59 protein-coding genes (2 of these 59 running past the window's edge) are annotated in these 57671 nt (G+C 47.0%); 17 read left to right on the forward strand and 42 right to left on the reverse strand.

The features are described from left to right. Positions 1–131, forward strand: partial view of a DUF3899 domain-containing protein gene (locus tag BW952_RS15415; protein ID WP_045850627.1) — the 3' end only. The gene continues 244 nt to the left of window position 1, outside the view; only the last 131 of its 375 coding nucleotides appear in the window; the start codon falls outside the window, past its left edge; its stop codon occupies positions 129–131. A gap of 66 nt (positions 132–197) precedes the next feature. Next, complete coding sequence (gene trpS / locus BW952_RS15420) at positions 198–1190, forward strand: tryptophan--tRNA ligase (protein WP_045850684.1); 993 nt, start codon at positions 198–200, stop codon at positions 1188–1190. 57 nt (positions 1191–1247) lie between these two features. On the opposite strand, the gene BW952_RS15425 is transcribed toward trpS, so the two are convergent. The 5 genes from BW952_RS15425 to BW952_RS15445 form a co-directional block, all read right to left on the reverse strand. Further along, positions 1248–1988 (reverse strand): DUF3603 family protein, encoded by a 741-nt coding sequence (locus BW952_RS15425; RefSeq protein WP_045850626.1) that lies wholly within the window; start codon positions 1986–1988, stop codon positions 1248–1250. A gap of 56 nt (positions 1989–2044) precedes the next feature. Continuing rightward, positions 2045–2233 (reverse strand): YuzI family membrane protein, encoded by a 189-nt coding sequence (locus BW952_RS15430; RefSeq protein WP_045850625.1) that lies wholly within the window; start codon positions 2231–2233, stop codon positions 2045–2047. Between the two features lie 360 nt (positions 2234–2593). Further along, positions 2594–3838 (reverse strand): beta-ketoacyl-ACP synthase II, encoded by a 1245-nt coding sequence (gene fabF, locus BW952_RS15435; RefSeq protein WP_045850624.1) that lies wholly within the window; start codon positions 3836–3838, stop codon positions 2594–2596. A gap of 27 nt (positions 3839–3865) precedes the next feature. Continuing rightward, a complete protein-coding gene (locus BW952_RS15440) occupies positions 3866–4798 on the reverse strand; it encodes a beta-ketoacyl-ACP synthase III (RefSeq protein ID WP_045850623.1) in 933 nt (310 codons plus the stop codon). A 182-nt stretch (positions 4799–4980) separates the two neighbouring features. Continuing rightward, positions 4981–5163 (reverse strand): YjzD family protein, encoded by a 183-nt coding sequence (locus BW952_RS15445; RefSeq protein ID WP_045850622.1) that lies wholly within the window; start codon positions 5161–5163, stop codon positions 4981–4983. A 158-nt stretch (positions 5164–5321) separates the two neighbouring features. On the opposite strand from BW952_RS15445, the gene BW952_RS15450 reads away from it, so the two are divergent. Beyond that, complete coding sequence (locus BW952_RS15450) at positions 5322–5504, forward strand: ComZ family protein (protein ID WP_045850621.1); 183 nt, start codon at positions 5322–5324, stop codon at positions 5502–5504. A 69-nt stretch (positions 5505–5573) separates the two neighbouring features. On the opposite strand, the gene clpB is transcribed toward BW952_RS15450, so the two are convergent. Further along, complete coding sequence (clpB, locus tag BW952_RS15455) at positions 5574–8156, reverse strand: ATP-dependent chaperone ClpB (protein WP_045850620.1); 2583 nt, start codon at positions 8154–8156, stop codon at positions 5574–5576. A 136-nt stretch (positions 8157–8292) separates the two neighbouring features. Between clpB and BW952_RS15460 the strand changes: the two genes are divergently transcribed. Together BW952_RS15460 and BW952_RS15465 are read left to right on the forward strand one after the other, a co-directional pair. After that, positions 8293–9108, forward strand: coding sequence for an undecaprenyl-diphosphate phosphatase (locus tag BW952_RS15460; protein ID WP_045850619.1), 816 nt, complete (start codon positions 8293–8295; stop codon positions 9106–9108). A gap of 59 nt (positions 9109–9167) precedes the next feature. Then, on the forward strand, positions 9168–9860 hold the full coding sequence (locus BW952_RS15465; protein ID WP_045850618.1) for a Crp/Fnr family transcriptional regulator: 693 nt from the start codon (positions 9168–9170) through the stop codon (positions 9858–9860). Positions 9861–9892: 32 nt separating this feature from the next. Here the strand turns inward: BW952_RS15465 and BW952_RS15470 are convergent, their stop codons facing one another. Further along, positions 9893–10174 (reverse strand): metal-sulfur cluster assembly factor, encoded by a 282-nt coding sequence (locus BW952_RS15470; RefSeq protein WP_420809998.1) that lies wholly within the window; start codon positions 10172–10174, stop codon positions 9893–9895. 171 nt (positions 10175–10345) lie between these two features. On the opposite strand from BW952_RS15470, the gene BW952_RS15475 reads away from it, so the two are divergent. Further along, a complete protein-coding gene (locus BW952_RS15475; protein WP_045850617.1) occupies positions 10346–11164 on the forward strand; it encodes a Cof-type HAD-IIB family hydrolase in 819 nt (272 codons plus the stop codon). A 42-nt stretch (positions 11165–11206) separates the two neighbouring features. Here BW952_RS15475 and BW952_RS15480 read toward each other — a convergent pair whose 3' ends face one another. From BW952_RS15480 to BW952_RS15530, 12 genes are all read right to left on the reverse strand, one after another. Continuing rightward, entirely contained in the window at positions 11207–12706 is a 1500-nt protein-coding gene (locus BW952_RS15480) for an alpha-amylase family glycosyl hydrolase (RefSeq protein ID WP_045850616.1), read from the reverse strand. A gap of 105 nt (positions 12707–12811) precedes the next feature. Continuing rightward, the gene (locus BW952_RS15485) at positions 12812–13645 is read right to left on the reverse strand and encodes a phytoene/squalene synthase family protein (protein WP_045850615.1); all 834 of its coding nucleotides are present in this window, start codon (positions 13643–13645) and stop codon (positions 12812–12814) included. Next, positions 13614–15107, reverse strand: coding sequence for a phytoene desaturase family protein (locus tag BW952_RS15490; RefSeq protein WP_045850614.1), 1494 nt, complete (start codon positions 15105–15107; stop codon positions 13614–13616). Before BW952_RS15490 ends, BW952_RS15485 begins: the two co-directional genes overlap by 32 nt. Then, positions 15104–16618 (reverse strand): phytoene desaturase family protein, encoded by a 1515-nt coding sequence (locus BW952_RS15495; RefSeq protein WP_045850613.1) that lies wholly within the window; start codon positions 16616–16618, stop codon positions 15104–15106. Before BW952_RS15495 ends, BW952_RS15490 begins: the two co-directional genes overlap by 4 nt. A 121-nt stretch (positions 16619–16739) precedes the next feature. Further along, the gene (locus tag BW952_RS19520) at positions 16740–16883 is read right to left on the reverse strand and encodes a hypothetical protein (RefSeq protein WP_156149417.1); all 144 of its coding nucleotides are present in this window, start codon (positions 16881–16883) and stop codon (positions 16740–16742) included. A gap of 83 nt (positions 16884–16966) precedes the next feature. After that, positions 16967–17314: a YisL family protein gene (locus tag BW952_RS15500; RefSeq protein ID WP_045850612.1), complete on the reverse strand. Its 348-nt coding sequence runs from the start codon at positions 17312–17314 to the stop codon at positions 16967–16969. Positions 17315–17354: 40 nt separating this feature from the next. After that, complete coding sequence (locus BW952_RS15505; RefSeq protein WP_045850611.1) at positions 17355–18212, reverse strand: fumarylacetoacetate hydrolase family protein; 858 nt, start codon at positions 18210–18212, stop codon at positions 17355–17357. 4 nt (positions 18213–18216) lie between these two features. Beyond that, positions 18217–19386, reverse strand: a complete 1170-nt coding sequence (locus BW952_RS15510) for a DUF418 domain-containing protein (protein ID WP_045850610.1) — start codon at positions 19384–19386, stop codon at positions 18217–18219. A gap of 55 nt (positions 19387–19441) precedes the next feature. After that, the gene (addA, locus tag BW952_RS15515; RefSeq protein WP_045850609.1) at positions 19442–23113 is read right to left on the reverse strand and encodes a helicase-exonuclease AddAB subunit AddA; all 3672 of its coding nucleotides are present in this window, start codon (positions 23111–23113) and stop codon (positions 19442–19444) included. Continuing rightward, complete coding sequence (gene addB / locus BW952_RS15520) at positions 23100–26570, reverse strand: helicase-exonuclease AddAB subunit AddB (RefSeq protein ID WP_045850608.1); 3471 nt, start codon at positions 26568–26570, stop codon at positions 23100–23102. The genes addA and addB overlap by 14 nt, the downstream gene beginning before the upstream one ends. A gap of 80 nt (positions 26571–26650) precedes the next feature. Further along, positions 26651–27220, reverse strand: a complete 570-nt coding sequence (locus BW952_RS15525) for a TVP38/TMEM64 family protein (RefSeq protein WP_082084586.1) — start codon at positions 27218–27220, stop codon at positions 26651–26653. A 49-nt stretch (positions 27221–27269) separates the two neighbouring features. Then, the gene (locus BW952_RS15530) at positions 27270–27836 is read right to left on the reverse strand and encodes a competence protein ComK (RefSeq protein WP_045850606.1); all 567 of its coding nucleotides are present in this window, start codon (positions 27834–27836) and stop codon (positions 27270–27272) included. 172 nt (positions 27837–28008) lie between these two features. On the opposite strand from BW952_RS15530, the gene BW952_RS15535 reads away from it, so the two are divergent. Further along, positions 28009–28242, forward strand: a complete 234-nt coding sequence (locus BW952_RS15535; protein WP_045850605.1) for an IDEAL domain-containing protein — start codon at positions 28009–28011, stop codon at positions 28240–28242. Positions 28243–28450: 208 nt separating this feature from the next. Here the strand turns inward: BW952_RS15535 and BW952_RS15540 are convergent, their stop codons facing one another. Next, complete coding sequence (locus BW952_RS15540; RefSeq protein ID WP_045850604.1) at positions 28451–30004, reverse strand: fatty acid--CoA ligase family protein; 1554 nt, start codon at positions 30002–30004, stop codon at positions 28451–28453. Positions 30005–30092: 88 nt separating this feature from the next. Then, the gene (locus BW952_RS15545) at positions 30093–30827 is read right to left on the reverse strand and encodes an MBL fold metallo-hydrolase (protein ID WP_045850603.1); all 735 of its coding nucleotides are present in this window, start codon (positions 30825–30827) and stop codon (positions 30093–30095) included. A gap of 148 nt (positions 30828–30975) precedes the next feature. Between BW952_RS15545 and yhfH the strand changes: the two genes are divergently transcribed. Further along, positions 30976–31107 (forward strand): protein YhfH, encoded by a 132-nt coding sequence (gene yhfH / locus BW952_RS15550; RefSeq protein ID WP_076496340.1) that lies wholly within the window; start codon positions 30976–30978, stop codon positions 31105–31107. A 77-nt stretch (positions 31108–31184) separates the two neighbouring features. On the opposite strand, the gene BW952_RS15555 is transcribed toward yhfH, so the two are convergent. The 8 genes from BW952_RS15555 to hemE all read right to left on the reverse strand — a co-directional run bounded on the left by BW952_RS15555 (position 31185) and on the right by hemE (position 39811). Then, on the reverse strand, positions 31185–31637 hold the full coding sequence (locus tag BW952_RS15555; protein WP_045850602.1) for a FixH family protein: 453 nt from the start codon (positions 31635–31637) through the stop codon (positions 31185–31187). A gap of 3 nt (positions 31638–31640) precedes the next feature. Beyond that, entirely contained in the window at positions 31641–33014 is a 1374-nt protein-coding gene (locus BW952_RS15560) for a sensor histidine kinase (protein ID WP_045850601.1), read from the reverse strand. Then, complete coding sequence (locus BW952_RS15565; protein WP_045850600.1) at positions 33011–33688, reverse strand: response regulator transcription factor; 678 nt, start codon at positions 33686–33688, stop codon at positions 33011–33013. Before BW952_RS15565 ends, BW952_RS15560 begins: the two co-directional genes overlap by 4 nt. A gap of 1 nt (position 33689) precedes the next feature. Further along, positions 33690–34634, reverse strand: coding sequence for a YncE family protein (locus tag BW952_RS15570; RefSeq protein WP_045850599.1), 945 nt, complete (start codon positions 34632–34634; stop codon positions 33690–33692). Between the two features lie 87 nt (positions 34635–34721). Then, positions 34722–37004 carry a YhgE/Pip domain-containing protein gene (locus BW952_RS15575; protein WP_045850598.1) on the reverse strand — a complete coding sequence of 761 codons (2283 nt, stop codon included), beginning with the start codon at positions 37002–37004 and terminating at the stop codon, positions 34722–34724. Positions 37005–37067: 63 nt separating this feature from the next. After that, on the reverse strand, positions 37068–37640 hold the full coding sequence (locus tag BW952_RS15580; RefSeq protein ID WP_045850597.1) for a TetR/AcrR family transcriptional regulator: 573 nt from the start codon (positions 37638–37640) through the stop codon (positions 37068–37070). A gap of 116 nt (positions 37641–37756) precedes the next feature. Then, a complete protein-coding gene (gene hemH, locus BW952_RS15585) occupies positions 37757–38701 on the reverse strand; it encodes a ferrochelatase (protein WP_045850596.1) in 945 nt (314 codons plus the stop codon). A 78-nt stretch (positions 38702–38779) separates the two neighbouring features. Beyond that, positions 38780–39811, reverse strand: coding sequence for a uroporphyrinogen decarboxylase (hemE, locus tag BW952_RS15590; protein ID WP_045850595.1), 1032 nt, complete (start codon positions 39809–39811; stop codon positions 38780–38782). Between the two features lie 177 nt (positions 39812–39988). On the opposite strand from hemE, the gene BW952_RS15595 reads away from it, so the two are divergent. Together BW952_RS15595 and BW952_RS19260 are read left to right on the forward strand one after the other, a co-directional pair. Then, a complete protein-coding gene (locus BW952_RS15595; RefSeq protein WP_045850594.1) occupies positions 39989–40498 on the forward strand; it encodes an antibiotic biosynthesis monooxygenase family protein in 510 nt (169 codons plus the stop codon). A gap of 35 nt (positions 40499–40533) precedes the next feature. Next, positions 40534–40788 carry a hypothetical protein gene (locus tag BW952_RS19260; protein ID WP_139325453.1) on the forward strand — a complete coding sequence of 85 codons (255 nt, stop codon included), beginning with the start codon at positions 40534–40536 and terminating at the stop codon, positions 40786–40788. A gap of 417 nt (positions 40789–41205) precedes the next feature. Here BW952_RS19260 and BW952_RS15600 read toward each other — a convergent pair whose 3' ends face one another. Further along, on the reverse strand, positions 41206–42417 hold the full coding sequence (locus BW952_RS15600; RefSeq protein WP_045851326.1) for an ABC transporter permease: 1212 nt from the start codon (positions 42415–42417) through the stop codon (positions 41206–41208). Beyond that, positions 42414–43151 (reverse strand): ABC transporter ATP-binding protein, encoded by a 738-nt coding sequence (locus BW952_RS15605; RefSeq protein WP_045851325.1) that lies wholly within the window; start codon positions 43149–43151, stop codon positions 42414–42416. The genes BW952_RS15600 and BW952_RS15605 overlap by 4 nt, the downstream gene beginning before the upstream one ends. Positions 43152–43277: 126 nt before the next feature. Here BW952_RS15605 and BW952_RS15610 point away from each other — a divergent pair, with 126 nt between their 5' ends. Continuing rightward, entirely contained in the window at positions 43278–43688 is a 411-nt protein-coding gene (locus tag BW952_RS15610; RefSeq protein ID WP_045851324.1) for an HIT family protein, read from the forward strand. On the opposite strand, the gene BW952_RS19525 is transcribed toward BW952_RS15610, so the two are convergent. Further along, positions 43679–43855, reverse strand: a complete 177-nt coding sequence (locus tag BW952_RS19525; protein ID WP_156149425.1) for a hypothetical protein — start codon at positions 43853–43855, stop codon at positions 43679–43681. The genes BW952_RS15610 and BW952_RS19525 overlap by 10 nt on opposite strands. Before the next feature lie 101 nt (positions 43856–43956). Between BW952_RS19525 and BW952_RS15615 the strand changes: the two genes are divergently transcribed. The 4 genes from BW952_RS15615 (at position 43957) to BW952_RS15630 (ending at position 46449) form a co-directional block, all read left to right on the forward strand. After that, the gene (locus tag BW952_RS15615; protein WP_045851323.1) at positions 43957–44328 is read left to right on the forward strand and encodes a YtxH domain-containing protein; all 372 of its coding nucleotides are present in this window, start codon (positions 43957–43959) and stop codon (positions 44326–44328) included. A 121-nt stretch (positions 44329–44449) separates the two neighbouring features. Continuing rightward, the gene (locus BW952_RS15620) at positions 44450–45052 is read left to right on the forward strand and encodes an HTH-type transcriptional regulator Hpr (RefSeq protein ID WP_269430739.1); all 603 of its coding nucleotides are present in this window, start codon (positions 44450–44452) and stop codon (positions 45050–45052) included. A 121-nt stretch (positions 45053–45173) separates the two neighbouring features. After that, a complete protein-coding gene (locus BW952_RS15625; RefSeq protein WP_045851322.1) occupies positions 45174–45362 on the forward strand; it encodes a hypothetical protein in 189 nt (62 codons plus the stop codon). A gap of 106 nt (positions 45363–45468) precedes the next feature. After that, positions 45469–46449, forward strand: a complete 981-nt coding sequence (locus BW952_RS15630) for a peptidylprolyl isomerase (protein WP_082084631.1) — start codon at positions 45469–45471, stop codon at positions 46447–46449. 28 nt (positions 46450–46477) lie between these two features. On the opposite strand, the gene yhaM is transcribed toward BW952_RS15630, so the two are convergent. Further along, entirely contained in the window at positions 46478–47422 is a 945-nt protein-coding gene (gene yhaM / locus BW952_RS15635) for a 3'-5' exoribonuclease YhaM (protein ID WP_045851321.1), read from the reverse strand. 153 nt (positions 47423–47575) lie between these two features. Here yhaM and BW952_RS15640 point away from each other — a divergent pair, with 153 nt between their 5' ends. After that, positions 47576–47761, forward strand: coding sequence for a YhzD family protein (locus BW952_RS15640; protein ID WP_045851320.1), 186 nt, complete (start codon positions 47576–47578; stop codon positions 47759–47761). 139 nt (positions 47762–47900) lie between these two features. Here BW952_RS15640 and BW952_RS15645 read toward each other — a convergent pair whose 3' ends face one another. From BW952_RS15645 to BW952_RS15655, 3 genes are all read right to left on the reverse strand, one after another. Next, on the reverse strand, positions 47901–48677 hold the full coding sequence (locus BW952_RS15645) for an enoyl-CoA hydratase (RefSeq protein ID WP_045851319.1): 777 nt from the start codon (positions 48675–48677) through the stop codon (positions 47901–47903). Positions 48678–48753: 76 nt separating this feature from the next. Beyond that, entirely contained in the window at positions 48754–49893 is a 1140-nt protein-coding gene (locus BW952_RS15650) for a DUF445 domain-containing protein (protein WP_052698473.1), read from the reverse strand. Between the two features lie 129 nt (positions 49894–50022). Beyond that, the gene (locus BW952_RS15655) at positions 50023–50286 is read right to left on the reverse strand and encodes a metal-sensitive transcriptional regulator (protein ID WP_045851318.1); all 264 of its coding nucleotides are present in this window, start codon (positions 50284–50286) and stop codon (positions 50023–50025) included. A gap of 270 nt (positions 50287–50556) precedes the next feature. Here BW952_RS15655 and BW952_RS15660 point away from each other — a divergent pair, with 270 nt between their 5' ends. Then, positions 50557–50760, forward strand: a complete 204-nt coding sequence (locus BW952_RS15660; protein WP_045851317.1) for an alpha/beta-type small acid-soluble spore protein — start codon at positions 50557–50559, stop codon at positions 50758–50760. A gap of 47 nt (positions 50761–50807) precedes the next feature. Here the strand turns inward: BW952_RS15660 and fumC are convergent, their stop codons facing one another. The 6 genes from fumC to leuB all read right to left on the reverse strand — a co-directional run. Continuing rightward, positions 50808–52205, reverse strand: coding sequence for a class II fumarate hydratase (gene fumC, locus BW952_RS15665; RefSeq protein WP_045851316.1), 1398 nt, complete (start codon positions 52203–52205; stop codon positions 50808–50810). 106 nt (positions 52206–52311) lie between these two features. Continuing rightward, positions 52312–53856 (reverse strand): glycine betaine ABC transporter substrate-binding protein, encoded by a 1545-nt coding sequence (locus BW952_RS15670; protein WP_231581423.1) that lies wholly within the window; start codon positions 53854–53856, stop codon positions 52312–52314. A 46-nt stretch (positions 53857–53902) separates the two neighbouring features. Continuing rightward, positions 53903–55018, reverse strand: a complete 1116-nt coding sequence (locus BW952_RS15675) for an ABC transporter ATP-binding protein (protein WP_045851314.1) — start codon at positions 55016–55018, stop codon at positions 53903–53905. Positions 55019–55292: 274 nt separating this feature from the next. After that, a complete protein-coding gene (gene leuD / locus BW952_RS15680; protein ID WP_045851313.1) occupies positions 55293–55892 on the reverse strand; it encodes a 3-isopropylmalate dehydratase small subunit in 600 nt (199 codons plus the stop codon). A 15-nt stretch (positions 55893–55907) separates the two neighbouring features. After that, a complete protein-coding gene (gene leuC / locus BW952_RS15685) occupies positions 55908–57320 on the reverse strand; it encodes a 3-isopropylmalate dehydratase large subunit (protein ID WP_045851312.1) in 1413 nt (470 codons plus the stop codon). A 143-nt stretch (positions 57321–57463) separates the two neighbouring features. Beyond that, positions 57464–57671: the final stretch of a 3-isopropylmalate dehydrogenase gene (leuB, locus tag BW952_RS15690; protein ID WP_045851311.1), read on the reverse strand. 902 nt of this gene lie beyond the right edge of the window; the window shows 208 of its 1110 coding nt (coding positions 903–1110); the start codon falls outside the window, past its right edge; its stop codon occupies positions 57464–57466.

A 57671-nucleotide genomic window follows, 5' to 3' on the forward strand; every position in this document is an offset into this window, starting at 1 on the left:
TAGACCAAACGGGAGAAATTCACGAGGATTATGCTGCACGCAAGCCAGAACACTGGACAAAGCCGCTGCTTCTGACAGGGGCGACAGCCGTCTTACTCACGCTTCTGTTCTCGTATATCCTGTCATCTTGAATATTCATTTTGTTTTCTTTATAATTAAACAAACACATAAAAAGATGAAACGAAGTGATTGAATCAATGATGAAAACGATTTTTTCCGGTATTCAGCCGAGCGGCACGATCACGTTAGGCAACTATATCGGGGCTCTGAGACAATTTGTCGAGCTTCAGGAAGACTACAATTGCTTTTTCTGCATCGTGGATGAGCATGCCATTACCGTTCAGCAGGATCGGCTTGAGCTGCGCAAAAACATTCGCAGCCTGGCAGCGCTTTACGTCGCTGTTGGTCTGGACCCTGAAAAAGCCACGCTTTTTATTCAATCTGAGGTGCCTGCCCACGCACAGGCTGGCTGGATGCTGCAATGTGTAGCGTACATCGGCGAACTGGAGCGGATGACGCAGTTTAAAGACAAGTCATCGGGCAAAGAAGCGGTCTCAGCCGGACTGCTCACCTATCCTCCGTTAATGGCTGCTGATATTTTGCTGTATGGAACGGACATTGTGCCGGTTGGCGAAGACCAAAAGCAGCATCTTGAGCTGACACGCGATCTGGCTGAACGGTTTAATAAAAAGTACAATGACATCTTGACCATTCCGGAGGTGCGCATTCCAAAAGAAGGCGCCCGTGTCATGTCACTGCAGGAGCCGACGAAGAAAATGAGCAAGTCGGACCCGAACCAAAAAGCGTTTATCACGCTTTTAGACGATCCAAAGCAGATTGAGAAAAAAATTAAAAGTGCTGTTACCGACTCTGACGGCATCGTCAAGTTTGATAAAGAAAATAAGCCTGGCGTTTCAAACCTGCTGTCTATTTATTCCGCACTGGAGGGTACGCCGATCCCGGAACTCGAAGCGCAATTTGAAGGCAAAGGGTACGGGGACTTTAAGCAGGCTGTAGCGGATGTTGTCGTAAAACACCTTGCACCGATCCAGAAACGGTATGACGAGCTGATTGAATCCGAAGAGCTAGACCGTATTTTGGATGAAGGCGCAGAAAAAGCGCGCTTCGCCTCTGGAAAAACGTTAAAGAAAATGGAAAACGCGATGGGCCTCGGCCGCAAACGCAAATAAAACCGATACAGGCTGCGGGGGCACCTCCCTGCTTTGCCTGTATCGGTTTTTTTCTTGTTATGTGGCAATGCTCATTTCCCGTTCATACATCTTTTCAAAAAATGGACGTCCTTTAATCATTTGCGCACACAATTGTTCATGCGCCTTGCTCCACCCGACCACAACCGTCTGGCTGAACATCGCAGCGGCCGTGTCCCAGTCCATTGAACGGATCATTTCATATTGAGATGGCTGCCACTCGGTGAGCCAGTATTTCAACGCTGGCTCATGATCCGATTCGATTAATTGGTCAACAGCCAAAAGCAGCAGCTGCTTTAACTGACGCTCTTTTCGTGTCAGCCCTGCCATCCAGGATGGGGCAGGCTCCGCCAGACTGTACGATTTTGGCGCCATTTCCGGAAAATAAACGGTTTCAGCCGGATGACAGTCGGCCATCTCCCGGACAACCAGCTCATGCTGCGGCATGATCCGGCTTTTTTTCACCGGCACCCGGTACCCTTTCGTATCGATTGCCATCGTCCGGTCTCCATCCGAAGCAACGAAGCAGTACTCCATCATCTCCCTCTTGCTTCCTTTTCGAATAAACGCCTTGCTCTCCACTTTTTTCAATAATTCTTCCGGCAGCTCACAAAGGGTTTGCTCGAATACATCCATCGCGTTTTTACGCAAAAGCAGTACAGGTACTTGATCAAGCAGCATCATCCCGTCATCTTTTCGCCATTCGTGGTACGGGCACACGTTGCAGCCATTTTCTTCTCCTTCAAACCAGTTCACCCACACATCATGAAGGTACAGCATCAAATTCCTCCTTGATTACCGTTTTATGGGTTCATTATCGACACGTTTTTGTTACTTTATTCAATAAAACCGAAAAACATGAACACCCAGCCGATGAAAAATAAATAACATTCAGGCCGGCGCATCGTAAAATGAATATAATCCGTCCACGTCATGCCCGCTGCCAGCAGGTTAAAATACATAATAAAGCTGATCCCGCCTGCAACCGCAAGACCGAAGCCCGTTAAAAACAATATCAGCCGCATCCCCTCACGCCCCCGTTGCTTGTCCGTAATGTATATGCCAGGATGCGCTGAAAAAGAGCATGTTCATCAAAACAAAAGAGGAAGCCCAAACCCATTAAAAAAAGGATTTCTGTAACTTTATCGCCGGTATATGCTCGTTAACGCCGATATAAAGGATGGATCGCCGATATAGTGAAGATATCAGCGATCCACAGAGGAATATCAGCGGTATCTTCAATTTACCGGCGATCGACAGGTAGATATCAGCGGTATTCTTACTTTACCAGCCCTCACTTCCTTCATCGCCAAAAAAAGCCGAACGAATGCAAAATTTTGCATTCGTTCGGCTTTACTTCTATTCACTATTTTTTGTCCCAAAAATTATTCATTTTCATATTGCTTAAGCACGATTGTGGCGTTGTGGCCGCCAAAGCCAAGGGAGTTGCTCATTGCAGCACGCACTTCTGCTTTGCGCGCTTTATTCGGCACGTAATCAAGATCGCATTCCGGATCAGGGTTTTCGAGGTTGATCGTCGGCGGAATCACGTCATTTTCAATCGCAAGCGCAGTGAAGATTGCTTCCACTCCGCCAGCTGCGCCAAGCAAATGACCCGTCATTGATTTGGTTGAACTGATCGCAAGCTTTTCTGCGTGGTCGCCAAAAACCGTTTTAATCGCTGCGGTTTCAAACTTGTCATTGTACGGCGTGCTTGTACCGTGCGCATTAATGTAGTCGATGTCCGACGGCGCAAGGCCCGCATCATCAATCGCCATTTTCATCGCACGGGCACCGCCTTCGCCATCTGGCGCCGGCGCTGTAATGTGATGGGCATCGCCTGTTGAGCCGTAGCCGACAATTTCCGCATAAATATGAGCGCCGCGTGCTTTTGCATGCTCCAGTTCCTCAAGTACGACAATACCGGCTCCCTCTCCGATCACAAAGCCATCACGGCCAGAATCAAATGGACGGCTTGCTGTTGCCGGGTCCGGATTGTTCGACAGAGCTGTATTCGCACAAAAGCCCGCGACAGACATTTGCGTAATCGGTGCTTCCGTACCACCGGAAATCATCGCATCTGCATCGCCGCGCTGAATGACTTTAAACGCATCACCGATCGAGTTAGTGCCTGTTGCACAGGCCGTGACGGTACACGAGTTCACACCTTTTGCGCCAAGGTAGATTGATACCTGGCCTGCCGCCATATCCGGAATCATCATCGGCACGAAAAACGGGCTGACACGGCGGTAGCCGCGCTCTAAAAATGTTTTGTACTGGCTTTCAAATGTTTCCATTCCGCCAATGCCTGAACCAACCCAGACACCGATTCGCGGTGCATTTTCATCTGTAATCTCAAGCTTTGCATCCGCTACGGCCATTTTTGCCGCGGCAACCGCAAACTGAGTGAAGCGGTCCATCTTGCGCGCTTCTTTTTTCTCAACAAACTGCTCAGGATCGAAATCGCGAATTTCAGCTGCCACTTTAGCCGGATAATCATCCGGGTTCAGGCGTGTCATCGGCTTCACACCGCTTTTTCCTGCTGTTATGCTGTTCCATGCTTCTTCTACTGTATTTCCAACCGGCGAAACAATGCCAAGTCCGGTAATCACTACTCTTCGCTTTTCCACGTTTTCCACCTCTTTGTTAGTTTCCGTTTAGCGTCCCCACTTCATCGCAATGGCGCCCCACGTTAATCCTCCGCCAAAACCGACCATGACAATAATGTCGTCTTCCTTTACATTTCCCTTTTCCAGCTCTTCTACCATTGTAAGTGGAATGGAAGCAGAGGATGTATTGCCGAATTGATTGACAGTGACGGACATTTTTTCCGGGGGAAGGCCGAGCCGCTCCCGGGCAGACTCCATAATGCGGATATTCGCCTGGTGCGGCATTAAAAAGTCAACGTCTTCTTTCGTTAATCCTGCTTTTTCAAGCACAGCCAAAGATGATTCACCCATCTGGCGCACCGCAAACTTAAATACTTCACGTCCATTCATTTTCACATGTTCATCCTGATATAAGTGCTTGCCTCCGCGTCCATCCGCTCCCAGCTCAAAGGACAAAATCCCCCGGCCTTCTGAAACAGGCCCAAGAACCGCTGCCCCTGCCCCGTCTCCGAATAGGACGGCCGTGTTGCGGTCTTCCCAGTCAATGACCTTCGAAAGCTTTTCGGCACCAACCACGAGTACATGCTTATACGCGCCGGTTTCCACAAACTGCTTTCCTGTGATAATCCCATACATAAAGCCTGCGCATGCCGCACTTACGTCCATCGCTGCTGCATTGACTGCACCGATTTCATGCTGAATTTCACACGAAACAGATGGAAACATATGATCAGGCGTTACCGTAGCGGTGATGATTAAATCAATTTCTGCTGGATCAATGCCCGCATGCTGGATCGCTTTTTTTGCGGCTTCAGCTGCCATATACACCGTCCCAATTCCATCCTCGGCAATGCGGCGTTGTTCGATGCCGGTGCGCGTGCGGATCCATTCATCAGACGTATCCATCTTTTTCTCAAGATCGGCATTCGTGACGATCTGATCCGGAATGTACCGGCCCATTCCCCATATTCCAGCGTTCAAAAAACGCACCTTCTTTCGCACACATTTGTAATAGCAATTATTATGACTTGGTACTAATTTTACTGAAAAACAGGTCCAATTGCAACGTTTAGACAGGAAAAACAAAAGTATCAATGACACATTCTTTTTTCAATAGCATGAAAAAAGCGAATTCCGTCTCGCTGGAATTCGCTTTTTAATCATTAATGATGTTCAACGGGATCATTCGGAATAAGCGCTGTCAAAACGAATAGCAGGATTGTGACGAAAATGGAAATCACGACGCCTGTATTGAAATGAAAAGCTGCTCCGTTCATCGATGAAACGACGTAAACAACCATTTCAGACAAAATCAGTGTCCAAATAAATGTCATAATATATTGCACTGGAAAACCTCCTTCATTGAAATGTATGTACTCTGTCCATAATAGTAGCATATTATCACGGTCTCGACGTAAAAAAGTTTTGCTTTTTCTTGACGATTTTTATCGTTGCTCTAAAATATGAAGAAGAAAGAGAATATTCGTGAAAGAGGAGAGTACATATGGAAAAAAACATGGAATTTATGCAAATTGCAATGAAATATTTGCCGGAAGCACAAGCACAGCTGCAGGAGTCTGGTGTTGATTTTTCACCGGAGCTTGCTCAGCCGTTTTTCGAAATGTTTCTAAAGGTGATGCAGGAGGCTTATGACCTCGGCAAGCAGGATGCCCTTTTAGACGAATAAGATCAAGCCGAACGACTGCCATTTCGCAGAATCGTTCGGCTTTTTGCATCTTACTGGACCGTTTTTTTGTTAACGGACCATTAATTCTCCCTGTTCTACATCCACTGTTGCAACGGACCCTGGCAGAATAGTTCCGGCGATGATGGCTCTTGCGGTCTGCGTTTCGATCTGGCGCTGGATAAATCGCTTAAGCGGGCGGGCGCCGAAAACAGGATCGTAGCCTTCTTCAGCAATTTTTTCTTTTGCTGCATCGGTTACGTGCATGTCAATGCCCCGTTCCTGCAGCCGCTTTGCGAGGCCTTCGAGCACTTTCCCAGCAATGCCTTTTAAGTTTTCACGCGTCAACGGTTTAAACAGCACGATGTCATCCACACGGTTAAGGAACTCAGGACGGAAGTGGCCGCGCAGCTGCGCCATTACATTCTGCTGGGCTTCCTCCGGTATTTCTCCTTCCCCTCCCGCTTCTAGCAAAAAGGAGGAACCGATATTTGACGTCATAATAACAACCGTGTTTTTGCAGTCAATCATCCGCCCCTGTGAATCGGTGATCCGTCCGTCATCGAGCATTTGCAGCAGAATGTTAAACACATCAGGATGTGCTTTTTCCACTTCGTCCAAGAGCACAACAGAATACGGACGGCGGCGAATCGCTTCCGTTAATTGGCCGCCTTCTTCATAGCCGACATAGCCGGGAGGTGCACCAACGAGGCGGGAAACCGAATGCTTCTCCATGTATTCCGACATATCCAGACGAACCATTTGCTCTTCGCTGTCGAACAAAACGTCTGCCAGTGTTTTAGCGAGCTCTGTTTTCCCAACACCGGTCGGACCGAGGAACAGAAAGGAGCCGATCGGGCGGTTCGGGTCTTTAATGCCGGCCCGCGCGCGCAAAACGGCATCACTGACAAGGCCGACTGCTTCGTCCTGTCCAATGACCCGCTCATGCAAAATTTCCTCCAGACGCAGCAGCTTTTCACGCTCTCCTTCGACAAGCTTTGTTACGGGAATGCCCGTCCACCTCGCCACAATCGACGCAATTTCTTCCTCCGTCACTTCTTCGCGAAGCAGTCGATTGTCTTTATCAGCTGCAGCTGATGATTCCAGCTCGGCCAGTTCTTTTTCCACGGCTGGAATTTGACCGTGGCGCAGCTCGGCAGCCCGGTTTAAATCGTAACGGCTTTCCGCATCCTCAAGCTCTCGGCGCAGCCGGTCGAGCTCCTCCCGCTTGTCCTTCACATTCATGATCGCTTCTTTTTCACCCATCCACTGCGCTTTTTTCGCATCGGCCTGTTCTTTTAAATCTGCGAGCTCTTTTTGAATTTGTTCCAGACGCACTGCGCTTTCACGGTCTTTTTCCTTCCGGAGAGCGGCTTCTTCAATTTCAAGCTGCATAACCCGGCGCATCACAGCGTCCAGCTCAGACGGCATTGAATCAATTTCCGTCCGAATCATGGCACAAGCTTCATCAACAAGATCGATCGCTTTGTCCGGCAAAAATCGGTCTGTAATGTAGCGGTTAGACAACGCTGCCGCTGCCACAAGTGCCCGGTCATGAATGTTCACGCCATGATGGATCTCAAACCGTTCCTTTAATCCGCGTAAAATCGAAATCGCATCCTCGATCGTCGGCTCGCTGACAAGCACCGGCTGAAAGCGGCGTTCGAGTGCCGGATCTTTTTCGATGTACTGGCGGTGTTCATCTAGCGTCGTCGCTCCGATGCAGTGAAGCTCTCCGCGTGCAAGCATCGGCTTCAGCATATTGCCCGCATCCATTGAGCCTTCTGTTTTTCCGGCTCCGACAATCGTGTGAATCTCATCGATAAACAGCAAAATGCGTCCATCGCTTCCTTTTACTTCATTTAACACAGCCTTTAAACGCTCTTCAAACTCACCGCGGAATTTCGCCCCGGCAATCAGTGAGCTCATATCCAATGAGAAAATTGTTTTATCCTTTAATCCATCCGGGACGTCTTTACGGACAATACGCCAGGCGAGCCCTTCGACAATGGCTGTTTTTCCTGTGCCCGGCTCTCCGATCAGCACAGGATTGTTTTTTGTTTTTCTTGATAAGATACGGATCACGTGGCGGATTTCATCATCACGGCCGATGACGGGATCAATTTTCCCTGCTCTCACCTCTTCGACTAAATCACGTCCGTATTTAGCGAGTGCTTCATAACCGGCTTCCGGGTTTTGTGTCGTCACTTTGTCATTCCCCCTGATTTCTTCGATGCTCGTTAAAATTGCTTTTTCTGTCACATGTTCATTTTGTAGAAATTTAGTTGTTTTTGTGCCTGCTGAATAAATCGATCCGGCCATATGCTCCACAGATAAGAAGGCATCTTCCCACTTCTCCTGAAGACGGACTGCTTGCTGAAACCATGTGTTTAAGCCTCCGGATAAATAAGCACCGTACTGGGCGTTGCCGGAAACAGCAGGCTTTGATTTCAGCTCTTCCTGCACAAATGAAAGCAAAGCTGCTCTGGACAAGCCTGCTCTTTCCAGGATGCGGACAAATAATCCGTCTTCCTTTGCAGCCAGCGCCGTTAATAGATGTACGGTGTCCACATCCGAATGGTTTCGCTCCACCGCACTTTGCTGGGCGGCTGCCAGTGCTTCCTGCATCGTGTACGTCATTTTTTCCATATTCATCGTCAAAACCCCTTTGACCTTTTTTGACCTTTGAGTTTATTTTAATCGATTTCCCATCATTGCGCAAAGGATACGGCGTGAAAAAAGATGAATATATTGTTAAACTAGCAGAAGCAAAAAATAGTGGAGGATGAAAATGGAAGACTTTATTTTATGGATGAAATACTTGTTTTTAGGGATGTTTCAAGGACTGACCGAGCCAATCCCGGTGTCATCAAGCGGGCATCTCCAGCTGGCGCAATACTTTTTTGGTCTGAACATTGAGGGGATGACCTTTGAACTGCTCGTCAACTCTGCCTCCCTGCTGGCTGTTCTCGTCATTTACCGGGAAGACATCGTGCGTCTCGCCTCCAATGGCCTGCGTTACATGCGGCACCGGGACTCGTCTGACCGGTCAGAATTTATGTTTATTGTCTACCTGGTTGTTGCAACGATTCCTGCCGGCGTTATTGGCCTTCTTTTTAATGACTACATTTCCGAGCAGCTGTCCAGTGTGAAAACCGTTGCGATCACGCTCATTATCACCGGGATCGCCTTGTTTTTAATCCGGAATTTGCGAGGGCGGAAAAACGATGGCGACATGACCATGAAGGACGCGGTTTTAATTGGGCTCGCGCAGGCTGTTGCGCTTATTCCCGGCATCAGCCGCTCAGGCGCGACAATTGTGGCCGCCATGGGACTTGGCATGAAGCAGGAAACCGCCTTGCGCTTTTCTTTTCTTTTGTTTATTCCCATCAGCTTTGGCGGGATGATATTAAGCTTCAGCGATCTTTTAAAGGACCCGCTGCTTAACGAGCTGGCGATCCCGTATTTGCTTGCTTTTATCGGATCCTTTGTGCTGTCTTATTTTTCATTAAAATGGTTTATGGGCATTATGGCAAAAGGCAATTTAATTTACTTTTCCATTTACTGCTTTATCATCGGACCGGTCGTTTTATTTCTTACGTGGTGAAGAAGCATTGCTACTTCCTGTTTTCCCCGTTAAAATAGGAGAAAAAGGGGTGAACCCTCATGGCATTTGAAACTGAGCTTGCACGAGCGCTTGAAGACCTGTTTGAAAGTGAACGCAAGGTCCGCCCGTTTAAAAAAGGCACGTATCTTTTTCAGGAAGGCGAGCCAGCGACAGACATCTTCTGGCTCCGCTCCGGCAAAGTACAAGTCGGCAAGGTCATTCCTGACGGACGTGAGTTAACGATACGTGTCTCTCAAAAAAGCGATATGCTCATCGAAATGACGCTGTTTGAACAGCAGGCTGCTTACATGATGAACGCAAGAGCCATTGAAAACGGCGAGGTCTGGACGGTTTCGCGCCAGTCACTCGAGCACATGCTTACTTCCAGGCCTGAGCTGATGGTCAGCTGGCTCCGTTACACACAAACCGATCATCTGCGGACGCAGTCAAAGCTTCGCGATCTCGTGTTAAACGGCAAAAAAGGCGGCGTCTACTCCACCTTAATCCGAATGGGCAATACATTCGGCAAGCAAACAGCAGACGGCCTTTTTCTCGATGTGCCGCTGACCAATCAGGAAATGGCTAATTTATGCGGCACCTCGCGAGAAGTCGTCAACCGGCTGCTGGCTGATTTAAAAAAACAGGGTGTGATCAAAATGAAGCGGAATCAGATTACCCTTTGTGATATTGACTACCTAAAAAAAGAAATTAACTGCGAAAACTGTCCAATCGATATTTGCCAAATTGATTAAAAAAAGAAGGTTCCGCGTCGGAACCTTCTTTTTTATTGAATACCGAGGGCAATTTTTGCGTAGCGTGACATCATGTCCCGCGACCATACCGGTGTCCAGACGATATTCGTTTCGACTTCTGTTACTTCTGGAATGTCTGATAAAGCGGCTTTCACTTGATCGACAATAACGCCTGCTAACGGGCAGCCCATTGATGTAAGTGTCATCGTGACCGTCGTTTTGCCTGCATCGTCCATATCCACGTCGTACACCAGTCCAAGATTGACGATATCAATACCAAGCTCCGGATCGACAACCTGCTCTAGTGCACCCATAATATTATCTTTCAAATCTTGATCCACATAAAACACTCCTTCTTTGAATACGTATAGCTTTATCATAACAGACATCCAGCGAAATGATGAGTAAAAAGCCTGTTCCTTTGCAAATAGCCCGAAGTGCCACTACACTTATAGATAAGAACGACAAAGGAGTGATAGGGACGTATGGAGAAACATTTAATTGTCTTAGACCTTGACGGAACACTGTTAACCGATGAAAAAACGATCTCTCCCCGCACAAAGCAAACCATCCGCAAAACAATGGAGCTTGGCCACGAGGTCATGATCGCCACAGGGAGGCCATTCCGGTCAAGTGCCCCTTATTATGCAGAGCTCGGCTTAAAAACACCCATTGTCAACTTCAACGGCGCCTTTGTTCACCATCCCGGGAATCAAAAATGGGGCATGTTCCATGAACCGATGGAATTAAAAACCGCTGTTGATATTGTGGAGGCATGCAATGATTTTGATTTCCACAATATTATCGCGGAAGTGCTCGACAACGTTTACTTCCATTATCACGATGAAAAGCTGATTGATGTGTTTAAAATGGGCAACCCGCTTGTAACGACCGGTGATCTGCGGGAAAAGCTGACCGATCACCCCACAAGCATGCTCATCCATGCAACAGAAGAGCAGGTGCCGGACATACGCCGCCATTTAAGCGACGTCCATGCAGAAGTCATCGACCACCGCCGCTGGGGCGCCCCATGGCACGTTATCGAAATTGTCAAAAGCGGCTTAAGCAAAGCAGTCGGCTTAAAGCGTGTCTCTGACTGGATCGGCATTCCGCCTGAGCGAATCATTGCGTTCGGCGACGAGGACAATGATTTGGAAATGATTGAGTATGCGGGAACCGGTGTCGCTATGGGCAATGCCATTCACCCATTAAAATCGATCGCCAATGCCACGACGCTGTCGAACGAAGAAGACGGCATCGCCCTTTTCCTGGAGGATCGCCTTTCCTTAAAAACAAGCGTATAACCAAAAAACCCCCTCACCAGTTCTTGGTGAGAGGGTTTTTGGTTAAGACTTCGCTGCTTTTCTGCCGCGCTTCCAGACAATATAAAGAAACACGATAAAGACGACCCAGACAGCAGCCATTGCAGCAATAAAGGCATAATTAATGCCTGTTTTCTCCGCAAGCGCATAGATCTCCGCTTCTTCGCGGTCTAGAATAATGGTGAATTCACCATCTGCCGCCCGCGACATATCTCCGTTTAACAGCCCGCGCAGCTCTTTATTTTCATCAAGCGCTGAAGCAGGGATGGAGACATTTTGTGTTTCCCCTGTATTGTTAATGGCGACAACGATCGTTTCATCCTCATACTGCCGCTTGAACACCGACATGCCATTTTCATCCAAGAGCGGTTCATATGTCCCGCGCCGCAGTGCCGGAAGCTCCTGGCGCAAAGCAGCAATTTGCTTTATGTAGTCCACTAGCTCCTGGTCGGTCCGGAAATTCATCAAACCGTGCGCATCCGGTCCGCTTTCCCCGTTTTGGGCGATTTCCGATCCGTAAAACAAAGCAGGCGTACCTGGGACTGTATACATATACGTTAACGCCATCCGCCAGCGGGCACCCGGGAACATGTTTTCATTTGCCATGTCCAGTGTAAAACGATCCGTTAAAGAAGAATCCGTTAAATGAATGGCCTGCATCGCATTGTTCAGTGTCGCTTGCTCTTCCTGAAGCAGGTTCATTACGTCCTCTGACGGACGATCTATCGTCGCAAACTGTTCACGGAGCGGCTCCTGAAGCCAGGAAGACGTCACTGCGTCAAGACCCGCTTCTTCGTAAGCTGCCGCATCCGCCATTGTTGCATCCGTCATTTCACCGATCAAATGACGCTCCGGCAGGGCTTCGTCAAATGCAGTCCAGAATGAAGGCTGAGCAGCCGACGCATTACTGAAAAAATAGCCGTCAATGCCAGTCTGTTCTGCCAGTGAAACAGCGGATTCGACAAGCGCCGACTGAACAGCCGGATTATCCGTGTTGACGAGTGCCATTTCACCAAGCCAGTCCGGCTCCTGCATGCTGTCCACTTCAGTAAACCAGCCCGACTTGTCTGCGTCATCCAGCCAGACATTTTCTGTGCTCGCGCGCGTCGCAGGGAAATCCACAAGGACGCGCATGTTTTTTTCATGTGCGCTGTTCACCAGCGATTTCAGCTCCTGCTCACTGCCGAACTGGGGATTTAGTTTCGAGTAATCCGTTATGCTGTATCCATGATAAGCACCCGCTTCGTTTTCAAAAACAGGCGAAAGGACAATCGATGTGATGCCAAGCTCCTGTAAATACTCAAGCTTGTCTTGAATGCCCTTGAAATCGCCCCCTTGATACGCAGACGGATCGTTGTTGTCGGTTTGCTCATCATTTGACCGGTCGCCATTCATAAACCGGTCTGTCATTATAAAATACATCGTTTCATCATGCCAGCCCTCTTTCTTTTCCTCTGCAGCTGCTGACTGTGCAGAGAAAAGGAGAAAGGGAATCATGACAAGCGAAAATAATCGTCTTTTCACTGCCTGTTTCCTCCCGCGCCAAAGTGTTCAATCTCCATTTAGCGTACGCTTTTTCCCTTATGGCGTCAATTGAAGGAACCATTGTTCAAGAAACAGACACGGTTTTTATGAAATAAAAGATAAAATTTCTTTTTTCTTGCTGCTTGATACAACATTTCTGCGCGTAAACACGTCATACTGATTCATCCGCACTTCATCCAAAATCGCCCGGTAAAAAAGGGCTGCTGCCATCACGGGAAAACGTGAATGTGACGGATAAAGTGAAAATGTTTTCGAGGCTTCCTCGTACTGTTTTTCAGCTTCCTGGGCCATTTCTTCCCATACTGCAACAAACGCATCGTTGATGGCGCCTGCTTTTAAAGCAGCTTCTGCCAGCCCGTGCTTGTCCATGATGTCACGCGGCAAATAAAGCCGCCCCTTTTCGCGATCTTCACCTACATCCCGCAAGATGTTGGTAATTTGCATGGCATTGCCTAATTGAACCGCGCCTTCCCAAAGCTCATCCTGCTGATCCGGAGCTAAAATCGGCAGCAGCATAATCCCGACCGTCCCCGCCACATGATACGAATAGTCAAGCACGTCCTCCATTGTTTGAAACGAGCGCTCATCCAGATCCATTTGCTGACCCTTCAGCATATCGAAAAAGGGAGCCGGCGAAAAAGAAAATCGATCTGAGGCATCACGCAGCGCAATCCAGAGTGGGTCATCATTCGGCAGCTCCCCGTTGAAGAATCGCTCCGTTTCTTTCTGAAAGACAGCCAGTGATTCCACCGGTGCATCTCCTTCGTCAACAATGTCATCTGCTCTCCGGCAAAAAGCGTAGGTTGCCGCCACGGCAAGCCGGCCGTCCTCCGGCAGTTTAGAAAAAGCTGCATAGAACGTTTTTGAGTGGTGCTTCATGACGTCTTCACATATTTGGTACGCGCGTGCTGTATTCATGATCATTTCGCCTCTTTTCCAATTGGGTTTTAAAGTCATTTGCTACTGCATCAGCCATCATGGCAGCTCCCTGCATAACGATTGGGACACCGCCGCCGGGATGAACAGAAGCTCCAGCTGCATACACATTGTCGAAGCCCTTTACTTTAACCTGTGGACGAAAGATGCCTGACTGTGAAAGTGCGGGAGCGATTCCAAAGCTTCCGCCGCCAAACAGCCCTTCTGCCATTGCTTCCTTCGGTGTACGGATTTCCATCCATTCAATCGCATCCTGCAAGCCTTCAAATCCGTTTTTCTCTAACAAAGAAAGAATCCGTTCGGAAAATGCCGATTTTTCCTTCTCCCAGTCGACCGCTTCGCCGGATGGAACTGGAACCAGCACATACATCGCACTTTTTCCATCGGGTGCCAGGCTTGGATCTGTCACAGATGGATTAAATACATACACGGAAGGATCACCCGGCAGCTTCTGATCCTGGAAAATATCACGCATATTTTGCTTAAAGCTTTTACTTAAGTAAAACTGATGCATTCGTTTGTTTTTATATACCTTATTTACTCCCAGATAAAGCAGAAAACAGCCGGAGGAAGGACGATAGGTGCGCTTTTTTTGGCCGAGAAGCGTTTCCGCTCCAGGAAAGTCACCATTTAACACGACGACATCCGCTTTGATCAGCTGGCCATTAGATTCCACGCCCTCTGCTTTTGTGCCATTTAAACAGACACGATCGACAGGTGTCTGGCATTGTACCTCAACACCTGCTGAAGCCAGATATCGTTCCAGCAGCTCCACAATTGACGCATAGCCGCCCTTCACATAATACACACCGTGCTCGTGCTCGCTAAATGAAACCAGGCTGTAAATAGAAGGTGTCGTATAGGGATTGCCGCCGATATAAAGAGTTTGCAGCGCATACGCATTAATCAAATCAGGATCGGTAAAGTAGTCTGATAGCCCGCTTTCCACTCCCTTATAAGCTTTCATTTTCACAAGAGAGGACAGTGTTTCGAGATTAAAGAAGGATGATTTTGTTAAAAAAGGCCTGGAGAGAAACGCTTCATTTCCTTTTTTGAAACGAACTCTCATATCCGCCATGAAGCGTGTGAAGCCGGCGGATTCACCTGGAAATACCCGTTCAATCTCGTTCAGCTGATTCGCTTCCTCTGCGTATTTCGTATACGTTTTTCCATCATGAAAGTGAATGTCATACATGGAGTTCAACCGAATCAGATCATATTCATGATCCGGTATGCCTGCCATTTGCATAACCTTCCGAAACATCTCAGGAAGGAGAACAATCGTCGGCCCTTTATCAATTTTAAATTCACCTTGCTGGGCATATTGAAGACGGCCGCCAAGACGGTCTTCTTTTTCCAATAACGTAACATCCAGCCCTTGCTTTCTTAATAAAAGTGCTCCAATCATTCCCCCAATGCCGCCACCGGCAATCAAAGCCTTCACAGAGCTTCACCCGCTTTCTCATGCCCCGCTCTGCCGACTGCTTTTTTCTCAATCAAATGCGTGGTAATACGGGCGGATTCCAAAATGGTCGGCAAGCCGCTGCCCGGGTGCGTTCCGCCGCCGGCAAGCCAGCAATTATCAAGCTCCTCAAACTTGTTGTGCGGACGGAATACCATCATTTGGCGCAGATGGTGGCTTAAGTTAAACACAGCCCCTTCATAGACGTAATGATTTTGTTCCCAGTGACGCGGACTTAAAATCATTTCCGTTTCAATGCGGTTTCGCAAGCCGGTAAAGCCTGATTTTTCCTCGAGCGTCTTCAAGACTAAGTCACGAAAAGCCGCTTCATTGGCTTCCCAGTTTATGCCGCTCATATTGTTCGGAACCGGGGCGAGAATATACAGGGCCGATTTCCCTTCTGGCGCGAGAGTTGGGTCCGTGACGCTTGCATTTTGCACGTAAATCGACGGGTCATCCGGCAGCTTCATTGTATTGGTAATTTCCTCAACGTTTTTCTTGTAGTCATCTGCAAAAATAATCGAATGATGCGGAAGGTCGTATTGTCCGTCTATACCCAAATAAATCATGAAGGCAGAACAGGAATATGTTCGTTTTTTCAGCTTTTCTTTGCTGTACTTTTTCAGTAGTCCATCCGGCACAAGATTGGTCATCGCGTGGGCAAAGTCCCCGTTCACAACTACTTCATCCACCATTGCTTCTTCGCCATTATCAAGCTTTAATCCTGTAATTTTGCGGCCATCCATTATAAAAGATTCCACCCCGTTGCCGAGATGGATGCGTCCGCCATGCTCGCGGACCACCGCCGCCATCGACTGTGACAGCTGATTGACGCCGCCGATGGGGTGAAAAATGCCATATTCATGCTCCATAAAGGACAAAATGGAAAAGGCACCCGGACACTCCCACGGAGACATGCCTAAATATTTGGATTGAAAGGTAAAGCCAAGGCGCAGCTCTTCTTCTTTAAAATAGCGGCCAAGTACATCGTAAAGGGATTTCCCAAGAGACAGCTGAGGGAGTGCGCGCAAGACGTTAGGCGCTGCATAATGATACAGCTTATCCATCGGACTCTGCAGCAAGGGCTTTAATCGGGCCATTTTTTTGCGCGTGTCCTTCATAAAACGCTCATAGCCGTCTTCACTCCCCGGGAACGCGCGGCTTAATTCCTTCTTCATCTTACCGGGGTCACGGTACATCGTCACTTTTTTTCCCGGAAAAACGAGCTCATACATCGTTTTAAGCTCTTTCATTTCCATGTAGTCATGCAGGTTCCGGTCTGATTCCTCAAAAATCTCTTCTGCGATCTCCGGCATGCTGAGAAAGGTAGGGCCAATATCAAACGTAAAACCGTCCTTTTGAATCGAACCGTTCCGCCCTCCTACATACTTCTGCTTTTCGTATACATCGACGTCAAATCCTTTTGATGCAAGCAGCATGGCGGAAGCAAGTCCTCCTGGTCCCGCTCCAATGACCGCAATCTTTTTCGGCATGAACGCCACCCTCTCTTTTATATGAACAATAGTTATACAAAAAGTATACACGAGTGTCAGATTGAGCGCAACGCTGAGTGTGTATAATAAAAAAACCGTTCTTCCTGTTAAAGAAAAACGGTTAAGGAAAGGTAGAATCCTTCTCGTTTTCCGGATCATTCCCTTTCTCTATTTTCGTATTAGATGTGTTTAGCTGAATGGACACACGCCACACAATCACAAAAAATGAAATTAACACAGCCGCCCATAAAAAAAGTGGAAGCATTGTCTATTCCTCCTTTTCCCTATTGTAGCAAAAGAAAGCTGCGAATTGTTTTTCAATTCACAGCTTTTAAAGACCTATCCAATTTAAGCAATTCCAGGCAATGCAAATCCAAGAACGATTGTAATAATCAGCACGAGAATCGCCCCAATTAAAACACCACCGTTGCTTTTCCCTTTTTTCTTGCGGACAAGCGTCATTTCCATTAAACCGATGGCAATGAGACCGCCGAGCATTTTTAATCCATACAGCATAGGGTTTAAATAGTCAAACGTGACAAACAGCATAAAGCCGGTTACCAAAATAAGCACGTAAAACAACCGAAGCCCCATATGAACACCTGTTGACGGCTTTTTCAATGCAACAAAAAATAAGATTAGCGCAATGACCCATGTTGTAATATGTACGTGTGTTGACGACGTTAAAAAGTCCATGTACTCTCCTCCTTTTTTCCTTCTTTAGTTTACCACACCATCACTCGACCGTATTTGACAAAGTCCCGACAGATTCGATTGAAATTTGAACGGTATCTCCGGGCTGAAGTGTTTTCTTGGGCTCCATGGCGAATCCAACACCGGCGGGCGTGCCCGTCGCAATAATATCACCGGGCTCGAGCGTCATTCCTTTTGACAAAACATGAATAATTTCATCAATCGGAAAAATAAAATGAGCGGTCGTTGATTGCTGGCGTATTTCCCCATTTACTTTCGTTTCGATCGCCAGCTGATGCGGGTCTTTAATTTCATCCTTTGACACAATCCACGGGCCCATTGGACAAGATCCATCCAGACTTTTGCCGATAAAAAATTGGCTGTGGCGTTTTTGAAGATCCCGTGCCGTTACATCGTTCAGCACAGTATAGCCAAACACATAGTCAAGCGCGTTTTCTCTTGAAATCTCTTTTCCTTTTTTCCCGATAATCACAGCCAGTTCACCTTCATAATCAAGCGCGTCCGTTAACGAGCGATGAGCCGGAATTGGTGACAGGTGGGCGCTGACGGCCGTTGGTGCTTTTGTGAAAATCATCGGATGCTCCGGCACACTCGCCTCTCCGCCCATTTCAATGGCGTGATCGCGATAATTTTTCCCGACACACATGACATTTTTTGATGGACGCGGAATCGGAGCCAGCCATTCAATATCGCCCTCAGCCACAAAAGGAAGGTGATCCAGGTTGTCCGTCAATAAAGCTGCCAACGATGATTCCTGTATTGCCTCCAATAAAGAAGCAGGCGTATTTTTTTGACCTGATATAACGGCTGCCCCTTTTTTTTCGGGTACGTATACACCGTACTTTTCCTGACCTTCATGTTTAAAGCTCATCCATTTCATTTTTTCATCTCCCTTTCCCGTATGTTACTGTCCGCCAGAGCATTTCAGCGGGTCCTTGCTTAAAGCGGTTTAGCCATAAACCGGATATAATCACCTGAGCAGTGAAAATAGTGACACATAGCCATACACCTGTCGTGACCGTTATCTGACCATAAAAGCCGAAGCCGTAGGCGTAAAAAAGAAGCGATCCAACGATAGACTGCATTAAATAATTCGTTAGGGACATTTTGCCGGCCGCCGCAAAGGGCTGTAGGATGCCGGACATCGTTTTTTTTGTGCAGGCAAATACGATGAAGGCAGCGTAGGAAGCAGCTAGAACCGGACCGCCAATCGAATCCTGAATATACATATACGCAATATGACTTGGATCAAGCAAATGCGGAATCCCCTTCAGCAGCACTCCGGCAGCAAACAGAATGAGAAAAAGGAAAAATGTCTTTTTTGGCTGGGCGGACCACTTTTGAATAATCCGCTTTTTGTAAACGCCCGCTCCAATAAGCAAAAACGGCAGGATCGCTATCAGCTGAAACAGAAAAGCCCCATCTGTTATGTTGTTGTTCGACCAGTCGTGCATTCGCTGGGTTGTGACTTCCGCAAATGACCCGCTTCCGTAAGCTGCAATCGATTGAGAAACAGATGCGATGTCCGTCCAAAAAAGGGCATTGTACGGATCCATCTGAGCTGACAGCAGCAGCAAAACGCTAAACATCCCGGCAGGCACAAACAGGAACACAAAGCCTGCGAGCAGCAGGATCTTTCCTGAAAAACGGAGAAGCAGCAACAGAATAAAGCCGCACACTGCATAGTTAAATAAAATGTCCCCCGGCCAAATAAACCAGGCGTGAAGAAAACCGATCAGCAGCAGGAATGAAAACCGGCGCACCCCTGTTTTCCAAAACGAGCCCGTCCGCTCCATCGCTTTCTCGTACTGCATCGCCGTGCCAAAGCCGAACATAGCCGCAAACAGCGGATAAAAGCTCGCTTGAACGAACACATCAATCCAAGAAAAGGCAAGCAAATCCTGCGAGGTTTTCCACCACTCGTACGGATTGTAATAAAAATAAGGGGAATGGAAAGAAAGCATATTGACAAGAAAAATGCCAAAAAGCGAGATTCCCCTTAGGACGTCAATTGAGAGAATACGCCCTGGTTGATTCCATTCGTTGTTATGCAACTATACACACCCTTTCTATGTTCGTTTCTATTTATTCTAACAGAAACGAAATGCGTTACGCATATTCAACGATATGGCCGCCGTCTAAAAAGTAAACAAATTTTGCGCCTACCGGGCGTTTCCAGATCCGCTCTACTGCTTTTGCATAAAGGTTGATCTGTACGTCATACCGTTTTTGAAGAATCGGCTTTGCTTCCTCAAAGCCGCCGGAAAAACGATCCGTAATTCTGTCCGTTTTATAATCCAGCAAATAAAGCGTTCCTTTGTATTCAAATAAGCAGTCAATGACCCCTTGAATGAGAACGGGTTCGTCAGTCTCCCCTGTGCCGGCTTCTTTTGCGGTTAAACTCATATTAAAGGGAAGCTCTCGATACACGTGATCGGCTGACAGCACCATTTGGCCAGGCTTTGTGTGGAAAAACGCAGCAATTTCTTCTGCTCTGACAGCTTCTGCCTGGTCAACCGTCAGCAGTTCCTTTTCAATCAATTTTTCAAGCAGCTTCTCGATGGCTATTTCAGAAGGGACTTGATTCAGGTCGATATGCTGCATCACCGTATGGACCGCCGTCCCGATTTCTGCTGGTGACAGCTGCTTTTCCTGAACAAACCGGGGACGTCTGAAGATCGGCCGGCGATAAGAGTGCGCTTTTTCGTACGATGCACCGTCACTGTATATATCATTCGATCTTTTCAAATCAGAAACAGATTGCTTGGAACGAAGCTGGACCGCTTCCGGGTATTCATATGTCCACGTCATCCGCTTTTCAATTTCGGCCTTTGCATCTGACTGCTCTGGATAGGGCTTTCGCTTTCTCAGCATCTCAAGCCAGGACTCCTCCGTCTCCTCATTCTCAACAGCGGTGGACAGCAAGGAGTCCGCTTCGATAACCGAAAACTGAAAGCGGGACGGATGCTTCAGAAAGAATGGATGCTGTCCGTCAAGATCCACATGCCTCTTTAATGCGGGTCCTATCCAGTCTATATAAGACGTTGCTGACGCCCGCACGGCATCCTGAAGCAGCACAGATGGGTGGTCTGCTGCACGTAACCAGCTGTCGAGCTTCTTGTCCAGCTTTTTCACGGAAGCCGTCACCACCAGCTTTTCTTTCGCCCGCGTCATCGCCACATATAAGATCCGCATTTCCTCCGCCAGCATCTCCAGCTTTTTCTTTCGTTGAAAGGCAAGCTGAATAAGTGACGGCCAGGCAATTCTTTTTTCCGCATTCATGTATTTTACAGCGATTCCATAATCTTTATCGAACAAAACACGTCCATTTAAATCCATCATATTAAACCGCCGGCCTGATGCTGCTGTAAAGACAATCGGAAACTCCAGCCCTTTGCTGGCGTGAATCGTCATCACGCGCACCACATCCTCCTGTTCAGACAACGAACGGGCTGTGCCGAGGTCATCGCCACGTTCGCGCATCCGTTCAATAAAGCGCAAAAACCGGAAAAGACCGCGGAAGGAGGTTTCTTCATATTGCCGTGCACGGTCATACAGCGCCCGCAGATTCGCCTGCCGCTGCTTACCGCCCGGCATCCCACCGGCAAACGCGTAAAATTGCGTGTCCCGGTACAGCTCCCAAATAAGATCCGCCAGCGCGCCGCTTCTGCCGATGGACCGCCACTTTTCAAGCCTTTCCATAAAAGGCGCCACTTTTTTCAGAATAGCCGCATCACTGTTCTTCTGTTCTAAAAAAGCGATCAGCGCTTCAAAGTAGCTGCCTTTTTTAGACGCCATCCGGATGGAAGCCAGTTCATCCTCTGTACAGCGGACGATTGGCGAGCGAAGAACAGCCGCAAGCGGAATGTCCTGAAACGGGTTGTCAATCACATGGAGAAGGGACAGCATCACAGAAATTTCTGTTGCTCCGAAGTAGCCGCCCGATGTGTTTGCGTAAACAGGGATGCCCGCATGCTTAAACTCTTCCATCATTTCCGGCACCCAGGTGAGAGACCGCATCAAAATGACAATATCCCGGTATTGTACAGGCCGTTCCGTTTTTGTTTTCGGGTCATAAATAAGCTGACCCGACTCAATCAGCTCTTTGATTTTTACGGCGATTAAGCGGGACTCGAGCTGAGACTGCTCCGCATCCTCGCGGTCCATTTCTTCCTCAAGGTCATCTGAGCCGTCACTATTGATTACCGCCACCTCGATTGGAAAGTCCGCTGCCGGATAAGCAGCACCTGGAACGAGGGATTCCGCTTCCCCATATTCAATTTCGCCTACCTCTGTGCCCATAATCTGTTGAAAGATATAATTCGTTCCATTCAGCACTTCTTCTCGGCTCCGGAAATTGCGGGATAGCCCGATTTTCAATCCCGCTCCAATGCCATCTGATTGAAACCGGTTATACTTCTCAAGAAAAAGACCCGGCTCTGCCAGGCGAAAACGATAAATCGACTGTTTCACGTCGCCCACCATGAATAAATTGCCGGACTGCTCATCATCTTTGGATACAAGCCGTACAATTGTTTCCTGGACCATATTCACATCCTGGTATTCATCCACAAGCACTTCTTTAAACCGGCGCCGGTAGGAATCGGCTGCTTTGGACGGTTCACCATTTTCATCGGTTAAGATCGCCAGGGCGTAATGCTCCAAATCACTGAAATCGGTCAGGCCCTTTTCTTTTTTCACTTCTGCATACCGGCTTGCAAAGGCCGTAACTAGCTGCGCGAGTCTTGCGACAACCGGCTTCATTTCCTGCAGATCCTTTAGCCAGCTTTCCGGCTTCCGGGCAAAAAAGGTTTCCTTCAGCTCAGTGATGATTTTTTTCGCTTGATCTCTTACTTGTTTCGAGCGTTCCTTCAGCTCCTCGTCAAAGTCCTCTCCTTTGCACATTTTAAGGGTAGGAAATTTCACCTGCGAGAAGGCCTCATGCCACTCTCTCCATGACTCGCATTGGATAAGGGCTTTGGCCATCGCCCCGTCCGTTAAAAAATTATCCATACGCGGGGAAGGGCCGCCGGGCAGCTCACTGATCATCAATCCTTCGTCCAACAGCGCTTTGGCCGTTTGGAGCTGAAAACGAATCTCTTTTTTTAACGGCTCGATAAAAACGAGCTCATCAATGGAATCCGTGGCATCATATAGGCCAGCAAGCTCGCTCAGCCATTTGTCCGGGTCCGGGTGCGACCTTGAAAAATCGAAAAGGCGAAGAACCGATTGCTGGAGCTCTTTGTCACTCCGGTCTCCTGAAAAGGTATCAACCAGGTGGAAAAAGTCAGCGTTATCCGGCTTTGCATATTCTTCCTCAAGCAGTTCCTCCAGCACTTCATCCCGAATCAACACCGCTTCCGTATCATCCGCAATTCGAAAAGCCGGGTCGATATCAATCAAATAATAATACTTCCGGATGACGTCGAGACAAAACGAATGCAGGGTTGAGATGGACGCTTTATTTAACAATCGGAGCTGGCGGCGAAGACGGCTTTCCTCTGGATTCTTTTCCAGCTCTCTTTCCAGCGCTTCACTGATTCGCTGCCTCATTTCAGCAGCAGCGGCATTGGTGAATGTGACAACGAGCAGCTCATCTACATTCACCGGCGCTTCGTCTCGGATCATTTTTTGTATGATCCGTTCCACAAGAACAGCCGTTTTGCCGGACCCTGCCGCGGCAGCGACCAGAATATCACTGCCTTCTGCATAAATCGCTTTCCACTGATCTTCCGTCCACAGGGCTTCGTCCGGTTTCGCCGGAATGTTATAGCTGTTCATCTTCTTCCTCCTTCATTATTGCGAGTATTTCTTCGCTCTTTTTCGGACGGATCATCCGGTAATTATTCTCATTGAGCGTTTCGTCAAATTGGCACACTTGCCGGTAGGAACAAAACGTGCAAGGCGTTTTTTTATTGTAGCGGTATGGCTCTATGTCCACCTTGCCTGAAACAATGTCATTGCCGGCTTTTGCATACAACCCGCGCACATGATTCCTCATCACCTGAAAGGACGCATCGTCGGCGGTTTTGGAACGCGCTGACAGCGAGCCGTCTTTTTTATAGCCGGCTGGAATCACAAGAGAATCCCCGGTCTCAAGCTGTTCATCCATTAACTGAATCGCTTCATCTTCTCCGAGAACAAGTCCCTTCATGCGGAAGCTTTTGAACAGCTCTTTGTCAATTTCTTCTGTTGTTAAAAATTTCTTTGTATTTAAAAATGGGTTATGCATGTGAAAGTACAGGACGCCGCCGGGCCGTGCTTCAGAGCCGGTCAGCTTTTTCGCGTTTGCCACGACAATATCAAGGTAGGTCAGCATTTGCATCGCAAATCCGTAGTACATTTCTGTCATATCCACATCACGGCTGCTTGACTTATAGTCAATTACTCGCAAATACGTATCATCGGCTCCTTTTGCCTGATCAACACGGTCAATACGGCCGGCAAGCGACATGCGCGCCCCATTTTTCAATTGAAAAACGAGCGGCGGCAGCTCTGAACGGGGACCGAAAGCCAGTTCAATTCCAAGCGGTGAAAATCCGCTCACTTTCGCTTGATCACTTAAAACAGCAGATGCCCGCGCAATAATTTGCTCAAGTTTGCTTTGAATATAAAGATGGCGGTTTGAGCTCATTAAAATTCGATTTTGCAGCTTCGGTGCCAGCTCTTCTACAGCTGTTTTAGCAAAAACCCGGCATTGCTCTGGTGAAAGCTCCGGCCAGTTTAATCCCCTTTTTTCCACTTCTTCTGCAATCCATTTTAAAGCGCCGTGGAACAGGTCACCGATGTCCGGTGCTTCAAGCCGGTATACAAGACGGTCGCGCAGCTTTAAGCCGTGTCTTGCAAAATGGCTGAACGCACAGGAATGAAAGGTTTCCATTCTTGAAACGCTGGCAATCATATCTGTTCCGTACAGTCCGAGACTTGTCTCATCCTTGAGCGGCTCGGCTTTGTTCTCATAGAGGAGACTGTCCAGAACAAAGCCGGCTTTGTCACGGCTTTGTTCCATATAAATCGTGTAAACATCCCACCAGAACGGGAACACCGGATAGCCGCGCTTTTTTAATTGAAGCTGTGAGGTCAAGTACGAAAGAGTAGGCTCCGGATGGCATATGTACGTCATTTGCTCCTCCGGCGGCAAATCAGCAGGATCGTTGGCGATGATCATCTCGTCCACCTGATCAAACCATTCCCTCACTCTTTTCAAGTAAGGGGATGGCTGAAGAGACTTCCCTTCTATATCTGCAATCGGCCATGATACATATAAACGGCTGGATGGAACGGTGAACGCCCGGTACGCGACGAATTCCTCATCAAGCAGCTTTGTTTTGCTGCCCGGCGCCACCTTCATACCGGAGCTGATCAAGGCCTCTCTTTCTTCGTCATCCAAAATTCCGTCATCTGCCGGTCTGGAGGGAAAAACACCGTCATTCATCCCAATAATGAATGCTGTATGAATATCCGAAAGCCTCGATTTATCCGGATTTGCGATAATGACCTGGTCAGCAGCCGGCGGAACAAGTGAAAATTCCAACGCTTCCAGACCGGCATCAAGCACAGCAGCAAATTTTTTTGCATCCATCTGCTCATCGCCCGCAACTTCTGCGAATTCATCAAGCATGCCAATAACGCCATCCCACGCTTGATTATGCTGGGCAGCTTCTGTTAAATCTCCACGTTCTTCCGCTTCTAAAGACAGCTGCTCCATTTTCCCCGGTATATCAAGCTCTTCTATAAACTGATACAGAGCACGGCAGCAATCCATTGCATTTTTCGCGCGCTTCAGCCGCTTTTCCATCCTGAACAGCGGCGCAGATACGAGGTCTCTTCCCTCATTTAATTGCTGTTCAAATAAGCGTTCTTCATCGGTTTGCGCGACAGAAGTGAATTCCAGTCCCATGTATCGGCGGTATGTCCACCGCTCTCCATTGGTCCACCGCTCTCCATATATCCCATGAGCCAGTACGTAGTTTTCCAGCAAATCCATTTTTCTTCGGATTTGGCTGCGTGGCTCGTCAAATGAAAAAAGCAGATCGGTTTTAATCGCCCGAAAAATGGCTTCATACCGCCATCTGCCACTGACCACTTCAAGAGAAGAGCGGATCAGCTCTATCAGCGGGTGGTTAAGCATCGGTGTTTTTTGATCAATAAAAAATGGAATGCTGTAGTCATCAAAAACCGTTTCAATAATGGACCTGTACTGTTCACCATTTCTTACCAGCAAGGCGATTTGTTTATAGCGCAGCTGCTTCGTCCGGGATAGCTTTCGAATTTCCCGAGCGGCGGCTTCAACTTCTGCCCGGCGTCCGGCTGCCTGCCATATAATGAGCCCGTCACTTTCTTTCTTCCGCTTGGCCGGCCGTTTTTCAAAGTGCCTTTCAAGGTGAACAAGGGATGATGACTGCTGACGTTTATGCTCGTTTAGATGAAGATCGTCTTTTATGTCGACCGCTTCCCCGGCAGCCAGTTCATACAGCTCATAATAAGAACGGCCTGTCATTCGAAATAAATCGGTTTCAGCCGGCTGCTCGTGGCGGTAGGAGCGGTCCGTCGTCAGTGCGATGTTCACTGTTTTAGCTGTATTTAAAAGCACACGAATCACTTCATATTCCTGAGGAGTAAAGCTATGGAAGCCGTCAATGTAAATATCTGCTTCCTGGATGTAGGCGGATTTGCCGGCCATTTCAGCCAGCAGCCGCATGTAGTCTTCTGTGTCGGTGTATTTTCCGGCTAACGCGATCTCATAAGAGGAATAGATTTTTTGCAGATCCTGCAGCTTGTCTGCAAGGGCGGCCGGGACATGCTTTTTATATTCATTCATTTCATCCGGCGTCACCAGGTGCTGCCGAAATTCTGTCAGCATTTGCTCGACAGTGCTGACAAAGCCGGTTTTATCTGTTGCTTTTGTAAAAACGGATAATTCGTGACGCTGCTGCTCAATAATACTGCGGATTAAAATATTCCGGCCCGCCGGCGTGATATACTGTCTGCTCATTCCGCCTTCTTCTTGTAGCACCCGCCACGCAAGTCTTGTAAAGCTGTATACTTGAGCGCGTATTATACCGCCCAGTGATTGATCCGAAGCCAGCCGGTACTCAGATAAAAAGGACATTTGCTCTGGAACAATATAAATTATCGGTTTTCCATTCGGCTGCTCGGCAAGCTTCTGTTTGATTTCATTGATAATATGTTCTGTTTTGCCCGAACCGGAGCGTCCGGTTATCAATTGCAGTGCCATCCAGATCCCCCCTTTTCCCTTACTATACCAAAGACCATACGTTCGGTCAAAGATCAAAAAAAACTGCCATTCAGCAGTTTTCACTGTTCCAGCTTTTTTTCAAGCTGTTTTCCGGCTAGCCATAATAAAGCCATGACCGCGAGAATAATGGCCGTTCTTCCGGGCTGATGAATAAGGGCAAACACATCATGCCCGACATAGCTGATTGTAAAAATCATGACCGTCTTGCCGGCCATAACCGCGAATAAATACTGTACAACGCTGATATGAGATAAGCCAGCGACGACATTTACAACTGCTGATGGAGTAAATGGGAAACAAAGCAGCAAAAAAACAGGTGCAAAGCCGTGCCGGTCCATCCAGTTCATCATTTTGTCCACTTGTTTATTCTTTTGCAGAAACGTGAGTATCTTCTGCTGTCCAAACCTTCTTATTAACAAAAAAACAATAAAAGAGCCCGTTACTGCCCCTCCCCAGGAGATCAAGAAGCCAAGCCCCAGTCCAAACGCATTCACATTGGCCAGCACAAAGGCGAAAAGAGGCAAAAAAGGCAGAAACGCTTCAAGCAGTGGAAGCAAAAAGCCTGGAAGCGGTCCAAACGATTCATATTGCTGAAGCCATTCCATAATATGATCTGTTGATACATTCATTTGTGACTTCCCTTTCATTCATCCTTCAAATTTCTTTACTTCATATCGTTTATTCCCTTTTTGGAGGATGAAAAAACGAAATGACATGACCTTTTACGCCGGTTACGTATTGTGCACGGTTTACTTTTTCCTTCACGATTGATTCTGTCGGTGCATTCCCTCTTTCATAAAGAGCTTTCGTCAAGTTCACCTGATTGTAAATGGCAAGAGCTGAAACAGGAACGATGACAGACTGATAATCACTGAAGGTTATTTTCGTGCGTTTTTTATCAACCTCTTCTAACTCTTTTAAATGGGCGAGTGTAATCCACACACAATTATGTTTTAAGTGCGAACTCGTTGGGAATAGATAAGTACCTTTTATTTCATCGATGTTAACTGGAACTTTCCGGTTCGTTCCCAGAATGATTGCCGAAGCGTTTCTTTTTCCATCGTATGTATTAAGGTAGCGGATACAGCTTTGCCGAATGATATTTAATGGTCTTTTGGTTACTGTAAATGGTTCGCGGCCCTTTTCGTACACGAGGGTATGCTCCTCAGATTGAATCGGTTCTAGCAAAAGCGTTTTGCTGTTAATGACGTAATCATTTTTTTCTGAAAACGGTCCGCCTGCCATAGGATTGCTTCACCCATTTCTTAATAGTGGATTTACTTCATTATCTTACCATTTAGTCGTCATTTTGTCCTATTTTATTCAAAAAGATAGTTTTCGAAAAATTTAAAAATTTCTGTTGATTAGTTGTTTGAAATCCCATATAATAAAAAAAAGGTATCCGAGGTGATTAAAAATGGAAAACAATAATTATTTTGCCGAGATGATGAAGTCCCCGATGCCCCGTGAAACAGAAAAAACAGTAATGAGTGAGTTTATCGACAGCTTCCTTAGCGATATTTTATACAAAAAAGAAAAAGCAGCCTTGATGGAAAAGATTGATCTGTCACTTGACCAAGGCGACCGTACCGCTTTTCTTGCTTTATCTGATGAATTAAACCGTTTGGAGAAGGTCTATCACACATCATGAGAATTCCTTCTAACTGATTCCCCAAACGATGAAACCCCCTATTCACTTAATTTTAAAAAAGCCCCGTATCTAGTAGATACGGGCGCTTTTTGAGCGCATAATTCCCCTTTATTGAACCTATTTTCCCAGATCCATTACATATATCAAGCAGTTCCTGACGAGGGCAAGCCTTTCTTAACGCTCTGCCCTCGTCAGGTTATTTTGATTTTCAAGAGTTGTTTAAAAGTTGTTCTTTTAACGATCGTCTTAAAATTTTCCCTGTTGTATTTTTAGGCAATTCCTTCAAAAATTCAACAGATGCTGGAACCTTATAGGAAACAAGTCTTTCTTTGCAATAACGAAGCACGTCTTCTTTCGTTAAGGATTCTCCTTTTTGAACAACAAAGGCAAGAACGGCTTCTCCGTAATCAGGATCTGGAGCACCGAGGACAGCTGCTTCAATGATGTCATCATGCTCATACAGCACTTCCTCCACTTCGCGCGGATACACATTGTAGCCGCCCACAATGATCAAATCTTTTTTACGATCAACAATATAAAAGTACCCATCTTCATCCTGTCTGGCAAGATCTCCTGTGTAAAGCCAGCCGTCCCGAATCGCGGCAGCTGTTTCTTCCGGCATTTTATAATAACCTTTCATGACATTTGGTCCTCGAACAATAAGCTCACCTACCTGGCCGGTTTGAACGGCATCTCCTGCCTCGTCCACAATTCTGTTTTCCACATTGGAAATCGAACAGCCGATTGAGCCGGCCTTTCGCGGTTTATCGAGTGGATTAAAAGCTGTAACCGGACTTGCTTCGGACAAACCGTATCCTTCTGAAATCTGTACATTACATTTCTTTTCAAACTGTTCTAATAGAGAAACCGGCATGGAAGCGCCGCCTGAAATGCAAAGACGGACTGTCGAAAAATCAGCAGGGTCTGACTCCGGCAGTTGAAGCAAAAAGTTATACATTGTCGGAACGCCGGCAAAAATCGTCGCTTTTTTTTCTTTAGCCGCCTTAAATACCTCTTTCGGACTAAAAGCCGGCAATATAACCATCTCCGCTCCGCGAACAATGGGTGCATTTAAAGCCACGGTCAAACAGAAAACGTGAAACATTGGCAGCACCGTGATCATTCTGTCGGTACTTGAAATAGCCAAATAATCAGCAATGTCTCGTGCATTGGAAAAAATATTTTTATGTGTGAGCATCGCTCCTTTCGGCTTGCCTGTTGTGCCGGATGTGTACAAGATAACCGCTGTGTCTTCTTCATGAAGATCAGGGGCTGTAAATGGCTGAGGAAAGCCCACCATCTTGGAGAACGCTTTCATTTTTGTGTGAGGTGTTTCCTCAATCGGATGGTATGAGGCAGCACGTTCATCTCCCGATTCACATACAATATAATGAGCAAGAAGCGGCAGGTGCTCCTGGATGCTTTCGGCAAGGGGTACGAGCAAATCGAGCAGCACAACGGCTTTTACGTCTCCATTTTTTAATATATACGTGATTTCATTCGGTGTATAAACAGGGTTGACCGGGATCACGGTAATGCCAGCACGCATCGCTCCATATAAAGCGACAATAAAATGAGGAGAATTGCCCAAAAGAAGCGCGATATGATCTCCCTTCTGCAAGCCGAGCGACTGCAATGAAGCAGCAAAACGGGTAACGGATTCATTTAGTTCCCCATATGTAGCAGACGTTTCCAAAAAGGTATAAGCCGTTTTTTCTGCATATTCGATGGCGGTTTGCTCTAAAGCAAGTGATGCATTCATTGTTCCCATCCCCTTTTCAATAATGAATAACCATTCATTTTATTCTTTTTCATTATACAAGAGATGAAAAAAAGCCGCAACCAGCGGCTTAAAATCCGATTTCCATATTTTCCTTCGCAATCAAGACCGTACCGCTGAATTGTTCAGCTGCCTGCACTGCCAGCTGCTCTATTTCGCCAAAATGAGGCAGATGGGTCAGAACCAGTGTTTTCACCTCTGCTTTTTTGGCAAGAAGGCCGGCCTGCTCGGCGGTCATATGCCCGGCAGCTGTGGCATCCATTCCTTTATAAAAGTTACTTTCTGCAAGCAGAATGTCAGCTCCTTTTGCAAATGAGCTTAATTCTTCCTTATAGGCGGTATCAGCTGTATACACGATTGAATCTCCCCCTCCTTGTATTTTCATTGCGTAACAAGGGGCTGGATGATCGGTTTTAAAAAAAGAAATCGTGAGCGGACCGATCTGAAGATTTTCCGCCGGATTGTAGGCAATTCCTTTCGTGATGTGCTTATAGGAAAGCGCCTTAAATCCTTCTGCTTCCGTATGTCCATAAATGGGCAGCGGGTCTTTCCTTGTTTTATCGGTAAAAGAGTCAATCAGCAGTGCGTGCTGAAGGACGCCAATATCTGCAATATGATCCGCGTGATAGTGGGAAACAATCACCGCATCAAGCTCGGCAGGCTTCAAATGGTTTTGCAGCTTGGACAGGACAGCACTTCCACAGTCTACGAGCAGCTTAAATCCCTCGTGTTCGATTAGATAGCCGCTACTTGCTTCATTGGCTTTCGGAAATCCGTCCCAGCAGCCCAGTATCGTAACATTCATTATGTATACTTCCTTTCTTTTTCATCTATTGTATTCCCTTATTCCGAAAAAATAAAATAAATTTTCAGAATACGGTTGACTCGCTCACTCTGTTATAATACAATACATATAATAAATCAAACAGTTATATAACAAAGGAGAGAATAATATGCTTACAAATATCGTTGAATTTTTCAAAAACCTTCCGGCTAAACAATGTGCGAGCTGTGGAACACATTTAGAAGAGCAGCATGACTGCTACAGCAATACGTGCACAACTTGTGCGTCGAAGGATCTGTAAAAAGCGAAGATGTCCAATTCCAACAAAGCCCCCACCGGCGACGCCTTGTCCGGTGGGGGCTTTCTATTTGATCTGTGTTAATGATCCATTCCTTCCATATCATGATTCATTTCCTGCTTTTCTGATTCGGCTGGAATAACTGCATTTCCGACGGCAATCGATGATTTCGGCATCGTATGCATGCTCCGCGCAGTCACATGAACCTGAATCGTATAAACTGCTTCTTCACCAAAGGTCTTTTTCATCGTATACACACCATCTCCTTCAGAAGCAGCCTCGATCATTTCACTTTCTTCTTTTGAGCCTTCCTTCCACACTTCATACTTTACTTCATCTGCGTCATCCACCGGTGTTCCATCCTGCGTAATGGTCGTTGAAATAAGCACTTCCTCATTGACATCTACTTGATCAGGGACAGAGATCTCCGCCTGAACCGGTGTCGGTACTTTCTTTGCCGTTTCCTTTTGGCTGCAGGCAGCAAGCAGTGCGCCGGCTAGCAGCAGGATGAACCAAATGCTTTGTTTTCTCATTTCCTACTCTCCCTCTTCTGAAATCGCTGGCAGGATAACGGTAACCGTCGTTCCCAGCCCTTTTTTGCTTTTGATGACCAGTTCTCCCCCGTGACTCTCCACAATTTGTTTCACAATGGATAAGCCCAGTCCCGAGCCTCCATCGTTTCTCGTTCTGGCTTTGTTGACCCGGTAAAATTGATTTGTAATTTTAGGGATTTCTTCTTCAGGTATGCCAACTCCTGTATCACGCACCGTCCATCTGATCCTTTTTCTTTCTTGCTTTAATTCAATTTGAATAGGGCTGTTTTTTTCGGAATAACGTATGGCATTATCAAGCAAATTGGTCATCACTTGACTGAGCCTTCCTTCGTCCCCGTTCACAATCGTTTCTTCATCCAGGTCAAGCTGAAAATAAGGATGTTTCAGCCGGAACGTATCAACCGTCCGGTGAACAATTTCAGCCAGCGGAATCGGTGTTTTTTCGATCGTCATTTTATCCGCTTCCAGCCGAATTAAATGAAGCAAGTCATTCACGAGCCGCTCCATTCGGGTGGATTCACGGTGAATGATTTCAAGCTGCCGCTTTTGGTCCCCGATTCCTTTGATCGCCGCTTCACTGTATCCTTTTATATAACTGAGCGGCGTGCGGAGCTCATGGGAAACGGTTGCAATAAACGTCTTCCGCTGCTCATCTTCTTGCTCAATCGCTTCCGCCATTTCATTAAACGTCCGGGCAAGCTGGCCGAACTCGTCGTGGGACCCTTCCGGCACACGTGCTTTATAATCGCCTTTTGATAGCCGGACGGCCGCTTTTTTCATACTCTCAAGCGGTTTTACTACATACGCTGTCCATTTCATCCCTCCATACAGGAGAAGAACAATCAGGAGCACAGCGGACGCCGCCCAAAACATAATCAAGCTGGAGACAAGTTCATCAATGCGTTCAAGCGGAATGTATAAGTACACGATGCCCTTCAGCTGCTCACCGTCCAAAAGCGGATAGATAACGGAAATAATCTGCCGGTCAAACCGATCTGAATAACCGGTTTCTTCAATCATCTCGTTTTGAAGCAGCAGATCCCGCTCATGAGGTCCGATCAGTGTTTCGTAGTCTGCTTCATACGGTATGCAGGCAGCCAGCTCTCTCGGGTTATGAACGGCGAACGCTTCAAAGGTTGATTTTTCACTGAACCAGTTGACTCTGTCTATGAAGTCTGCCGTCAAATCGCCGCCTTCATAATCAGAGGCAATGCTTTTTGCGGAAGTGGCCAGCTCCGTTTTCACGCTTTCTACGTACAGTTTTTCATAAAGCATGTACGCAAGACCAAAAGCCGCTCCCACTGCAATGATGACAAACAGAAAAAGCGTCATCCATAGTTTCTTTCCGAATGTCATACGGCGCCATCCACGTACTTGTAGCCAATTCCCCACACGGTTTCAATCGAGCTGCCTTCATGCTTCAGTTTCATCCGCAACGTTTTTATATGTGTGTCGACGGTTCTTGTTCCACCGCTGTATTCCGTTCCCCACACGGTTTCGAGCAGCTCTTCCCGAGAAAAAATCCGCCCCCGGTTTTTAGCGAGCAAAACGAGCAGATCAAATTCCTTCATCGTCAGCTGCACAGTCGCGCCGTTTATTTTCACCGTTCTTGAATGGACGTCAATCGACATCGTCTGACAGCGAATCGATTCCCTATCCCCATCCGTTTTGCCGAACCGGCGGAGAACTGCTTGAATCCGTGCCGTCATTTCTCCCGGCGAAAATGGCTTGACGATATAATCGTCTCCTCCAATAGAAAAAGCGCGGACTTTGTCCCACTCCTCTCCTCTGGCTGTTAAAAAAATAATCGGGATGTCACTGTAGGAACGGATGGACTCACAAACAGCAAATCCGTCACGGTCGGGCATCATGATGTCGAGCAAAATCAAATCCGGCTGCACTTCCTTCAGCTGCTTCTCCGCTTCGTCACCACTTAATGCCAGACTCACCGTGTATCCTGCATTCTCCATATACATCGCCACTAAATCAAGCATGTCCTGTTCGTCATCCACAAGTAATAAATGAGGCATCCTACTCACCTTCTTTCACAAAAATCATAAACGGTCCTTTTCCAATTTCGACTGTTTTTGTTTTCTCAAGCGTTTCTTCCTTATGAAAAGATAACGTTCCGCTGTCATAACCGGCGGAAATAAGATGATTTCCAAACAGCGCTACGGCAAACGGATTCGCGGGCGCTTCTGTCTCGGCGATGCGCTTCCGGTCAGGATCGAAGGCATATAGCGTGCTCGACCCATGGCTCGCTGTATACATGTAGCCGTTTTTTTCCGCAAAGGCGATCGGCATAACCGGTGCATCCGCCGTTGCCGCGAGCGAGCCGGTTTCGAGTGAATACACATGAATAGTATCACTCGCTTCCGCTCCATACCCATGGCCGCCAACCCAGATTTCATTCGACAACTCCTTTACCGCAAGACCTGTTGATGAGGTTGGTATGGCGAATTCCCTTGTCACGTTATGTGTGTGAACATCAATTTCAGAAAGGACGGTATCCTGATAATTAATCACATACAGGTTTCCCGCGTGCTCAAGCATGGACATCGGATAACGCCCTGTTTTAGTGCTCTTTGTTTCAGTGCCGCTGCTGTTAAAAAAGTGAACTGCTCCATCTTTTTTCACAGAAAAAGCGATTTCGTTTGTTTCATCTATAAAGGAAGCAGCTGTTATCCCCGACGGAACGGTCCATTCCCCCGTCTTTTCTCCCGTTTTAATGGAGTACAGCACGGCGTGGTCAAGCTCCGATCCATATAGCAGAATGTTGTCATCAAACAAAACCCCGCCTGTATACAGCTCATCAAACGACCATTCAGCAAAAATGCTGCCTTGTGGATTGACGAACGTGAGACCCGGTTCCTTGATGGTTAACACAGCTGCAAACTCATCCGTTTTGACAGAATCAAAAGAGGGATGACCGCAGCCTGTCAGCAGCATAAACACTGTCACGATGATTTTTTTCAATCATTTCTCCCCTTCCCATTCCTTCTTTATTATAAAGAACGGGTGTGAAATAAGTGTGAAAACTTTTCAAAAAAGGCTTGCACATTCTTAGGCTGCCGCTATCTCCTCAGTCTGTTTTTTAAACTGACGGTGAAAATAAAAAGCCGTAACCGTTATATTGATGACAGCAAAGGCGGTCAGTACAGACGCGTTTTGCCACATAAAGGTGTAGTCGCCACTGGAAATAGCCGCTTTAAAGGCTTTAATCGAATAGGCCATTGGCAGGGCCGCGGTAAGATGCTGCAAGGCTTTCGGAATCAGCTCAAGTGGAAATGTGCCGCCGCTTGCCGTCAGCTGGCTGATGAGGATCAGTACAGCGATAAAACGGCCGGGATTGCCGAGAATCGTTGCGAGCATTTGAATAAGCGTCATAAAAGCGGCACTGGCGATCAAAGCGACGGCGAACAGACGCGGCACACTTTGCACCTCTAGCCCAAGGACGCTTAATAAAAAGAAGGTGGCAGCCGCCGCCTGCACCGCACCGACGAGCAAGAACACACCGAGTTTTCCTGCAAACCAGGCAAGACCGCTTTTCGGCTTGACGGCTGTTTCTTTTAAAGGGAATACGATCGTCAGCATGATCGCTCCGACGAACAACCCGAGAGACAGCATATACGGCGCCATGCCGGTACCGTAATTCGGCACCTCATGAAAGGCCTGCTCCGCCACTTCGACAGGCTCGGCGATCATCTCATACGTGCCGTCATCTCCTTTGACGTCCTTCGCGTCACCTGCCGCTTTTGACAACTCCGTCTGCAGGTCTTTCGTTCCTTTTTCCAGTTCACTTGATCCATCAGCCAGTTCGATTGAGCCGCCTGCAAGCTTTCCAGCCCCGTCTGATAATTGCTGGGAGCCGGACGCAAGCTCCGTTAAGCCGGCAGACAGGTCATCCGCGCCTTTCGTAAGCGTTCCGGCTCCTGTTGTGGCTTCAGCCGTTTTTTCATTAAGTTGATTTAAGCCCGATACGAGTGTTTCCTCCCCTGATTGAAGTTTAGCAGCGCCATCATACAGACTCCCCGCACCCGTTTCAAGTTCATTCAGTCCTGACTTCAGCTGCTCCTGGCCTGCTTGAATGCTTGCAAGGCCCGCTGAAAGTTCACTCAATTTGTCACCCATCGTGCCGGAAACGGCTTTGTTCAGCTCATTCGCTCCCGCTTCGATTTGGCCGCTTCCTGCTTTTAGCTCTTCAAATCCTGTCGTGATTCCTGTGTTTAATGCTTGCTGCTGTGAGGCCATTTCCGTTTGCAGCTCTGTCATCTGTTCTTCCGTCATCACCTGTGACAAAATAGGCATCAGCTGATCCATTTGCGCTGCTTGTGCACTGGTAATTTGTGCTGTAAGCTCTGCTTCAAACTGCTCCATGCCTTTTGTTAGCTCGCTTGTACCCTTAGCAATCGCTGCGGTTCCATCCCCCAAAGCCGGAATTTGCTTTTGAAATTCATCCACTCCCGCTTTAGCTGCTGCGGTTCCCTCAATCAGCTTTGGCATATTGGCATTCGCTGAAGACAGCCCGCCTTGAAGCGCTTCTGCACCCGTTACGAGCTGACCGGTTCCAGCTTGAAGATCTTTGCCCCCGTCCAACAGCTTTGACTGGCCTTCTTGCAGCTGTCCAAGTCCTTGTGACAAAGCCGCCGCCCCACTCGCTACATCTTTTGATCCAGCACTGGCCTGCTCAATTCCTGATGAAAATGAAACCGAGCTGTCCGCTAACGCTTCAAGATTTTTCTTTAACTCAGCCGTTCCATCTTTGATTTTCAAGGCGCCTTCATCCAGCTTTCCTGCCCCATCTCCCGCTTCTGCGTAGCCGTCGCCCATTTTCCGAATCGTATCAAACATCGTTTCAGCGTATGTTTTTGTCACATCGCGTTGAATCGAAGACCGGATTTCCTTTATTGCCGACTGGCCAATTTGCGAAGAAACAAAATTGAAGCTTTCATTCGGTGTATAGATGAGCTCAAGCTTTTGAGGCTGATCGTTCATCAAGGTGGTCGCATTTTCGGAAAAGTTCTCCGGTATTTCAATCATCATATAATATTCCTGCTGCTTTAATCCATCTAACGCTGCCTGCTTGTCGACGATATGAAAGTCAAAGTCTTTACTCGTTTCGAGTTCCTTTTGCAATTCATCTCCAATCGCCAGTTTTTCGCCTTCGAATTGGGCGCCTTTATCGCTGTTCACAACAGCAACCGGCAGTTCATCCAGCTTTCCGTACGGGTCCCAAAATGCCCATAAGAATACACCCGAATAAAGCAGCGGAATCAGCATAATTGCCGCAAGCGAAATAAGGAGTATTTTATTTTTAGTAATTTCTTTTAATTCCTGGATAAACATATCTTTTCCTCCATATTGACTAATTCGTTCATTTGGTCATTTTTATTTAAAAAAGAAAGACCCTCACAGGGCCAGTCCCTTAAATATATACAGTTCAAATAACTTTGCAATTTCTTCCTTTGTTAGCGGCCGTCCACGCCGTTCCCAGTCTACAACAAGTGTCACGTATAGCCTCAGCATAATAAACGCCGCGATTTCAGGATCTGTTTGCTGAATTTCTTTCCGGTCCATTGCCTGTCTGGCTTGCACTGCAATGTAGCTGACGATCGCGTCCTCCATCTTCCTCAATGCTTCAGCTACAGCCGGTGTGCCCATTTCTTTTTCTTCTTGAAACAGCTTCACAGCAAGCTGATGTTTTGTCCGGAATTCCAGCATTGCAAACAAAGATCGGTGAACATTCTCATAAAAGGACGAATCGGACTGAATCACTTCCTCTGCTGACTCCTTCATTTCTTGAATGAGTGTCCGCAAAATTTCTTCAAAAAGCTCTTCTTTGTTTTTAAAAAACGTATAAATGGTTCCTTTGCCCACATTGGCGAGCTTCGCCACTTGATCCATTGTGGTGGCCTTGTAGCCAAAAAGTGTAAAAGATTTTGTCGCTGCCTCTACCACATCTTTTTTCCGGTCTGTTGACATTTCATCACTCCTGAATGACCAAAATAACAATTCGGTCAAATCGTTCTAAAGATGATTCTATGCCCGCTCTTTCGTTTTGTCAATGAAAAATCCCGCCAGATTGACGGGATTTGGTGTTACAGCTTGCCTTCTTGCTTTAAATGCTTTATAACGACGTCACCAAGCGCCTCGATAAATTCAGGGCGCGCATTTGGCATTGACGGGCGGTAGTAGCCCACACCGATGTCGTCAGTCACTACTTTACATTCGTAGTCGTTATCAAACAGCACTTCGAGGTGGTCAGCGACAAAACCGGCTGGCACGTACATAAACGCTTTGTAGCCATTTTGCTCATACAGCTCCCGTGTTAAATCCTGAACATCCGGTCCAATCCACGGCTCCGGTGTATTTCCTGCGCTTTGCCAGCCGACTGCATAATTCTCAACACCGGCTGCTCCTGCTACTAAATCAGCTGTTTCTTTTAGCTGCTGCGGATACGGATCGCCCGCCGCAATAATTTTTTCCGGCAAGCTGTGGGCAGACACGATCAGCATGAAGTGCTGCTTCTCTTCTTCTGTCATCGTCTGAACCGTTGCTTTTATTTGATCTGCCCAATATTGAATGAACTTCGGCTCATGGTACCAGCTTTCAATGGATGTAATCGCCGGTCCGTCAATTTTAGCGGATTCCTCTGCCGCGCGTCCGTTGTAGGACTTTACGCTGAACGTGGAGAAATGCGGTGCCAGAACGATGGAGACAGCTTCTTCAATGCCGTCCTGCTTCATTTGATGAACCGCATCTTCGATAAATGGCTCAATATGCTTTAAGCCAATGTACAGCTTAAATTCAATTTCCTGCTGCATTTTGTTTAAAAAGTCAGTCAGGCCCTGCGCCTGCTCTTCGGTAATTTTAGCCAGCGGCGAAATGCCGCCAATCGCTTCATACCGGCTTCGCAAATCTTCCAGTGCCTCCTCCGACGGCTTGCGGCCACGGCGGATGTGTGTGTAATACCGTTCAATATCTTCTTCCTTGTAAGGCGTTCCATATGCCATTACAAGCAAACCCATTGTTTTTTTTGACATGCTTACCCCACCTCGTTTATTTCACTGCTTCATTTCACATTGTGTCATGAATGAAGAAACTCTTCAAAACTGAATGTTTTATTTGGCTGTATATTCGTGAACAAAGGCTGTCAGCCGCTTGAGCGTATCCGGGTTCACTTCCGGGAACACACCGTGGCCAAGATTGAAAATATGGCCTGGCGACGCCATTCCCTGATCAAGAATCGCTTTAGTCCGCTCTTCAATCACGTCCCACGGGGCCAGAAGAATCGACGGATCAAGATTTCCCTGAAGCGTCTTCGTCAAGCCCAGTTCACGCGCTTCTGAAATTTGCATACGCCAGTCCAGTCCGACAACATCAAGCGGCAGGTCATGCCAGTCCTTCGCTAAGTGGCTTGCACCGACACCAAACATAATGAGCGGCACATTTTCAGCGCGCAGCTCCGTGAAAATCCGTTCCATGACGGGCTTTATGAACACACGGTAGTCGGCCACGTTTAATGCGCCAACCCACGAATCAAATAGTTGAATCGCTTTTGCGCCGGCTTTTACTTGCGCATGGACATATGTAATCGTCATCTCAGCCAGTTTGTCCATTAAGGTAAACCATGCTTTTGGCTCCGCATACATAAACGCTTTTGTTTTATTGTAGTTTTTCGACGGCCCGCCTTCAATCATGTAGCTCGCCAATGTAAACGGCGCGCCGGCAAACCCGATTAACGGAACATTTAATTGCTCTTCTGTTAACAGGCGGATCGTTTCCAGCACGTATGGAACATCGCTTTCCGGATCAATTTCCCCGAGCTTCTCAACGTCCTGCACGGAACGGAGCGGATTATCAATAACAGGGCCAATGCCTGACTTGATTTCAACGTCTACACCGATCGCTGGAAGCGGCGTCATAATGTCCTTATATAAAATAGCCGCATCTACATTGTACTGCTCAACCGGCAGCCGGGTCACATATGCGCAGATTTCCGGCTGGTGGGTAATGTCGAACAAGGAATACTGCTCCTTCAGCTTCCGGTATTCCGGCTGTGAGCGGCCAGCCTGACGCATAAACCAGACCGGTGTATGATCCGTTTTTTCTCCTCGCGCCGCTTTTAAAAATGTATCGTTCAAATGCCTCATATAAATTGAGTGCCACCTTTCAACTTTGACAGTTTAGAATCACTATTGATTATTATAGCTTACCGCCCTGCACTTTTCACTAAAAGGATGCGTTGTTCGAAAATTTGCCAAACAGATGTGTTGAAATTGGAAAGTCGGGTACAGAAATAGATATACTATTAGTTGAGGTGATGGAAAATGAACTTTTATATGACAACCGGCACATTCGATTTCTTAAAAACCATTCAGCAAAAGCACAGCAATGAAGGAATGGTGCTGATGGACAGTCCTGAAGGGGCAGCGCTTCTTCATGAAACGGAGAACAAAACGGTTTTTGCTTCGCCGCGCAAATATGAGGTTGTGGATGCCTCCGGCGAAATCGCAAGCCGCGGCTATGTGGTGTTAAATAACATTCCAGTCACAGAGGAAGGGCGGCCGTTATTCGAGCACCGTTTTAAAAACCGGGCAGGCGCGATTGAAAACGAGCCGGGCTTTCTTTCGATTCGCGTGCTGCGTCCGCTTGATTCCGACACGTATGTAATCTTCACTCAGTGGGAAAATGCCAAAGCATTTGAAAACTGGAAGTCCTCACAGGCATACAGCGAAGCACATAAAAAGCGCGGAACAGAAGAAGGGCTCGACAAAAAGCCCCATATTTTCTCAGGCGCTTCTTACCTGTCCACTTATACCGTGCCCGAAGAAAAATAAACCAAGAGGCTGAAACATAACAACGAGGGCAGCCAGTGATTCTGAAAAATTCAGTAGCTGAAAGGCTTGATTCTTCTTTTTTCTGGAAAAGCACACACTGGGGCTCCGGGCTGCCGGCTTCGCTTTCCTACTGGGCGAACGCTGAACCAGCCCAAAAAGCGTGGCTGTTTCACCCTGTCCGCTCGTCCAGTGGGAGTCTTCGCCAGCTTCCCTCCGCCCGTTGTCTTTCTAATGAGCCAAGGAGGAGAAAAGTGCTTGAAAAGGGCTTGTTTTCAGTAGTTAACGAGTAGATGTATAAGCAGAAGCTACTCTCTTTTTTTCATGAAATGGAAGGAAAGAACAGCTTGTTTTTTCCTGTTCATGACGCTCTTGTTTTGGGTTTTATCAACTGCTTTCCCTCCCCACTAAGGGCGGCTGGCGCAGGACGAAGACTCGGGAGGGATCAGCGGGGAAGGTGAGATCCACTTTTGGAGCGAAGCGACAAAAGTTAGCTCACCGCCCGCCCCTCCGAACGCGAAGTCTTGCAGAAGCCGCTCGAACTGTGTTGGCACAAGCCCGGTCTCTAAAGGGCTCATCATCTTCAAAATCAAAAAAAAGCCGAACGCATGCGGTATTTCGCACGACCGTTCGGCTTCCCCTTCTATTCAAAACCTTCTGCCCTAAGCTCATCAATGAAAACCAGCTTATTGACTCATTTGTTTTGACTATTATGAAAAACCATGCAGTTTTTTTAATCTCGCTGGCGCGTAGATCCAGACGAAGAAAAGCGTAAAGGCGATTGAGGCGGACAAGACAAGGGCAGCAGCCAGCATGCCAGATGATAGAGCCGCCGCGCCGAATACGACCGATTCAATCAACAGGACACGCAGCAACAACTGCTGAACAGCCCTTTGCTTCCCGCTTTCTCCCTCCGGATACAGCTGCGGCCACATCACATAACCGTGACGGACGGCAATCGGCAGGAGCTGAAAACCGGTTAAATAAAGGAAAAGCAGTGCCACGATCAGCTGAACCGGCAGCAGCGCACTAAAAGCAATGATCAGTGCCCCGATAACGGTCAGCCGTACATACAGCCCGATATATTCGTTCATGCGGACAAACGTACGGGACAGCAAGTACGTATATGTGCCCTTTTGCGAGCCCGGCAGCAAACCGTCCAGCCAGGCCCGCCGCTTCACCGTTCCACGCAAATGAGGAACGTCCGTGAACATATTTGCAAGACGGTAAAAAGCCGCCATTCTTTTTTCTTCAAGCGCCGCAAGCAGTTCCCACTTTAACGGCCTGTTTCCGATGCGCCCCATATAAAAAATCCAGAAGATCATAAACAGGACCGCTATTCCCGCTAACACATACTCTGACGAAAAGACCGCAAACAAAAAAGCGATGTTCAGCAGCATCCGTACTCCCATGTCAGCCGTTCTCACGTCATTAGACGGCACATTCAGCGCTTCAAGACGGCAAAACAAGTTCCATAGCTTTGCGGCCAAGGCGGCAACTAAAAACAGAAAAAACGGCCCAAATCCGGTTCCTTCCGCTTTTGCGTACATCGGCATTGCAAACGCGACCAGCGCAACAATCACATAGCTTTGCGCCAGAAAGCTTGTCCATACCGCTTTTTGAAAATAAGGCTTTAATTCACTTTCAAGCGGCAGCAAATATACTGTATCCGGCTGCTTGATGTATGTATACACCGGACTCCATGCCAGAATGACGCCTAGAACAATCGCCATAATGAGCGGTGCCGGAAAGCCGGCTTCAATCGTTTCCACCCAGCCGCTGTAATAAAAAAGCAGCGCACCCATGGCAAAGATCAAAACAAACAGCAGATGGTCATTCAGCATGTACCTGGTATACTTGCGGATTTCGGTGTAATACGCCGCTGCACGTTCCTTAAACAACGCATTCGCTGAAAACTTCATCGTACCGCTTCCTTTGTCAGTTCCACATAAATGTCATCAAGCGCCGCATCCGGCATTTGAAATTGCTGGCGCAGCTCCTTCATCGTCCCTTTTGCCCGCACACGCCCTTCATGTAAGATCACAAACGAATCGCAGTACCTTTCAGCTGTTGCCAAAATATGCGTTGACATTAAAATCCCAGCGCCGCTTTCTTTCATTTTATTCATTAAATCCAGCAAGGAACGGATACCGAGCGGGTCCAGACCGACAAAAGGCTCATCAATAATATACAAGGACGGCTCCGTTAAAAAAGCCCCCATAATCATGACCTTTTGCTTCATTCCTTTGGAAAAATGAGCGGGAAACCACTTCATTTTGGCATCCAAGCGGAATTCTTTTAAAAGCGGACCGATGCGCTGTTCGTAATCATGCTCAGATAGACCATACGCCGTTGCGGTTAGCCGCATGTGCTCTTCAAGTGTCAGCTCATCGTAAAGAACTGGCGTTTCCGGGACAAATGAAAATTTTCGGCGGTAGTCAGACGGATGCTCCTCAAGCGACAGCCCATCAATGGCCACTCTCCCCTTCACCGGCTCCATCAAGCCAATGATGTGCTTGATCGCGGTGCTTTTTCCGGCACCGTTTAAGCCGATCAACCCAACCAGCTGGCCTTTTTCCACTTCAAATGATACGTCATGCAAAACCGGCTTTCGTGTATAGCCGCCGGTGACATTCTCCACTGTTAATAATGACATGCTTAAACGTCCTTTCTTCTCAATCGTTACACGTATCATATCAAAATTATGCCCTTTCTACATAGTTCCCTGCATCCGGAATCTATGCTACACTTTTGTTACTATCATCCAAAAGGAGTGCTGACTATGGAGCATTGCATTTTTTGCAAAATTACAAACGGAGAGATTCCATCCGCTAAAGTGTACGAGGATGAGCACGTCTACGCTTTTTTAGACATCAGCCAGGTGACAAAGGGCCATACGCTTGTGATTCCGAAAATACATAAAGAAAACATCTTTGAACTGGACGCAGAGATGGCCGGTCCTCTGTTCCAATCTGTTAAAAAAGTGGCCGATGCGCTGCAGTCTGCTTTTTCGCCAAAAGGGCTCAATTTGTTGAATAACAATGGCGAAACAGCCGGACAAACCGTTTTTCATTACCACATTCATTTAATTCCCCGCTACGGGTCAGAGGACGGCTTTCACCCTGTATTCAAGGAAAATAGTGAGAAGCTGGTTCTTGCAGACATTTCAGCTGCGATTCAATCTCATATGTAAGAAAGAAGAACGGCTGCTGCGATGGAAAGGACACTCATAAAGCCGAGCTGGCCTGCCCGCTTTCGCAAAATATAATTCTCGCTTTTCCGGGCTTCTTTCATGTGATACAGCGTGCTCGTAAACAAAATAAAGCCGCCAGACAACAGGGCAAAAATAATTCCATGCATACAATCGACTCCTTTTAAACGTTTGTGCCGTTCCTTTTTCGGGAACGATATCATATATATGTATGCAGCTATTAAACACGAATGACTAATGAGGTGGAAAAATGAATAAAAAAGCTCTTTTTACAGGGGTTGCAGCCGGTATTGCTGCTGGAGCGGCAGCCGCTCTCTTGAACGCTCCTTCCAGCGGGCGCACGACGCGGGCCAATCTGAAGGACAAGCAAGTATCAGCTAAGCTCACAGCCATGGAAATAAAGGATAACGCAGGGCAGGTAAAGGAATCGGTGAAGCGGCTGGTTGAAACAGCAAAACAGGACGTCCCTGATAAAGTAAATAGTATTAAAGTGAATGCCGCACTCTGGAAGGAAAGCATTGAACCGAATGTTCAAACCTTAAAAAAAGAAGTCACCAACATTCAAAAAACAGTTGAAGATCTGCAGGAGGCATTGCCACAGCCGCCTTCATCCAATAAATAGAAAGGGATCTCTCCCTTTCTATTTATTTTATTTTTCAGCGAATTCAAAAAATTTATCATTTCCTCTTTCTATTTTTTTATTTTATTGGCATAATATAAATCAATGAAACAATAGATTTGAGGTGGAAAAGATCAGCAAAGCAAATGAAACAACATCCAATCATCAATATACGATGAAAGAAGCCTTTATGTTCAGCCAGCGTATGGCCCAGCTTTCAAAAGCGTTATGGAAAGCGGTAGAAAAGGACTGGCAGCGCTGGATTAAGCCGTACGACTTGAACATAAACGAGCACCATATTTTATGGATTGCCCATCACCTAAAAGGAGCTTCTATCTCCGATGTCGCCAATTTCGGCGTCATGCACGTCTCCACTGCGTTCAACTTTTCCAAAAAGCTTGAAGAGCGCGGCCTTCTCACCTTTTCCAAAAGAGAAGATGATAAACGGAATACGTATATCGAAATCACCGAAGCAGGCGAAAATTTGATTTTCGACTTGATGAAGGACTACGATCCGGAATCAAACCTTGTCTTTTCAGGCAGCGAGCCGCTTCGAGAGCTTTTCGGGAAATTTCCTGATCTTGCTGAATTAATGGCCATTATTAAAAATATTTACGGCGATGATTTTATGGAGATATTTGAAAAATCCATTCATAATATCGAACATGATTTTGATGAAGAGGACCGGGAATTAAAACGCTCTGCAACCACTCCAACATCCGGGTAAGCTCGCTGCCTGCCGGATGTTTTTTTATTGTGTCAGTCTATAGATGGAACAGGTTCTATTTTCAATTTTTTCGACATTTTGTTATAGTTAACTGTACAAGGCTAACAGAGGGGGGCAGCACATGGCGGCATTAATCGTTACTTTTATCATTTTCTCCGTCTTTATTTTGTATCACATAAATCGGATGACCAATTTATTATGCATTCAAAAAGAGATTCCAGAAGAGCGTCATGAAAAAATATTCAGAACCGTAAACATTTTAATCGTTATTTTGCTTTCGACGTCCTACATTGAAATATTGTACGTATAGGCCCGCTCTCTTTCAGGAGATGGGTCTTTTCTTTTCCCAAGCCTGTAACTGTGCTATAGTTGTTTGTGGAACTTGGATTAAATGAACATAGGGAGTTGTTTTTTGAATGAAGAAATGGGCATTGCCATTATCGCTTGCAGCGGGTGTACTTGCACTTTCAGGCTGTGGCGACAGTGAAGGAAACGTCATCGCCACTTCAAAAGCAGGCGACGTAACAGATATGGAACTATACGCGGAAATGAAGGACAAATACGGTCCGCAAATGGAGCAGGCCCTGCAGGAGCTTATGCAGAAAAAAGTGCTCTCTGACAAATATGAAGTAAGCGATGAAGAATTGGATAAAGAAGTGGAAACGGCCAAAGAACAGCTGGGCGACCAGTATGAAATGTTCCTGGCACAATACGGCCTCGATGAAGATGGCTTTAAGGAATTTTTAAAGCTTGAGCTTCTTCGTGAAAAAGCAGCGCTTGCCGATGTGGAAGTAACGGATGCAGAAGTACAGGAATATTACGATGCATGGCAGCCGGATATTAACGTCAGCCACATTCTTGTAGAAGACGAAGCGAAAGCAAAAGAAATCAAGCAGCAGTTAGCGGATGGCGGCGACTTTGCCGAATTGGCGAAAGAAAATTCAACAGATCCTGGCTCAGCTGAAAACGGTGGTAGCCTTGGCTGGATCGATAATGCCGGCCGTGCCCAGTTCGTTCCCGAGTTTACGGAAGCGCTTGGCACATTAAAGGTGAACGAAGTAAGCGAGCCGATCAAATCCGATTACGGCTACCACATCATTAAAATTACCGAGCAAAAAGAAAAAGGCTCCTTTGAAGACTTGAAGGACCAAATGACAGAAGAATTAAAGAAAACAAAAGTGGATTCAACGGCTTTGCAAACAAAGCTGGATGAAGAAATGGAAGCAGCTGACGTGAAAGTCGAAGATGAAGACTTTAAAGGTGCGTTTGAATCAGAAGAAACAGCCCCAGCTGAAGGTACAGAAACAGCTCCAACTGAAGGAGAAGCAACAGAAGAACCAGCAGCAGAACCGGCTGCGGAAGATGATGCAGCTGCAACAGAAGAAGAAGCAAAGTAAAAAAAGCACCCGCGATGGGTGCTTTTTTTCACTTCGAAAAGCGAGGCTTGTAAAAAGAGCGATTGTCGAGCGGAAAAATTCGCTCGGAAAATTCGCCCGGCTTGGTTCGGTCCAGTGCACGGTCAAGCATATTCATTTTGGCGTCAAGATTATCAATGTAGTGCAGCATTTCCGCTTCTTTGATCATCGGCGGCTTTGGACTGCCCCATTCTGCTTTGCCATGATGCGATAAAACGATGTGCTGAAGAACCATCACTTCTTCTCCTTCGATGCCGAGCTCCTTTGCCATCTGGCCAATTTCATTCACCATAATGGAAATGTGGCCGATCAAATTGCCTTCTGCTGTATAGGTGGTCGCAATCGGTCCGGACAGCTCGGTTACTTTTCCGAGATCGTGCAAAATTACGCCCGCATACAGCAGGTCACGGTCAAGTGACGGATATAAATCAGCAATGGATTTCGCCAGCTGCAGCATGGAAACAACATGATACGCAAGCCCTGAGACGAACTCATGGTGATTCTTCGTGGCAGCCGGATACTCTAAAAACGGCTGATGATACTTTTTCAAAAGCGCACGGGTAATGCGCTGAATATGCGGATTCTGCATTTCAAAAATAAACTGCGTAATGGTTTCTGTCATTTCCTCCTGGCTTAACGGAGCGGTTTCCACAAAATCACCTGCATCCATGCCGTCTTGAGCAGAGGCTGGCCGGATCTGGCGAAGCTTCAGCTGCATCCGCCCCCGGTAATTTTGAATTTCTCCTGCCACTTTGACAATCGTTTCCGGCGCGTACATCTTCACCGTTTCTTCTTTTGCATCCCACAGCTTTGCTTCAATTTCACCGCTTGTATCCTGAAGCATCAGCGTCAAATAGGGATTCCCATTCACTGCTGTGCTTTTCACAGCGGAACGGATCATTAAAAAACAGTCTACACTTTCACCTGCTTCATATTGCGTAATGCCTTTTTCCATTGTCTTATTCCCTCCGTCCACTCATTCTTTCCTTTTATTATACCATAGATCATACGTTCTTTCCCTTTGATATGGCTTTTTTCTTTCTTCATCATTGTATACAATAATAATACGATCGAAAAAGTGCAAGTTCATTTAATGGAGGGATACGGCATGAGAACCTACAAGCTGACGATTTTTGAAAAAAACGGAGACAAACAGCTCGACCAGTCCTTCACTGCTCTGACAGATGAAGAAGCAAAAACAGTGGGACAGCGACTTTTGCAGGAGCATGCCAGTGAAGAAAAAACATACCGCTGCACTTCTCCGGAAGGAAAGCTGCTGCTTTTTCATGCTTGAGAAAACAAGCTGAGCGCATGCCTCTTTTACGGAACAATAATGAAAAATAAGGCGCAATTCCAGGGGAATTGCGCCTTATTCCCAGGAATTGCGCTATCAGCCGGAGCAGTCCGTTTTGAGAGCGTATTCAAAACTGTTTTTACTGCTGGTTGAATACCGGCTTTCGTTTCTCTAAAAACGCGCGCACTCCTTCTTGATGATCCGTACTTTCTCTCATTTTCTGCTGGCCCTGCTTTTCAAGCTCTAATGTTTTCAACAGCTGCGGCCGGTGCAGGTCTGCCATAATTTTTTTCGTTTTGATCATCGCCTGAATCGGCTTTTGCTGTAATTCCTTTAATAGATAAGCCACTTCCTGCTGCACAGCATCCGGTGAAACAGAACGGTCTACAAGCCCCATTTCCGCCGCCTCTGCCCCGCTTATCACTTTCCCATCCCATATGACCTTCTTGGCTTTAACCGCTCCTAAACGGCGCTCCAGCATGAAATGACCACCGCCGTCCGGGATCAGCCCGATGCCGATGAAATTCATGGCAAGCTTTGAGTCGGTTTCGCATAAAACAAAGTCAGCCGCAAGCGCGATGCTCAGTCCGAGTCCGGCTGCTGCGCCATGAATAGCAGCAATCGTCAGCTTTGGCATCGAATAGAAATACAAGGCGATGTCCGTTATGGTGTCCATCACAGTATGAAATTGCGCTTCGTCCATGGCCGACATCATTTCTTTAATATCGCCGCCTGCTGAAAAAACAGGCCCTTCCCCGGTCATGACTACAATGTTTACATCATCATCTCGGCTGACTTCCTTCAAGCAGCAGCTTAATTCCTGCATCATTTCCATATTCAAGGCATTCATGGCATGCGGCCGGTTTAATCGAATCGTTGCCGTTTCTTTCTCGATTGAACAGTGCACATAATTCATCTTAATCGCCTCCTCTTCTTTATCATACAAAAACTGAACGATTATTCATAGCGTGAGCTAAAAAAACGGCGCTTCCTTAAACAGGAAACGCCATCACAAGCAATGCTTGAAAAACGCCAATGATTCCGCCAAGCAAAGCGCCAAGCAATGTAATCATTTTCAGCTCGCGGTGTGTAATATCGAGAACAATCATTTCCAACCGCTCTGTGGAAAAAGCTTCAATCTGACGCCGGACAATGTCTGCAATCTTCAACTTTTCCATCATGGAAGGAATTCGCTTCGCCACCTTGGCAATGCCTTTATCCGTTAATTCCGGAATGAGCGTCGATACCACTTTTTCTTCGAATGGTTTTGCGTAGGCGGAAATCGGCTGATTCAACACCGTTTCCAGATCGAGCTGGCCTGCGACGAATGTTTTCGCCCGCTGAATGGCTTTTTCATCAGACAGCTGTTCAAGCACGTCGGACCATTTCCATTCGGTCACTTTCTCCCATTCGTTTTTCAACAGCGTATCAAGTAAATCCTTTGTTCCCGGACTCGTTAAAAATTTAACAATTTCCGGCCGGATTTTATCCTCAAGCGACGTATTGCCGAGCACCATTTGAATCATGCTGCCAAACTTGCCCCATTCGGCCAGGAAATCGTCCGTCATGCGTTTGACGCGGTACCGGCCTTCTTCACTTGAAAAATAATCGGCCCCTTTGGTTAAAATATAAGAGGAGATCTCCGGAATTTTTGCTTCTGCCCGGTCAAGCCACTCGGCCGGCAGCGATTCCTTCACGGTTTGATCTACATAGTATTCTTTAATCGCCGTGTATTTATGATCAATCCATTCATTTAGCCTGGCTTCCATTTGAGCACCGGCATCAGGGAAGTGCATTTTTTTCAGCATATCAGCGACCGTTATGTCCGCATAGATCAGCTTTTTCGCCTCTATCTTCAAAACGGCTTCAATCTCTCCGCGAAATTCAGGCTCATTCAGCTTTTCTTCAATGCTTTCTGCTGTCAGCAAGTGCTCATCGACAATTTTTCCGACCTGTTTGGCAAGCTCCGATTTACGCTTTGGAATTAAACCAGGCGTAAAGGGCACGCGCCACTTTCCAATGTAACGGGCAGTATGCGGTCTGAAAAGCATCCGAATCGCCACAGCGTTTGTTACACCGCCGATCACGGCCCCGATCACACCCATAAATAAAATCAGCCAAAAGATATTCAACGTGTTTTCCACCTTTCGTTCATAAGAAAAACGATGCCAATTCCAGGCGGAAGCGGCATCGCGTGACCGTATTCCCGCTTCAGCTTTCCTAAGCGGGGAAAAGAATCCTCCGCTTGTGGAAGATTCAGGTTATCTGCTTTTCACAATCATATTGACCGCTTCTTGAATGGCATCGTCCGCGTTCTGGCCGCTTTCATGTGCGTCACGAATGCAGGATTCCAGGTTTTGTGCCACGATCAATCCGATAGAGCGATCTACGGCGGAACGGATGGCGGATAGCTGTGTGACAACATCACGGCAATCTTTTTCATCCTCCACCATTTTTATGACTCCGCGCACTTGTCCTTCAATGCGGCTGAGCCGGTTTTTCACATCGCGGTTATACGTCTTCATTCTAATCTCTCCGTTCTAATCTCCTTTTGCACTTCAACCAACTTCATTTGCGTATAAATAGTATAGCATATCGACTAAAAAAACGCTTGTCACAGCCGATGCCACTGGAGGAAACAACTACCTGCACGCTCACAGGCATAAAGAGGGGCGTTCAATCCATACTAGTAACACAATCACATCGGGTCTTATCCGGCAGCCCGGACGGTCTTGATCGCGGCGGTGCAACTCCGTCAGTACCCGGCCAATTAAACTAAGGGAGATGAACAAGTTATGCCAAACAACAACAGCTCAAACCAGCTAGTCGCACCGGGAGCACAGCAAGCCATCGACCAAATGAAATATGAAATCGCTTCTGAATTCGGCGTTCAGCTAGGTGCAGATGCAACGTCACGCGCCAACGGTTCAGTGGGCGGCGAAATCACGAAGCGTCTTGTTCAAATGGCCGAGCAGCAATTAAGCGGCTACCAGAAATAATTCATTGATGGAAGGGAACCCGCCTCAAATAGGAGGCGGGTTCTTTTTCATTTCTTTTTCTTTTTTTCAGGCAGGTTGACCATCTTTTCAGGCACAATCCACTCGTCATATTGCTCGGCTGTGACTAAGCCCGATGCCATCGCGGCTTCTTTTAGCGTTGTTCCTTTTTGATGGGCAGACTTGGCAATAGAAGCTGCTTTTTCGTAACCAATATGAGGATTTAATGCCGTCACCAGCATGAGAGACTGCTCCATCAGTTCTTTGATCCGTTCTACATTCGCTTCAATTCCAGCGGCACAGCGTTCGTCAAAAGAGGAAATCGCATCCGCTAATAATCGAATGGACTGCAGAGTATTGTATACGATTACCGGCTTAAACACATTTAACTCAAAGTTCCCCTGACTGGCCGCAAACCCGACTGCTGCGTCATTCCCCATCACCTGCACAACGGCCATCGTCAACGCCTCACTTTGTGTCGGGTTTACTTTCCCAGGCATAATCGAGCTGCCTGGCTCATTGGCCGGGATTGTCAGCTCGCCAATTCCGCTTCTCGGTCCGCTTGACAGCCACCGCACGTCGTTAGCGATCTTCATGACATCCGCAGCCAGCGCTTTTAAAGCGCCATGAAAAAAAACAATTTCATCGTGGCTGGTCAAAGCATGGAATTTGTTAGATGATGATACAAAGGGCCAGCCCGTTTGCTTTTTTAGTTGACGGGCCGTTTCCTCGCCGAATGCTGAGTCTGCATTAATGCCTGTGCCGACCGCTGTCCCGCCAATTGCCAGCGGAAGCAGCCCTTTTTCAGCTTGTTCAATCATTTTCTCGGACCGGACAATCATATGACGCCAGCCCGATATCTCCTGTCCAAGTGACAATGGCGTTGCATCCTGTAAATGCGTACGGCCAATTTTGATTACATTCATAAAAGCTTTTTCCTTTTTCTTCAATGTTTTTTTAAAGTGCTTTAACGCCGGCTTCAGCCGTTTTTCCGTTTCTTCATAAAGCGCTATATGCATCGCTGTCGGAAAAGTATCATTGGAGCTCTGGGACATATTCACATCGTCATTCGGATGAATGAAGCCTTCTTTTCCGGCAATCTCAGCGGCGCGTCTTGCTACAACTTCATTGACGTTCATATTCGACTGTGTTCCGCTTCCTGTCTGCCATACGGATAGCGGAAAATGATCGGCACTCACCTCTCCACTCAATAAATCATCGCAGGCAGCGGAAATTGCGCTTACCTTTTCCTCCGGGAGCATGCCGAGATCCCCGTTCACTATGGCTGCCGCTTTTTTCAAATGGGCAAAGGCATAGATCATTTCAACGGGCATTTTTTCCGTGCCGATCGGAAAATTTTCCAGACTCCGCTGTGTTTGTGCTCCCCAATATTTATCAGAAGATACCTTTATTTCACCAATGGTATCCCTCTCAACTCGATATTTCATTATGTACCCTCCTTTAAATCGCTGCTCTTCTCACTTTTCCCGAATTTTCTTTCTTCATGCCTTTAACAAGAAAAAAAGCGTTCCGCTCATGCGAAACGCTTCTTGCTCAATTTAATAATCCTTCTTCCTGCAAAAATTCTTCGGCGACTTCTTCATATTTCTTGCCGTCAATGTCTACCCGCTTGTTTAATTCCTGCATGCGTTCATCATCAATTTTGCCAGCCAGCCTATTCAGCATCTCTTCAAGCTCGGGGTGCTCTTCCAACACTTCGCCGCGCACGACAGGGATCGCATAATAAGGAGGGAAAAACTGCTTATCATCCTCCAGCACCTTTAAATCAAACGCCTGAATACGTCCATCTGTTGTGTACGCATCAATCGCGTCCACTTCATTGTTTTTTATGGCACTGTACATAATGCCAGTATCTAATGTTTGTGTTGAGGCAAAATCAAGTCCGTACACGTTTTGAAGTCCCGGATAGCCGTCCGGACGCTCTAAAAATTCCGGCTCTGAGCCGAACCGCATGTCCTTTGCATACGGCTGGAGCTGAGAAATGGTTTCAATGCCGTACCGTTCAGCATCTGCCTGACGGATCGTGACTGAATACGTATTATTGAATCCGATCGGGTCAAGCAGCTGAAGATCGAATTCTTCATTAAACCGCTGCTTCGCATAATCGTATACTTCCTCCGGATCATTGCTGTCGATTTCCTCTTTTAAATAGTTGATTAAAATCGTTCCTGTATACTCAACCGACATATCATAGGACCCTTGCTTTAATCCGTCAAACACACCGGCCGAACCGCTGATAAACGACTCATAATTTACATTTAAGTCGGTTTCTTCTTCAATAAGCTTTCCATATACATGAACAAGTATTTCCTGTTCGGTAAACGATTTTCCGGTAATGGTAATCGTATTGCCTGATTGTCCACCGCTAATAAAAGGCCAGACGACCATACCGATAAACAAAACGGCTACCGCTCCGGCTATCGCATAGGTCATGCGGCGGCTGCGCTTGCCTTTTTTCTGCAGCGCTTCTGTTGATGAATTGTATTCAATTCTTTTTAAGACAAAGTCAAGAATAATGGCAATAAGCGCCGCCGGGATCGCTCCTGCTAAAATAAGCCCCGAATTGTACGTTTGCAGCCCGCGGAAAATTAAATCCCCCAGTCCGCCTGCGCCGATCAAACCGGCAATTGTGGCCACCCCTACAATTAACACCGTCGCGGTTCTGACACCGCCCATAATGACCTTCATCGCAAGCGGCATTTCCACCATCCACAGCACCTGCCGGCTGGTCATCCCCATGCCGACACCCGCTTCTACCGTTGATCGATCGACACCTGTAATACCCAAATATGTATTTCGTAAAATAGGCAGAAGACCGTAGATCGTTAAGGCGATAATCGCTGGCGCTTTTCCTGTTCCAATAAACGGGACAAGAAACACAAGCAGTGCTAAGCTCGGAATTGTTTGAAATACTGCTGTAATTCCGATAATGGGCTCAGCAATTTTTTTATGACGGGTTAAATAAATTCCGAGAGGCACGGATATGAGGATCGCAAGGCCAATTGAAATTAACGACAAATATAAATGTTCAAGAATGAGCTGCCATATTTCGGCCCATCTCGTTGTAAAAGCATCCACTGTCTGATTCACTAAATTAAGCGTAAAAATAAGTCATCCCTCCTCCTTAAGCAAATTGATTGGAAATGTGCCGGACGATACTGGCACGGTTGATCATTCCTTGTACGCGGTTTTGTTCATCTGTCACGACAATAAAGCTGAGTGGCGACTGATTAATCATATCGAGTGCTGTTTCCGGATCATCCAGATGATTCATCACAGGCACTTGCACTTTTTCAATGTCACGAAGGGTCATGTCTTCATTCGAATAATACTTCTGAAGATCCCATATCCCGACCACACCGTGGTACTGGCGCTGGTTGTCGACAATAATTAAGCTGTCGACCCGTTTTTGGCGCATCAGCTTCAAGGCGGCAGCAATTCCTCTTTCCGGCGATGCCGTAACCGGTGATGTCATTAACAGCTCCAATGCCGGAAGAGACATCGTATCCTGCTGCATGCGGTCTTCTCCGATAAACTGCCGAACAAAATCGTTGGCTGGATGGCGAAGAATGCGCTCAGGGGTATCTAATTGGACAACTTCGCCCCCTTGCATAATACAAATTCTGTCAGCGATCTTAAGCGCTTCATCCATATCGTGCGTCACAAATACGATCGTTTTTTTAATTTCACTTTGCAGACGCACCAGCTCATCCTGCAGCTGCTCGCGGCTGATCGGATCAAGCGCACTGAATGGTTCATCCATTAAAATAATGTTCGGCTCAGCGGCCATGGCACGAATAACCCCAATCCGCTGCTGCTGTCCGCCGGAGAGTTCAGACGGATAACGGTCTCCAAAAACCGCCGGGTCGAGTCCAACAAGATGCATGAGCTCGGTTACTTTTTCGCTGTACTTGGTTTCTTCCCATTTCTTCAGCTTCGGCACGAGACCGACATTTTCTTTAATCGTCATATGAGGCATAAGCCCGATTTGTTGAATGACGTAGCCGATGTCCCGCCGGAGCTGAACCGGGTTGATTTTTGAAATGTTTTTTCCATCAATGGTAATCGTACCGCTCGATGGGTCAATCAAACGGTTGATCATCTTCATCGTGGTCGTTTTCCCGCACCCGCTGGGACCAATTAATACAAATAGTTCCCCAGCCTCTACCTTTAAATTGATTTTTTTCAGCGCTTCAAATCCATCCGGATACTTTTTTGATACTTCATTAAATTCGATCAAAGCACGCACCTCCCTTTCTATCTATTTCCCTATGCCAATAGAGAGAAAACATAAATTCGTCATATTCCGTCATTTTTTTGTCATTTTTGTCATGTGGGTATGTGGTTTAAGCTTCCGCATTTGGGGAATATTATTCGTATCAATAAACAGTATGAGGTGAACGGATATGTTAAAAACAATTTTAATGGTGATTGGTGCAATCGTCGTAATTTCTTGGATTGTGTCCATGCTTTAATTTAAAAAGCCTTCCCTTTAAAAACGGGAAGGCTTTTTTTCAGCTGTATTGCTTGCCGTACATTTTCTCTTCGTAACGGGCAATTCGTTGTTCTTCTGACAGGGTAACGGAAATTTCGTCCCAGCCGTTGATGAGCATTTTCTTCCAGTACGGGTCGATGTCAAAGTGCGCTTTAAAGCCGCTTTCATCACTGACAGATTGCTCTTCAAGGTTGATGTGAAGCTTGTAGCCCGGAACAGACGAGCGTTCGAGCAATGTTTCGACTTCATCGTCCGTTAATTTCACAGCGAGAATGCCATTTTTTACGCTATTATTGTAAAAAATGTCCGCATAGCTTGGCGCGATAATAATACGGAAGCCGTAATCCAAAAGTGCCCACGGAGCATGCTCACGTGATGAGCCGCAGCCAAAATTTTCACCTGCAACTAAAATATCAGAATCGGCGAATTTTGGATCGTTTAAAATAAAGTCTTCACGCTTATTGCCATCATCATCAAAGCGCCAATTGTAAAAAACGAACTGGCCAAAGCCCGCACGTTCGATTCGCTTTAAAAATTGCTTTGGAATAATTTGATCCGTATCAATGTTGGCCCGGTTGATGGGACAAACAGTTCCTGTAAATTGATTAATCGGCTCCATGCAAGCCCCTCCTTTTTATTGATTCACTCCCGAAAGTTCACGCACATCCGTAAAACGACCGGTTACAGCTGCTGCAGCTGCCATAGACGGACTGACAAGATGGGTACGGGCACCGCTTCCTTGACGTCCTTCGAAATTGCGGTTTGATGTAGATGCACAGCGCTTGCCTGGTGGTACAATGTCATCGTTCATGGCAAGACACATCGAGCAGCCCGACTCGCGCCACTGGAAGCCGGCATCAATAAAGATTTGATCCAGTCCTTCTGCCTCTGCCTGCTGTTTAACCGTTTGGGAACCGGGAACAACAATCGCCGTTACGCTCTCCTGTACTTTACGGCCTTTTGCTACTTCTGCCGCAGCACGCAAATCGCTTAAACGGGAATTTGTGCAGGAGCCGATAAACACGTAATCTACCGGAATATCTGTTAATTTCGTTCCTGCTTCAAGACCCATGTAGTCAAGGGCTAGACGAACAGACTCTTTATCCGCTTCACGATCGAATTGATCAGGAGACGGAACAAAGCCTGAGATGCCGCTGCCCATCGCCGGATTGGTTCCCCATGTCATCTGCGGCTCAATGTCTGCTGCATCAATTTCGAGTGTTTTATCATATGAAGCACCTTCATCCGAAGCAAGAGAAAGCCATCGTTTCGCTGCTTCTTCAAAATCCTCTCCTTGAGGGGCATAGCGGCGTCCACGCAAATACTCCACTGTCGTCATATCCGGGCTGACCAGGCCTGCCCGCGCACCTGCTTCAATCGACATATTGCAAATCGTCATGCGCTGCTCCATGGATAATGAACGGATCGCTTCACCTGTAAATTCCATCACATAGCCTGTACCGGCATTCACGCCGAATTTCGCAATAATGGCCAAAATAATATCCTTGGACTGAACGCCAAAGCCAAGCTTGCCGTTTACTTTAATTTGCAATGTTTTCGGCTGCTTTTGCCAGATCGTTTGCGTAGCGAGTACGTGCTCTACCTCACTTGTGCCGATCCCAAATGCAAGTGCTCCGAACGCTCCGTGAGTAGATGTATGGCTGTCGCCGCAAACAATCGTTTTGCCCGGCTGTGTTAAACCAAGCTGCGGTCCGATCACGTGAACAATTCCCTGGTCCGGGTGATCAATGTCCGCCAGTTCAATACCGAATTCGCGGCAGTTTTTCTGTAAGGTTTCCATTTGCGTTTTCGAAACCGGGTCACTTACAATGTGCCGGTTCACCGTTGGAACGTTATGGTCCATTGTTGCGTATGTTAAATCAGGCCGTCTGACGCGGCGGCCGTTCATGCGCAATCCTTCAAACGCCTGCGGTGATGTTACTTCATGAACAAGATGCAAGTCGATGTAAAGCAGATCTGGCTTTCCTTCTTCTCTGCTTACAACGTGGTTTTCCCAAATCTTTTCAATAACCGTTTTCTTCGTCATCGTACAGCCCCCCTCTTATGTGCGTATGATTTTAATAGAATCTTTTTTCGCCCAATTTGTTTCTTCTCCAGTGGATAAAAAACGAGGACCCCGCCTTCCTTTGACAAATAGACAAAGGAAGGTTGAATCCACGTTGGCTTTTTTTACATGTAAACTACTTCATCGGCTGAAGCAGGTACATCATCAGCAATTCGCTCCGTCACGAGTTTGATCATTTGATCCGTCCCAACGATCGTGCTGCCTTCCATCTGCAAGTCCGGCGTGCAGAAGCCGTCATTTAAAACGGATTGCACCGCACGCTCAATTGCTTCGCCTTCCTCACGCAGATGAAGCGAGTACTTCAGCATTAAT

The sequence above is a fragment of the Domibacillus enclensis genome (assembly GCF_900156125.1).
Classification (GTDB): domain Bacteria; phylum Bacillota; class Bacilli; order Bacillales; family Domibacillaceae; genus Domibacillus; species Domibacillus enclensis.

Excerpts from the sequence above, each read along its gene's own strand:
- trpS (WP_045850684.1), top strand. The coding sequence starts at position 198 with ATGATGAAAACGATTTTTTCCGGTATTCAGCCGAGCGGCACGATCACG.
- BW952_RS15425 (WP_045850626.1), bottom strand. The coding sequence starts at position 1,988 with ATGCTGTACCTTCATGATGTGTGGGTGAACTGGTTTGAAGGAGAAGAA.
- BW952_RS15430 (WP_045850625.1), bottom strand. The coding sequence starts at position 2,233 with ATGCGGCTGATATTGTTTTTAACGGGCTTCGGTCTTGCGGTTGCAGGC.
- BW952_RS15450 (WP_045850621.1), top strand. The coding sequence starts at position 5,322 with ATGGAAAAAAACATGGAATTTATGCAAATTGCAATGAAATATTTGCCG.
- clpB (WP_045850620.1), bottom strand. The coding sequence starts at position 8,156 with ATGAATATGGAAAAAATGACGTACACGATGCAGGAAGCACTGGCAGCC.
- BW952_RS15460 (WP_045850619.1), top strand. The coding sequence starts at position 8,293 with ATGGAAGACTTTATTTTATGGATGAAATACTTGTTTTTAGGGATGTTT.
- BW952_RS15465 (WP_045850618.1), top strand. The coding sequence starts at position 9,168 with ATGGCATTTGAAACTGAGCTTGCACGAGCGCTTGAAGACCTGTTTGAA.
- BW952_RS15470 (WP_420809998.1), bottom strand. The coding sequence starts at position 10,174 with ATGGGTGCACTAGAGCAGGTTGTCGATCCGGAGCTTGGTATTGATATC.
- BW952_RS15475 (WP_045850617.1), top strand. The coding sequence starts at position 10,346 with ATGGAGAAACATTTAATTGTCTTAGACCTTGACGGAACACTGTTAACC.
- BW952_RS15485 (WP_045850615.1), bottom strand. The coding sequence starts at position 13,645 with ATGAATACAGCACGCGCGTACCAAATATGTGAAGACGTCATGAAGCAC.
- BW952_RS15495 (WP_045850613.1), bottom strand. The coding sequence starts at position 16,618 with ATGCCGAAAAAGATTGCGGTCATTGGAGCGGGACCAGGAGGACTTGCT.
- BW952_RS19520 (WP_156149417.1), bottom strand. The coding sequence starts at position 16,883 with ATGCTTCCACTTTTTTTATGGGCGGCTGTGTTAATTTCATTTTTTGTG.
- BW952_RS15500 (WP_045850612.1), bottom strand. The coding sequence starts at position 17,314 with ATGGACTTTTTAACGTCGTCAACACACGTACATATTACAACATGGGTC.
- BW952_RS15505 (WP_045850611.1), bottom strand. The coding sequence starts at position 18,212 with ATGAAATGGATGAGCTTTAAACATGAAGGTCAGGAAAAGTACGGTGTA.
- addA (WP_045850609.1), bottom strand. The coding sequence starts at position 23,113 with ATGAACAGCTATAACATTCCGGCGAAACCGGACGAAGCCCTGTGGACG.
- addB (WP_045850608.1), bottom strand. The coding sequence starts at position 26,570 with ATGGCACTGCAATTGATAACCGGACGCTCCGGTTCGGGCAAAACAGAA.
- BW952_RS15525 (WP_082084586.1), bottom strand. The coding sequence starts at position 27,220 with ATGAATGTATCAACAGATCATATTATGGAATGGCTTCAGCAATATGAA.
- BW952_RS15530 (WP_045850606.1), bottom strand. The coding sequence starts at position 27,836 with ATGGCAGGCGGACCGTTTTCAGAAAAAAATGATTACGTCATTAACAGC.
- BW952_RS15535 (WP_045850605.1), top strand. The coding sequence starts at position 28,009 with ATGGAAAACAATAATTATTTTGCCGAGATGATGAAGTCCCCGATGCCC.
- BW952_RS15540 (WP_045850604.1), bottom strand. The coding sequence starts at position 30,004 with ATGAATGCATCACTTGCTTTAGAGCAAACCGCCATCGAATATGCAGAA.
- BW952_RS15545 (WP_045850603.1), bottom strand. The coding sequence starts at position 30,827 with ATGAATGTTACGATACTGGGCTGCTGGGACGGATTTCCGAAAGCCAAT.
- yhfH (WP_076496340.1), top strand. The coding sequence starts at position 30,976 with ATGCTTACAAATATCGTTGAATTTTTCAAAAACCTTCCGGCTAAACAA.
- BW952_RS15555 (WP_045850602.1), bottom strand. The coding sequence starts at position 31,637 with ATGAGAAAACAAAGCATTTGGTTCATCCTGCTGCTAGCCGGCGCACTG.
- BW952_RS15560 (WP_045850601.1), bottom strand. The coding sequence starts at position 33,014 with ATGACATTCGGAAAGAAACTATGGATGACGCTTTTTCTGTTTGTCATC.
- BW952_RS15565 (WP_045850600.1), bottom strand. The coding sequence starts at position 33,688 with ATGCCTCATTTATTACTTGTGGATGACGAACAGGACATGCTTGATTTA.
- BW952_RS15575 (WP_045850598.1), bottom strand. The coding sequence starts at position 37,004 with ATGTTTATCCAGGAATTAAAAGAAATTACTAAAAATAAAATACTCCTT.
- BW952_RS15580 (WP_045850597.1), bottom strand. The coding sequence starts at position 37,640 with ATGTCAACAGACCGGAAAAAAGATGTGGTAGAGGCAGCGACAAAATCT.
- hemH (WP_045850596.1), bottom strand. The coding sequence starts at position 38,701 with ATGTCAAAAAAAACAATGGGTTTGCTTGTAATGGCATATGGAACGCCT.
- hemE (WP_045850595.1), bottom strand. The coding sequence starts at position 39,811 with ATGAGGCATTTGAACGATACATTTTTAAAAGCGGCGCGAGGAGAAAAA.
- BW952_RS15595 (WP_045850594.1), top strand. The coding sequence starts at position 39,989 with ATGAACTTTTATATGACAACCGGCACATTCGATTTCTTAAAAACCATT.
- BW952_RS15600 (WP_045851326.1), bottom strand. The coding sequence starts at position 42,417 with ATGAAGTTTTCAGCGAATGCGTTGTTTAAGGAACGTGCAGCGGCGTAT.
- BW952_RS15605 (WP_045851325.1), bottom strand. The coding sequence starts at position 43,151 with ATGTCATTATTAACAGTGGAGAATGTCACCGGCGGCTATACACGAAAG.
- BW952_RS15610 (WP_045851324.1), top strand. The coding sequence starts at position 43,278 with ATGGAGCATTGCATTTTTTGCAAAATTACAAACGGAGAGATTCCATCC.
- BW952_RS19525 (WP_156149425.1), bottom strand. The coding sequence starts at position 43,855 with ATGCATGGAATTATTTTTGCCCTGTTGTCTGGCGGCTTTATTTTGTTT.
- BW952_RS15615 (WP_045851323.1), top strand. The coding sequence starts at position 43,957 with ATGAATAAAAAAGCTCTTTTTACAGGGGTTGCAGCCGGTATTGCTGCT.
- BW952_RS15625 (WP_045851322.1), top strand. The coding sequence starts at position 45,174 with ATGGCGGCATTAATCGTTACTTTTATCATTTTCTCCGTCTTTATTTTG.
- BW952_RS15630 (WP_082084631.1), top strand. The coding sequence starts at position 45,469 with ATGAAGAAATGGGCATTGCCATTATCGCTTGCAGCGGGTGTACTTGCA.
- yhaM (WP_045851321.1), bottom strand. The coding sequence starts at position 47,422 with ATGGAAAAAGGCATTACGCAATATGAAGCAGGTGAAAGTGTAGACTGT.
- BW952_RS15640 (WP_045851320.1), top strand. The coding sequence starts at position 47,576 with ATGAGAACCTACAAGCTGACGATTTTTGAAAAAAACGGAGACAAACAG.
- BW952_RS15645 (WP_045851319.1), bottom strand. The coding sequence starts at position 48,677 with ATGAATTATGTGCACTGTTCAATCGAGAAAGAAACGGCAACGATTCGA.
- BW952_RS15655 (WP_045851318.1), bottom strand. The coding sequence starts at position 50,286 with ATGAAGACGTATAACCGCGATGTGAAAAACCGGCTCAGCCGCATTGAA.
- BW952_RS15660 (WP_045851317.1), top strand. The coding sequence starts at position 50,557 with ATGCCAAACAACAACAGCTCAAACCAGCTAGTCGCACCGGGAGCACAG.
- fumC (WP_045851316.1), bottom strand. The coding sequence starts at position 52,205 with ATGAAATATCGAGTTGAGAGGGATACCATTGGTGAAATAAAGGTATCT.
- leuD (WP_045851313.1), bottom strand. The coding sequence starts at position 55,892 with ATGGAGCCGATTAATCAATTTACAGGAACTGTTTGTCCCATCAACCGG.
- leuC (WP_045851312.1), bottom strand. The coding sequence starts at position 57,320 with ATGACGAAGAAAACGGTTATTGAAAAGATTTGGGAAAACCACGTTGTA.